Here is a 57,671-nt window from a genome sequence, read left to right as displayed (position 1 = left end):
GGCTGCATCATTTCAAAGGATGCGGACATAACGGTGGCTTTCAGGGTGGAACTGCCCGAACTGTTCACCGTCACCAGTGCCGAGTACGAAGCCATACATTCGGCATGGTACAAGGCAATCAAGGTGTTGCCCGACTACTCCATAGTACACAAGCAGGACTTCTTCATCAAGGAGAACTACCAGCCCGACACCGAAAGGGACGAACTTAGTTTTTTAAGCCGCTCCTTTGAACGGCATTTCAATGAACGCCCGTTCCTGAACCATTACTGCTACCTGTTCCTGACAAAGACGACAAGGGAGAGAAGCCGCCGACAGAGCGACTTCTCCACCCTCTGCCGGGGCAGGATTGTCCCGCAGGAGATAGCCGACAAGGAAGCGGCGGCAAAGTTCATCGAAGCGGTCGGGCAGTTTGAAAGGATTATGAACGACAGCGGGTTTGTCACGCTTACCCGGCTGGCGGCATCGGAAATCACCGGGCAGGACGGAAAGGCGGGCATCATCGAGAAATACTTCTCGCTCTCGCAAACCGACACTACTTGCCTGAAAGACATCGGGCTGTACCCGGAAGAAATGCGTATCGGGGACGATATACTGTGCCTGCACACGCTCTCGGACGTGGAAGATTTGCCCGGAAAGGTCGGGACGGACTGCCGATTTGAGAAACTGTCCACCGACAGAAGCGACTGCCGACTGTCATTCGCCGCCCCTGTGGGCGTGCTGTTGTCGTGTAATCACGTCTATAACCAGTTCATCTTCATAGACGACCACGCCGAAAACCTGAAGAATTTCGAGCAGACCGCCCGGAATATGCAATCGCTCTCCCGCTACTCCCGTGCCAACCAAGTGAACAAGGAGTGGATAGACGAGTACCTGAACGAAGCCCACAGCAAGGGGCTTGTCTCGGTGCGTTGCCACTGCAACGTCATGGCATGGAGTGACGACAGGGACGAACTCAAACGCATACGCAACGATGTGGGAAGCCAGCTTGCGCTAATGGAGTGCAAGCCACGCCACAACACCACCGACACGCCCACGCTCTTTTGGGCGGGTATACCCGGCAACGAAGCCGACTTCCCGGCAGAGGAAAGTTTCTACACGTTCTTGGGGCAGGCTCTCTGCCTGTTCGTGGAAGAAACGAACTACAAGAGTTCGCTTTCCCCGTTCGGTATCAAAATGGTGGACAGGGTGAGCGGTCGCCCGCTGCACATCGACATATCGGATTTGCCCATGAAGAAAGGCATCACCACCAACCGCAACAAGTTCATACTTGGGCCGAGCGGTAGCGGGAAGTCTTTCTTCACCAACCACATGGTGCGCCAGTATTACGAGCAGGGGGCGCACGTGCTGCTGGTCGATACGGGTAACAGCTACTTGGGACTGTCCCAGCTTATCCACAACCGCACGCACGGCGAGGACGGGATTTATTTCACCTACACCAACGAGAACCCGATAGCGTTCAACCCGTTCTATGTCGAGGACGGGGTATTTGACATCGAAAAGAAAGAGAGTATAAAAACACTTATACTCACCCTGTGGAAGCGGGACGATGAAGCCCCCAAGCGGTCGGAAGAAGTGGCGTTGTCCAATGCGGTAAGTGCCTATATCGAACGTATCACGGGCGACAGGTCGGTAACGCCCTGCTTCAACACGTTCTACGAGTTTGTCCGGGATGATTACCGCCGACAGCTTGAACAGAAGAACGTCAGGGAAAAGGATTTCGACATAGACAACTTCCTGAACGTACTTGAACCCTATTACAAGGGTGGCGAGTATGACTATTTGCTGAACTCCGACAAGGAGCTGGATTTGCTGCATAAACGTTTCATTGTCTTTGAATTGGATAACATCAAAGACCACAAGATTTTATTCCCGATAACGACTATCATCATCATGGAAGCGTTCATCAACAAGATGCGCAAGTTAAAGGGAATAAGGAAATTAATACTAATCGAGGAAGCGTGGAAAGCGATTGCATCGGCGAACATGGCGGACTACATAAAATATCTGTACAAAACCGTCAGGAAGTATTTCGGGGAAGCGATTGTGGTAACGCAGGAAGTGGAAGATATTATTTCCTCGCCCATAGTGAAAGAGAGTATCATCAATAACTCGGACTGCAAGATTTTGTTAGACCAGCGAAAACATCTCAACAAGTTTGACAGCATACAAAACCTGCTTGGACTGACCGACAAGGAGCGTTCGCAGATATTGTCTATCAACATGGCGAACCATCCCGGACGGAAGTACAAGGAAGTTTTCTTCTCACTGGGCGGCACGCAGTCGGCGGTATATGCCACGGAAGTTTCGTTGGAAGAATATTTCACGTTCACGACAGAGGAAAGCGAGAAAATGGAACTGTTCGCCCTCGCCGAGAAGCTGGGCGGCAACCTTGAACTGGCTATCAAGCGGCTTGCGGAAAGCAAACGCAGTCCCCAATCATCAACAACTTAAAAATCAGGAACATGAAGAAAACAATTCTCCTTATGGCGGTATGCCTTTGCTTCATCGGCAAGGCATCCGCCCAGTGGGTGGTGTCAGACCCCGGCAACTTGGCACAGGGTATCATCAACACCACCAAGCAGATAGTGCAGACTTCCACCACAGCCAAGAACACGCTGGACGGCTTCATGGAAGCGCAGAAGATTTTCCAGCAGGGTAAAAAATATTACGATGCGCTCAAAGCGGTGCATGACGTGGTCAAGGGCGGTGTCAAGGTGAAGAAGTCCATTGAACTGGTGGCGGAAATATCCGAAATCTACGTGCGCAACTTCCAAAGTATGCTGGCAGACCCGAATTTCACGCCTGACGAACTATCCGCAATATCGTTCGGCTATGCCAAACTGATGTCGGAAAGCTCGGACGTGTTGCAGGACTTGAAGAATGTAGTGAACATCACGGGTATGTCGCTGACGGATGCCGAACGGTTGGCTATTATTGATAATGCCTACCGAAGCCTATTGAATTACCGCAACCTCGTGAACTACTACACCCGCAAGAACATATCCGTGTCCTACCTGCGGGCAAAGAAGAAGAACGACACCGACCGGGTGCTGGCTCTCTACGGCTCGGCGGATGAACGCTACTGGTAACATATAAATCGGTATGCCTATGTTATTAGCAGCAGTGGATTTTGACAACCTGCACCAAGTGTTGCGGGTTCTTTACGATGAAATGATGCCCTTGTGCAGCAACATGACGGGGGTAGCGAAAGGGATAGCCGGGCTGGGTGCGCTGTTCTATGTAGCCGCCAAAGTATGGCAGTCGCTCGCACGTGCCGAACCCATAGACGTGTACCCGCTCCTGCGTCCCTTTGCGCTGGGGCTGTGTATCATGTTTTTTCCCACGTTCGTGCTGGGGACTATCAACACGGTGCTGTCGCCTGTGGTGAAAGGGTGCAACCAGCTTATGGAAACGCAGACTTTCGACATGAACGAGTACCGGGCGCAAAAAGACCGACTGGAATATGAAGCCCTGATGCGAAGCCCCGAAACGGCTTACCTCGCATCGGACGAGGAATTTGACAGGCAACTGGAAGAACTGGGCTGGTCGCCCTCCGACATGGTGACTATGACGGGTATGTACATGGACAGGGCGGCTTACAATATCAAGAAGTCCGTCCGGGACTGGTTCAGGGAACTGTTGGAAATGCTCTTTCAGGCGGCGGGGCTGATTATAGACACGCTGCGCACGTTCTTCCTGATTGTGCTTTCAATACTGGGTCCGCTGGCGTTTGCAATTTCCGTCTATGACGGTTTCCAAAGCACGCTGACCCAGTGGATTTCACGCTATATCTCCATTTACCTGTGGTTGCCCGTGTCTGACTTGTTCAGCAGCGTGCTGGCACGCATACAAACGCTGATGCTCCAAAAGGACATTCAGGAACTTTCAGACCCGAATTTCATTCCTGACGGGAGCAGCACCGTGTATGTAATCTTTATGATTATAGGTATCGTGGGCTACTTCACCATTCCTACGGTGGCAAGCTGGATTGTGTCGGCTGGCGGCACGTCTGCCTATAACCGCAACGTGGCACGGGCGGGGTCAATCGCCGGGGCTGCGGTCGGTGCGGCAAGCGGGAAAGTAACCGGGAAACTACTCAAATAACCAACATCAAAATTTAGTATATGGAATTTAAATCATTAACGAACATCGAAACGAGTTTCCGGCAAATCCGGCTCTTCGCGCTGGTATTCATCTGCCTGTGCGCACTGGTGACGGGCTTTGCCGTGTGGAACTCGTACAGCTTCGCCGAAAAGCAGCGGCAGAAGATATACGTCCTCGACAACGGCAAAAGCCTGATGCTGGCACTCTCGCAGGATATGGCACAGAACAGACCCGTGGAAGCCAAATCGCACGTGCGGCGTTTCCACGAGCTTTTCTTCACGCTCTCGCCCGACAAGGGGGCTATCGAAAGCAACATCAAACGCTCGCTGTTCCTTGCCGACAAGACCGCTTTCAACTATTACAAGGACTTGGCGGAAAAGGGGTACTACAACCGGGTGATTTCCGGAAACGTCACGCAGACGGTGGAGATTGACAGCGTGAAGTGCGACTTCGACCAGTACCCCTACAAGGTGAACACGTATGCCCGCCAGTTGATTGTCCGGGAAAGCAGCCTGACGGTACGAAGCCTTGTGACTTCGTGCCGCCTGCTCAACGCCACACGGAGCGACAACAACCCGCACGGCTTCATCATCGAAGCGTTCACCATTACCGAAAACAAGGATTTGCAAACCGTTAAGAGGTAGCCTTATGGAGAATTACATCGAAAAGGTGCAGTACTGGGCGGACGACTGCCTGCGCCGAATGTGCGGACGGATTACGCCGGGCAAAAGGCTGGCGGTTATCCTCCTGATGTTCTTCTTTTTCGGCGGCTTGTCTATCTACATCACCGTTTCATCAATCTACAATATCGGGAAACGGGACGGCAGGCGGCTGCAAATAGAACATATCAAACAACTGCCATTGCAAGGCAATGACACAATCAACAGTATCAACCCCTTAAACAGACCGGAATATGGAAGAAGTACAGAAGAATGAGAACGGCACGACCGTACCACAGACGGACGGGAAGCCTGAAAAGGAAAAGAAGCCCAAACGGGAACTGACACCCCAACAGGTACAGCAGCGCAGGAAAATGATAGTCTTCCCGCTGATGTTCCTTGCCTTTGCCGGGTGCATGTACCTGATATTCGCCCCCTCCGGCAAAGAGGACGTGAATATGGAGAGCGTGGGCGGCTTCAATGCCGACATACCCCTGCCCGCAGAGGACGGGATTATAGCCGATAAGCAAAAGGCATACGAGCAGGCGATGCTGAACCGCAAACAGCAGGACAAGATACAATCCTTGCAGGACTTCGGTTTCACGGGGGACGATGAAACGGAAGAACCGCAAGCGGAAATCGACCTGATGCCGGAAGAAGATGTGCAGCCCCAAAGGGGCGGCGGTGCTTCTTATTCGGCAAACGCTTACCGGGACATCAACCGCCAGTTAAGCACGTTCTACGAAACCCCGGCTGTGGACGAGGAAAAAGAGGACTTGAAGCGGCAGGTGGCGGAACTGACCGACAGACTGCAACAACAGCAGAACGCCACGCCTACGGCTGACGACCAAATGGCACTCTTGGAAAAGTCCTACGAACTGGCGGCAAAATACATGAACGGGCAGGACGGACAAAGGGGGCAGATTGCCCAAATACCGACAGCCGGGCAGAACGGCGGCGGTATCGGCACTCCGGCTATCCCGGTGAAGGCTATCCGGGAAACGACCGTGTCGGGATTGCAGCAACCCGTGAGCGATGCCGACTTCATCCGGGCTTATAGTCAGCCACGAAACTACGGCTTCAACACGGCGGTAGGCACGAGCTACGCTATCGGCAGGAACACGATAGCCGCCTGCATCCACCAAGACCAAACCCTGACGGACGGGCAGGCGGTGAAACTCCGGCTGCTTGAACCCGTGCAAGCCGGGAACATAGTCGTGCCGAAGAATACCCTTGTGGCGGGGACGGCAAAGGTGCAGGGCGAACGGCTCGACATACTGGTGTCCTCGATTGAGTATGCGGGCAACATCATCCCGGTGGAACTCGCCGTGTTCGACACGGACGGACAAAAAGGGCTGTCTGTTCCGTCCTCAATGGAGCAGGAAGCGTTCAACGAAGCTATGGCGAATATCGGCAGCGGGCTGGGTACAAGTATTTCCTTTGCACGGAGTGCCGGGCAGCAGGTGGCAATGGACGTGACAAGGGGCTTGCTGCAAGGAACGTCCGGCTACCTCGCCAAGAAGTTCCGAACCGTGAAAGTGAAGCTGAAAGCAGGCTATAAAGTCATGCTGTATGCCAAACAACAATAACCATTTTATCAACCACTAAAATTTTAATTAACGATGAAACAGATTTTTGTATTTTTCGCCCTCTTGCTGGGCGTGTGTGCGGCAAACGCACAGGAAACCGACACCGTGAAGTATGCGGCTGGCAACGACTTGTACCGGGGTATCACCCGGAAACTCCCGTACCGCCAAATGGTAACGCCCTACGGCGTGGAAGTGACCTTTGCCAAGACGGTGCATATCATCTTCCCCGCCGCCGTCCGCTACGTGGATTTGGGAAGCAACCACATCATAGCGGGCAAGGCGGACGGTGCGGAGAACGTTATCCGGGTGAAAGCCACGACAGAGGGCTTTCCGGGCGAAACGAACTTCTCCGTTATCTGCGAGGACGGGAGTTTCTTTTCATTCAACGCCAAGTACGCCCGTGAGCCGGAAATGCTCAACATCGAAATGAAAGACTTCTTGGAGAATGAAGATACGTCCGATTTTTCGCATACCCGCATGAACATCTATTTCCGGGAATTAGGTAATGAAAGCCCGCTGCTGGTGAAGCTGATAATGCAGAGCATCTACAAGAACAATGACCGGAAAGTGCGCCACTTGGGTAGCAAGCGTTTCGGCATCCAGTTCTTAATCAAGGGGATTTACACCTATAACGGGATGCTCTACGTGCATACGCAGACAAAGAACAGTTCCAACGTGCCTTTCGATACCGACTTCATCAAGTTTAAGATAGTCGATAAGAAAGTACCCAAGCGCACGGCTATTCAGGAAACGGTGCTGGATGCGGTACGCAGCTACAATGAGGTGATAGAGATTGCCGGGAAATCGACCGTGCGCACGGTGTACGCCCTGCCGAAGTTCACCATTCCTGACGATAAACTGCTGGTGGTGGAACTCTACGAGAAGAACGGCGGGCGGCATCAGACCATACGGGTGGAGAACGCCGACATCGTGAACGCAGAAGTGATTAACGAACTCAAAATCAAATAGGGAATGAAGAAACACATCTTTATAATGATGCTCTTTGCGCTGTGCCTGACCTCGTTTCAGGCACACGCACAAAGATACCTGCCGGGAATGAAAGGCTTGCAGGTCACAGCGGGCATGGCGGACGGGGTGCATTGGAACGCTGGCAGTGATTTCGCCTACCATATCGGGGCGGCGTACAGCGTTTACACCAAGAACGCCAACCGCTGGGTGATTGGCGGGGAGTACCTGCACAAAAAGTATGACTACAAGGATATGAGAATACCAGTCGAACAGTTCACCGCAGAGGGCGGCTATTACCTGAAATTCCTATCGGACAGACGAAAGACCTTTTTCCTGTCGCTGGGACTGTCGGCACTCGCCGGGTATGAAACAAGCAACCGAAGCGAAAAGCTCTTGCCGGACGGCTCTACCTTGCTGGATAAGGACTGTTTTGTGTACGGCGGGGCTTTAACGCTGGAACTGGAAGCCTACCTGACCGACCGGGTGGCTCTGCTACTGAACGCAAGGGAACGGGCGTTGTTCGGCTCGGACATAGGCAAGTTCCACTCGCAGGTATCTGTGGGACTGAAATTCATTATCAATTAGCCTATGGTACTGCTTGAATTATTTTCAGGTATCGGCGGTTTCAGCAAAGGGCTGGAAACCGCCGGATATACTTTCGACAAGGTATATTTTTCAGAGATAGACAAACACGCAATCGCTAACTTCAAATACAATTTTCCTTATGCGGAACACATCGGAACGGTTACAAACATCGGGGAAGTCGGCATCGAACGTCCCCACATTGTCACTTTCGGAAGCCCTTGCCAAAATTTTAGCGCAATCGGGGACGGAAAGGGACTGCAAGGGGGAGAAAGCCACCTTGTCAGATATGCAGTCGAAGCCGTTAGGCGTTTCAGACCTGACGTTTTTATCTGGGAGAATGTTAAGGGGATATTCTTCGCAAGACATCGCCCGGATTTTTGGGGCATTGTCAAAGCGTTTGCCGACATTGGCGGTTATAGACTTGAATGGCAACTGTGTAATACGGCATGGTTTCTACCCCAAAACCGGGAGCGGATGTACCTTGTCGGACGTGTTGCAGACAGATGTACCGCAGACCTATTTCCTCTCCCTACGCCGGGCGGAGTGCATGGTAAGGTCGGGGGTGATGAACCCGCTGCTCGTCCAAGTGGTACGATAACAAGGAACTACGGCAGGCAACCTAACATCGGGAACTATGTGCTGTGCCTGAAGTCGGGTGAAGCGTACAACGGAACGCCTACACCCGAACAACTGAAGCACGTGCGGATGCTGACCGAAGTAGAGTGCGAAAGGCTGCAAGGCTTTCCCGACAACTATACCCGATACGGGATATATGACGGAGAGAAAAAAGAGATAGCGAAGATACACCGTTATGCCTTACTCGGAAATGCGGTCAGTGTTCCTGTTGTCAGGGAAGTTGCCGCCCGGATTAGGCAAACGACTACTTTATTTTGATAACCCTTATATAATAATGTATATGAAGAATGTAATGTATAAAATCATCATGGGTTGCTACATCGTGGCCGCCCTCGTGCTTGTCACCGCCTGTAATGACAACTTGGATATTCAGCAGGCGTACCCGTTCAGCATCGAAACGATGCCAGTACCCAAAAGGCTGAAAGTCGGGGAAACCGCCGAAATACGCTGCCGACTGGTGCGTGGCGGCTATTACCAGCCGACTACCTATCAAATCAGGTACTTCCAGCCGGACGGCAAAGGGAAGCTGGAAATGGATAACGGTACGGTGTTCCTGCCCAATGACCTTTACCCGCTGGAGAAAGAAACGTTCCGGCTCTACTACACATCGGCATCGACAGACCAGCAGACGATAGACATTTATGTGATTGACAGCTTTGGACAGGTGCGGCAACTTTCGCTATCGTTCAATAATGACAACGGCAAGGAAGAAACGGAAACAATAACGACCCCTAAACAATAAAATGACATGGTAAAAATAGAATTGGATATAAAAGGTATCTCGTGGTACATAGAAACCACGTTGGAAACAGATACAGTTCCGGCAGTAGGTGACATCATTATCGTGGATAAGGACTGCATTTCCGCACGTGACAGGGCTGAATTGTGGAAAACGCCGTCCAATCAGGTTTTCAAATGGGCGGACGAAGAAGATGATGCGCCTGTAATGGAATGGTTCGACTGCGACACGGAAATGCTTGTCTATAAACGAACATGGAAATACGACATCGAGGAAGAAGAAACCGTGTGCATACTTGGTGTAAAATTCTTCCAACATGAAGATTTATAGGTTTTATTTCCTTATCGGTTGCATATATACGTGAAAAGCAACGATAGACAGGGAACACCAAATAGGGAATGATACGCAAGGCGTATGTTATGGTAATCCACCCGCTGACAGTTCGGCGGGTGGACTTTTCATGTTAGGGAACAGGGCGGGTTTCTTTGCCACTTTATTTCCCGGCACTCACGAAAGAAAGTGGCGGCGGCAAACAGCCGCCGTTCTCTATCAACTGGTTTTAAGGCTCTTTATGGACGTGTATTTCTCTAACCACACCTTTACCTGTTCCATGTTGTATTCGCCCGTGATAATTGCCGTATGGTCGTCTATGGCTACAAACCGGACACTCTCGTAGCTGTTTACCCAGCCTTGCAGGGAACAGACACCCCACGTTTCCACATCTTCAAAAACACTGCGGTCTATCCGGCTGATTGGCTCGCCGAAAACTACCGTCATTATCTGAAAGTCTGGTTTGTCCTCCAACAGTTGCAAATGGTGCAGCGTGCCGAACTCGTCAGTTTTACGCCCCCACGCCCACACATCATTATACAAATCATCGCCCCACTGGTGCGGGTGGTCGAAACGGACTTTTACCTCTATGGTGTGTTCGTTTTCTTCTGTGTCCTCGATAACGCCCGTTACCATTAAGCCCGTAAAAATACACTCGCAACGCCTGCCGATAAGCTCCTTGTTTACTTCTGTCGTTTTCATGTCCCTAAAATTTACTTATTTATTACTCCGTTCTTCTTCGCTATCCACCCGTCACGCCTGCGGCGGCACTCGTCCAGCGTTTTGGCTACCGTGCTGAAAAGTTCGCCGTCCGTGTGGCGGTAGTCATATTGAAAATAAATCTGTCCCCTGAAAGCCCCTAAACAGCATTTCACGAACTTTTCTTCTCCCGGTGTTTGGGTAATGCTTACCCCGTTTTTGTTAAGTGACTGCATGATGTCTTATTTTTTATGGTTATAAACTTGGTTGTTTTAAGCGGGCAGGGCTTTGACACCCCGCCCGGATTAGTATTTGGTTATGCCGCACGGAACACAAAACCGTCATCAAACCAGTAATCGCACATAAACAGGTCACGGGCGAACTTTTCATAATCGAAATAGGTCTTTGCGAACTCAGGCAGGTTGTAACATTCCTCTATGATTTCATAGGCGAAATCTTCTTCATCATCATATTGTCCCTGATACTCGTCTTGAAAGTCCCTTATAAGGTCGTCCACATCTTCCTCGCTCAAATCATGGCTTTTGTAGTTGCACCACACGAAAAAGGCTTCCTGCTCGGTGTCGTCCAAATCCTCTACCGCATCACGCAAGGAAAAGAAGTTTTCAGAAATCCAGCTTTCGCCGATTAAGCCCTCCGGCACGTTCTCCCAGTCTTGAAACATATATTCCGCATCTTCCTCGTCCTTGTGAAGTTCCCGGCAGGCTTCGTAAAATTCTTCCTTGTCCGAATAGTCCGAAAGGTCGAGCCATGCCCCAAACAATGAACCGTTGTTGTACTTGGCGTAAGTGCCTACATAAACTTTTGCTTCCGATAATACCTTTGCTTCCATATTGCTGTAATTTTTAAGTTTTTGATTTTATGCGGATTTGAGAGGTGAGGGAGTTGAAGTTTCACTGAACTTTTTTCCTGTTTCCCGTAAATCCGACTTTTTTTTTTATGCGTCTTCCGGTCGGGTCGGTCGTTTTCGTTTCACATAGGCTTAAAAGGGTAGTGTTTAGAGTTTGCAAGGTTTTGGGCAAAAAATACCTCGCAAGGAGGGAAGATTTTTTCGCCAAACCGGAACGGCTCGACCTTGAAAAATCGTGAAGAACACGTAACTACCTTTGCCTATTGAAATGATTAAAACGACTGTCCCGGCTGGGGGACTGCGTGAGAGGAAGATTTACATTTAGGGAAACAGGGGAAAAGTGCCTGTCCTCTTTCGTCTTTTAGGGAACACTCCATGCGGGCGGGAAAGGCAAGGGTGTTGTGAGCTTGCTTGCAATACGCTTGTGCGGGTTTCCAACGGCTCTTTTCACGAAATACAGTCAGCCATGCCACGCACGGCTGGCGTTTCGGGGAATGTGCCAGTGGAAAAGGGAATAAAAAATGCGGGTAGTCGGTGGACTGCCCGCAAGGCGAAAGAGTGTACTTTGTTGGGATATAGTTTATTAGGTGGAATTTCGTTACCGAAATCGTTACCAGTTCTGTTACCAACGGTATATAGGTAACTAAAAACTCACATGGCGACTTCCTTGTAAATCTTTTCGATGCCGACAAATTTCTTGTCAAGCCCCTGCATATCGCTGCCTATCTTGCTGTTGGTGATGCGGGCGTAGATTTGTGTCGTTTCGATATTGGTGTGTCCCAGCATCTTGGACACCGTTTCAATGGGTACGCCCTTTGACAGCGTGGTAGTCGTTGCGAACGTGTGCCGGGCGAGATGAAATGTCAAATTCTTTTTAATTCCACAAATATCGGCAATCTCTTTCAAGTAGGCGTTTAGCTTCTGATTGCTGATTACGGGAAGTATCTTGCCGTTCGGTAACTTGCCCTTGTACTTCTTCAAAATCATCTTGGGAATATCCAGCAGGGGAACATTAACGTCCGTATTCGTCTTTTGCCGCTTTGTCATTATCCAAAGGTTGCCGTCAAAGGATTTGCATATATTATCTTGCGTAAGCCCGGCTACATCTATATAGGCAAGCCCGGTGAAGCAGGCAAAGATGAACAAGTCCCTGACGTGTTCCAGCCGCTCGGAAACCATTTTCTTTTTAAGGATAATTTTAATCTCGTCCTCTGTCAGATAACCCCTGTCCACTTTCTCCAGCCGGATTTTGTAGCTGGCGAACGGGTCGCCCACCAGTATGCCGTTGTTGCGGGCAATGATGATGATACGCTTGAAGAACTGCATGAACTTGGCGGTGGTGTTGTAGCCGCACTTGCAGGCGGTACGCAAATACAACTCAAAATCGGTAATGAACATCGGGGTAATCTCCTTTATGGATATGTCCGATACGTTGTACTTGCTGCGGATGAACTCGGCGAGGTGGCGGCGGGTGACTTCATACTTGCGGTAGGTCGCTATCGTCTTGGATATGCCTACAAGCTGCTTCACATCGTCATTGTGCTTTTGGAACAGGGTAAGGATTGTTTCGTGGCTCTCGCTGTGTCCCAAGAACTCGTTCTTCACTTTCTCGGCGGTCACATAGTTGTCACGCCGCTGCATTTCGTGGTAAATGGTATTCAGGGAAGAACGTATGTCGTCCAAAAGGGCGTTTATTCTTCCGGCATCCCTGCCTTTGGCTTTGCCCGCAGCCGTGTTCCAGTTGTCGGGCTGGATGCTTTGTTTCGTACTGAACTGGCAAAGTTTGCCGTCTATGGTGATGCGTGCCATAATCATAACCTCGCCGTTTTTCTTTTCAGAACCTTTCTTCAAATAAAAAAGAACCTTGAATGTCGATTTCATAACTCACTTTTTTTAGTTGCAAAATTAATTTTTACCTCTCGTTTTCGAGTTATGCAGACTATGGACTAATCAAGTCATTTTCAGGTCATTTGAGGACAAATCGTTACCGTTTTTGTCCGGCAGGGAATAGGTAACGATTTAGTAACGAAACTTTGTCTTTTACCGTACTTTTGAAGTCTTGGAAGCCGGACTTTCGGGCAATAAAAAAAGCCACAAATCGTTGATTTGTAGCTTTTTGTCCGTTTGCTGACCATTTCTGTCCAGCACGTTCAGCGGAGAGAGAGGGATTCGAACCCCCGGTGCCTCTCAGCACGACGGTTTTCAAGACCGTTGTAATCGACCACTCTACCATCTCTCCTTTAGTCAGGACGACCAGCTTTGTGTTCTAAAGCGTGTGCAAAGGTAATGCTTTTAATCCATAAACAATAATTCTCCATAGGTAAAACAATTTGAATTAATGTTAATTAACAAATACACGAATTATACGGTAATGTTTGTTTTGTACCTTTGCAATATGATTTATCCCAACAGTTTTGAGCATAAAGTCGGTTTTAACGAAATAAGAAACTTGCTGCGCGAACGCTGCCTGAGCACGCTTGGTAAGGAGATGACAGACAGTATGTCTGTTTCCACAGATGCAGACACGGTGAACGAATGGCTTAGACAAGTACGTGAGTTCAAACGGTTACAAGAAGAAGCCGACGACTTTCCATTACAATACTTTCTTGATGTCCGCGAGGCTGTGGCACGCCTGCGCCTTGAAGGCACACATCTTGAAGAAAACGAGTTGTTTGACCTGCGCCGATCACTTGGCACTATCTGCGACATTGTAAGATATCTTAACCGTAACGAAAGCGACAATGACATTACCGATGAAGACGAAGAACAGGAAGAAAGGGCATACCCCTACCCTGCCCTGCACCGTCTTACTGACGGCGTAATGACGTTTCCACAACTGATACAGCATATTGACCGAATATTGGACAAGTTCGGAAAAATACGCGACAACGCCTCTACGGCACTTCTTGACATACGCAGAGAACTTGCACGTACAGAAGGAAGCATTTCACGTACATTATATAATATACTCCGAGCGGCACAGAGTGATGGGGTCGTAGAAAAAGACGTGACGCCTGCCATACGCGACGGACGCCTCGTGATACCCGTGGCACCGGGAATGAAACGAAAGATAAAAGGTATCGTGCACGACGAGTCGGCATCGGGAAAGACTGTATTCATCGAACCGACAGAGGTGGTTGAGGCAAACAACAAGATAAGAGAACTTGAAGCAGACGAACGCAGAGAGATTGTACGCATACTGACGGAAATTGCAAAAAAGATACGTCCGCACGTAACACAAATATTGGATTCATACCGTTTTCTTGCAAAAATAGACCTTATACACGCCAAGGCGGAATTGGCAAAATATACAAACAGTATCGAACCCGAAGTGGAAAAACGCCCTCATATCGATTGGATAGAGGCTGTAAATCCGCTGTTGAGACTGTCTTTGGAGAAGCAAGGCAAGAGGGTTGTGCCATTAGACATCATGCTGACAAAAGACAAGCGCATACTCATTATATCCGGTCCCAACGCCGGAGGAAAATCCGTTTGCCTCAAAACCGTCGGTCTGTTACAATATATGTTGCAGTGCGGACTGTCCATACCGGTAAGCGAACGCTCGCGTACCGGCATCTACAACAACATCTTCATAGACATCGGCGACGAGCAAAGCATGGAGAACGACCTGAGTACATACTCCAGCCACCTCACCAATATGAAACACATGATGAGGTATGCCGATGCAAAAACGCTGATACTCATTGATGAGTTCGGCACCGGAACAGAGCCGCAGATAGGCGGAGCCATAGCTGAGGCTGTACTGAAACAATTCTGCAACAAAGGAGCATACGGCATAATAACGACACACTACCAGAACCTAAAGCACTTTGCAGACAGTCATGAAGGTGTGGTAAACGGTGCCATGCTTTACGACCGGCACGAAATGAAAGCACTATTCCAGCTACAGACAGGACGCCCCGGCAGTTCGTTTGCCATAGAGATTGCCCGCAAGATAGGTTTGCCCGACGAGGTTATACGCGATGCAAGCGAGATTGTCGGCAGCGACTACATACAGAGCGACAAGTATCTTCAAGACATTGTCCGCGACAAACGCTATTGGGAAAACAAACGCCAGAACATACACCAACATGAAAGAAAACTTGAACAGATAATTGCAAAGTATGAATCTGACATCAAAGAACTGGAAAAGAACCGCCGTGAAGTACTGATACGGGCAAGGGAACAGGCAGAGGAACTGCTGAAAGAAAGCAACCGGAAAATAGAGAACACAATACGCGAGATAAAAGAAAACCAGGCTGCCAAAGAAGAGACGCGCCGCATACGTGAAGAGTTCGATGCCTTCAGAGACGAGATACACGACATCGGCAATGATTCCGATGATGAAATGATAGCCCGCAAGATAAGGCAGATACAAGAACGAAAGGAACGTCGCGAGAAACGTAAGAAGGAGAAGGCGGAGAAGAAACAGCTGCAGAGCGGCAAGCCGCAGGCACAATCAGAGCCACAAAAACAGAAGATGCTTGAGGCAGGCGACACCGTTCGCATAAAGGGATTGTCGTCCGTCGGGCACATAGAAGAGATAAAAGGCAAGAATGCCGTCGTTATCTTTGGCGACATCCGGTCTAAGATTTCACTGGAAAAGCTCGAACATGCAGAAGTGAAAAAGAGCGATGACTGCAACAGACCGATGTCCATCGGACGGCAGACACGTGAGACTATAGACAACCGCAAGCTAAACTTCAAGCAGGACATCGACGTCCGCGGTATGCGCGGTGATGAGGCTATAAACGCCGTGATGTACTTCATTGACGACGCGATACTGGTCGGAGTGAGCCGCGTACGTATCCTTCACGGCACCGGAACAGGCATACTGAAACAGCTGATACGCCAATATCTCGCCACCATCCCCAACATCACAAACTTCAAAGACGAGCACGTGCAGTTCGGAGGGGCTGGAATAACGGTTGTGGACATAGGATAAAAACATTTACTTATTATGAAAAAGATAGTAATACTTACAGGTGCGGGAATGTCTGCGGAAAGCGGTCTGAAGACATTCCGCGATGCAGACGGACTTTGGGAGAGCTATCCCGTGCAGCAGGTGGCGTCGCACGAGGGTTGGCTCAACGATCCGGAACTGGTAACGAAGTTCTACAACGAGAGGCGCAGGCAACTTCTTGACGCACAACCGAACAAGGGTCACAGGCTTGTTGCCGGACTTGAAAAACAATATGACGTGACTGTGATAACCCAAAACGTCGACAACCTCCATGAGCAGGCAGGCTCGTCAAAAGTCATCCATTTGCACGGCGAACTTATGAAAGTATGTTCCAGCCGTGACACCGAGAACCAACACTTTTGGCAGACGCTTACTGCCGACAACTACGAGGTAGCGCCCGGCACCAAGGCAGGCGACGGTTCGCTACTACGCCCTTACATCGTGTTCTTCGGCGAGAGCGTCCCCATGATAGAACCTGCAATAAAAGAAACGGAACAAGCCGACATCTTCATAATCATCGGCACTTCACTCAACGTATATCCTGCCGCCGGACTTGTGCAGTATGTATGCCCCGGCACTCCGATATACATCATCGACCCGAAAAGCGTTTCCGTCTCAGGAAACAGCAACATACGGCACATCATGAAAGGTGCGTCGGAGGGAATGGAAGAACTTTGCGGTATATTGGAGGAACGATAAATACCTCCAATGTCATCATTTCACTGCTTAAAATATTTTTAAGGAGTTACGACAGATAGTCAAGATGCTTTTTAAGAGCCTTCAGCTCGTCACGGACGTTTATCAGCATCTCCATCACACGCGCGTTGCTGTCCGCCTGTCCACGGTTCTCACGGAGCATCTTACGAGCTGCCGAAAGTTTGAAGCCCCTCACCTTCACAAGGTTATAGATTATCTTAATATTATCAATATCCGCCTGTGTGTACTGGCGGATATTGTTGCCGGTGGTCTTCGGCTTTATCGCAGGTACCTCTTTCTCCCAGAAACGGAGCGTGCTTTCAGCAACACCCACCATTTCCGCCACCTCCTTTATTGAATAATAAAGCTTCAGATTTTTATCCGTATTAAGTGCCATAACCTTGTATTAATATATAATAAGACTAAACTTAATTGCAAAAATAACACTTTTTTCCGACAGACAGACAATAAACGGCACAAATCCTGAATATGCTATTCTGCCGTGAGGCATGTCATTCGCCGTTATGCTCAGGCTTTTCCGTCTCTTTCGTAACATACCTCTGATAGTATGCTATGAGCAGGGTGGTAAGCGGAAGCGCCACTATAAGACCTATAAACCCGAGCAGCGACCCCCATACCGACAAGGACAACAGCAGTATGGCAGGGTTCAGTCCCATTGCCTTACCCATTATCTTCGGAGTGATTACCATGTCTATTATCACCTGGACTATTGCAAATATCGCCACTGCCGATGCCAGTATTATCCAAAAGTTCTGCCCCGTGTCCGCCGCTTTCATAAGGGCGAGGAATGCGGTTGGTATCAATGCGAACGTGTGCAGATAAGGCACAAGATCCATTATACCTATAAGAATGCCCAGTCCGATAGCCATCGGAAAGTCTATAAGCGTAAATCCGATACAGAACAGTATACCCATGCTAAGCGCAACAAGCGACTGTCCACGCACATAATTGTTAAGTTCGCGTTCAACATCCTTCATCAGCGACTGCCAGAAAGGGCGCACCGACTTCGGGAAAATCTTTATCCAGTTGTTTGAAAGATACTCATAGTCAAGCAGAATGAAAAACATATACATCAGCGTGATAAACGATGCCACTATGCTTATTATCACGTTTGCCGTCTGTCCGAGCACGGAGAACACCTTGGGCATGGCAGACTTCACTGCATCCGCCACATCGTTGCTGTTGAAAAAACGGCGTATCTCATGCTGGTTGTCGTGCAGCCACGCCCGTATGGCGTCCGGTGTGTTGCTTACATTCACCTCGTGCTGTATGTATTTGGTGATATATCCGCCCAGTTTCTCAAACTGTTCTATCATCGGAGGTATTATAAGATAAAATATTCCGCCCAAAACAGCAATGACAAGTATCAGAGTCACGATTATTGACAGTGCCCTCGTGGGCACCCTCATCCTGTATTGCATGAACTTCACCACCGGATACAGAAGGTATGCCAGCAGCCATGCGATAAAAAACGGCAGCAATACGCCGCTCAGCCAGTTCATAACAAACAGCACGGCAAATACCAGCAAAGCAACCAATGCCCAACGTATAAACTTGTCGAATGTTATCTTTTGCTCAAACATAATTTATCTTTTCTTCTCCTCTTCCATAGCCTTGCGATAGCAGTCGCGGCACAACGGCTCATACTCATTGGTCTCTCCGAGCAGCACGCGCTTGTCGTTCTCCACAAGACGGTGGCTCACATACGCCAGCGCACCGCACTTCACGCATATCGCATGCACCTTCGTCACCTCGTCGGCAATGGCACACAGCGCGGGAATTGGACCGAAAGGAACGCCCTTGAAATCCATATCAAGACCGGCAACGATTACCCTCACCCCCCTGTTAGCTAGCTGGTTGCAGACGTCTACCAGTCCCCCGTCAAGAAATTGCGCCTCGTCTATGCCCACTACATCGATGTCCGATGCTAACAGCAATATGCTTGACGACGAGTCTACCGGCGTGCTCGGTATAGTTGTCTTGTCATGGCTCACAACATCGACCTCCGAATATCGCGTATCAAGCGATGGCTTGAATATCTCCACTCTCTGCCGGGCGAACTTTGCCCTCTTCATACGTCTTATCAGTTCCTCTGTCTTTCCAGAAAACATTGAACCGCACACCACCTCTATTCTACCCGGGCGGTGCATCTCCCAACCTTCCGAATGTCTTTCCATTATGGCACAAATATACAAAGACGTTTTAAAAATTGCAAAGATTTAAAGTGTTTTTTTGCCATGGTGGATTAATTAAGTATATTTGTCCGAGAAAAGAGATTGAGCATCCGAACAAAGCTTATGGTCCCGTCAGGATCGTTCAGTTACATATCAATACATAGCAACAAGCACCATGGGTACATTATATATAGTGCCTACTCCGGTAGGAAATCTGGAAGACATCACCTTCCGCGCCATACGCATACTTAAAGAGGCAGACATGGTTCTGGCTGAAGACACACGTACTTCGGGCATTCTTCTGAAGCATTTCGACATAAAAAATCATCTTATATCGCATCATAAGTTCAACGAGCACGGCACCTCCGCAGGCATAGTAGAGCGTCTGAAGGGCGGTGCGGACATTGCTCTTATCAGCGACGCCGGCACACCCGGCATCAGCGATCCGGGCTTTTATCTTGTCCGCGAAGCAGCGGCAGCAGGCATTACGGTGCAGTGTCTGCCCGGTGCCACGGCTTTTGTGCCTGCCATAGTGTCTTCCGGACTGCCCTGCGACCGCTTCTGCTTCGAAGGTTTTCTACCTCAGAAGAAAGGACGTGCCACACGTCTTGAAAGTCTGAAGGACGAAGCACGCACAATGGTCTTTTACGAATCGCCCTACAGGGTATTGAAAACACTGCGGCAGTTTGCCGAATATTTCGGTGAGGACCGTCAGGCAAGTGCCTGTCGCGAGATATCAAAGATACACGAGGAAAGTGTCCGCGGTACACTGGCAGAGATAATCTCTCACTTCGAGACAACAGAACCGCGCGGCGAATTTGTGATTGTCGTCGCCGGAAAAAATACAAAAAAGGAATAAACCAAAAAACTTATAATTATGAAAAAGGTATTATTATTTGCAGCATGTGCCATGGCACTGACTGCATGCAAGAACGAAAAGGTGACTCCCGAACAGCCGTCGGTAAGCGCCACAGACTCCTTGCAGCGCATCATCGAGCAGAAAGACAATGAGATAAACGATATGATGGGATTGCTGAACGATGTCGAAGAGGGTTTCCGCGACATCAATGCTGCCGAGAACCGTGTGCTCATTGCAAAGGACGGAGAGGGTGCCAACAAAGAGAGCGAGATACGCGAGAACATCAAGTTCATACAGCAGCGCCTCATTCAGAACCGTGAACTTATAGAAAAGCTGCGCCAGCAAATGCGCGAAAGCTCGTTTAAGGGCGAACAATTGAAGCGGACTATAGAGAATCTTGTAAAGCAACTGGACAACAAAGACATACAGTTAAGGCAGTTGCGTGCCGAACTCGACGCCAAGGATATACACATTGCCGAACTTGATGCAACAATCTCCGATCTCAATACAAGCGTAAACGACCTGAAGGGAGAGAACGAAAGCAAGGCACAGACAATCAACGATCAGGACAAGCAGATAAACACGGCATGGTTCGCTTTCGGCACAAAGAAGGAGTTGAAAGAACAGAACATCCTTTTAAAGGGTAAAGTGTTGCAGGGCAACTTCAACAAGAACTACTTTACAAAAATAGACATACGCGTAGACAAAGAGATAAAACTCTATTCCAAGTCTGCCAACATACTGACCATGCACCCGTCCGGCAGCTACACGCTGCAGCGCGATGCAAAAGACCAATACGTGCTTAGGATAAACAACCCGCAGCTGTTCTGGAGCACAAGCAAGTATCTGGTGGTGCAGGTTAAGTAAAGAAATGAAGAATTAAGAGTTAAGAATGAAGAATTTGCTGCCGCACATCATTTAACAATAGGGCTTATAAGGCTTATAAGACATATAGCCCCTATAGGAACAATAGAACCTATAGGGGCTAAAATAATCCTGCTGCTGCGGCAGCAAATTCTTCATTCTTAACTCTTAATTCTTCACTTCTTACGTATCAACGTCAGCCCGTCGCGCAACGGAAGCATTACGCGCTCCACCCTATCGTCACGTGCTACGAAATCATTAAAATGCTCTATTCCCGCCGTCTGGCGGTCTTTGTCATAGGCATGGTCTACCACATGCCCATCCCAAAGCGTGTTGTCGGCGAAGATGAAGCCTCCCGGGCGCAACACCGAAAGAGCCATTTCGTAGGTGTCGAGATATGTACGCTTGTCGCCATCGATAAAGACAAGGTCGAAGGTTATGCCCAGTGCGGGAGCCTCGGAAATGGCATCGCCTATTATAAACTCTATCTTGTCTGCCACGGCAGAGCCTTCAATCCAAGGGCGCGTAAAGTCCTCCTGCTCGTCGTTTATCTCGTATGTATATACCTTGCCGCCGTCATCAAGTCCTTCGGCAAGACAAATGGCACTGTAACCGCTGAACGTTCCCACCTCGAGAATGTTCTTCGGTTTGATCATACGCACGAGCATGCGCAGAAGCCTGCCCTGCAGATGACCGCTCGCCATGCGCCCGCGCAGCAGGTGGATGTTGGTGGCACGATAGAGCCTGTACAGATAGTCGCCCTCCGGATCGGTATGGGCAAGAATATAGTCGTCTATTTCTGACATTATTATATATAAGGTAAAGATATGGGGTATATGTGCTTAACACTATCCGTCCGGCGTTCAAGCAGACATCATCCGGCTCAGCACAGAAGCGCTTCGAGTGCAAGACGGTATGAGTCGAGCCCGAAACCGCATATAACTCCCTTGCATACGGGCGATATATACGAGTGGCGGCGAAACTCCTCACGACTGTGCACGTTGGAGATATGCACCTCTATGACCGGGCACTTCAGCGAGCGTATGCAGTCGTGCAGGGCGATGCTTGTGTGCGTATATGCGCCGGCGTTCAGTATGATGCCGTCGTATGAGAAGCCCGTTTCCTGCATGATGTTTATCAGTTCGCCCTCTATGTTGCTCTGACGGTATTCTATGTCTACTGCCGGATAGCGCTCACGGAGCAGCGGCAGATAACTGTCGAAAGAACAGCTGCCGTATATACCCGGCTCACGCACTCCGAGGAGGTTCAGATTGGGTCCGTTAAGGATAAGTATCTTCATATCGGAAAAAAAATGTAATTTTGTATGCAGCGATAGTGAAAGCCTGACGCAAGCAATTTTTTTGGGAGTTGTCAGTGCGTAGCTTATCTGGGGCAAAGATACGGATAAGTCGAGAACAAAACAACAAATTTATTTGTTTTTTGTCGAGCGAGAGTATCTTGGACGCAGCCAAAGACGAAGTCAAAGATACGGATAAGTCGAGAACAAAACAACAAATTTATTTGTTTTTTTGTCAAGCGAGAGTATCTTGGACGCAGTAAGATACGAAGTCAAAGATAATAAAAATAAATGAAATACGACAGCAAAAGCAATAATGATATGGTGAGGCGATATCTGCGGTACATAAAACTGCAGCGCAACCTCACACAGAACACACAGGAGGCGTATATGCTTGACCTGCAGAAACTATTCGGTTTTCTGCACTCCGGAGGTCTGGAGCCTGCCGATGCCGGTATAGAAGACCTGCGCAGCTTTGCGGCTTCGCTTCACGACATAGGCATAAACGCCCGCTCACAGTGCCGCATTCTCAGCGGTGTGCGCTCGTTCTACAGGTTTCTGTATCTCGAGGGATATGTCTCCGCCGACCCGTCGGAACTGCTCGAGTCTCCCCGTATAGGCGAGCATCTGCCGGAGGTGCTGAGCACGGAGGAGGTCAACATGCTCGAACAGGCTATAGACCTGTCTAAATGGGAGGGGCAGCGAAACAAGGCTATCATCGAGACATTGTTCTGCTGCGGTCTCCGCGTGAGCGAGCTTGTGACTCTGAAGATGTCCAACCTTTTTCTCGAAGAACGTTTCATACGCGTAGAGGGCAAAGGGCGCAAGGAGCGGCTCGTGCCCATATCGCCTTCAGCCATAAAGGAACTGGAATACTGGTTCAGAGACCGCAACATGATGACGATAAAGGAGGGAGAAGACGATTACGTCTTTCTCAACCGCCGCGGAGCGCATCTCACGCGCACCATGATACTGATAATGATAAAGCGTTTGGCGGCGGAAGCCGGAATAAAGAAAACCATAAGCCCGCACACGCTGCGCCACAGTTTCGCCACGGCACTGCTCGAAGGAGGGGCAGACTTGCGCGCCATACAGATAATGCTCGGACACGAGCACATCGGCACGACCGAGATTTACACGCATATCGACATCCACACGCTGCGCGAGGAGGTGCTGATGTACCACCCGAGAAGAGACAAGTAGGCACGCCTCGCGGCAGGGCATTTTCCAAAAGGCGGCATATTGCATTGCGAAAGGTGGCATTTCAGGCTCTGATATGCCGCCTTTCAGCGTCTAAAAGGGCACCTTTTAGAATCCCAAAGATATCATCTTGCTTTTCAATGGTTTACAAGCCATATTCCGACACACGTTGCACCGCCGGCATTGCAACGTGTAGCACCTACGGCATCGCGCAGCCGTGCCACAGTGCAAACGTTCCTATTATCAAGCAAAAACGCTGTTTTGTCTTACATAACTCCGCCTGGCATCATTTTATTCTTTACATTTTGTCATATAAACAATTATTTTATTACCTTTGCATTGTATATATCTTATTTTACAAAACATTATAAATTATGAAAATCAAAAATCTTTTTGCCATCGCGGTACTTGCCCTTTCGGCTGTGGTTCCGTCGCTGGCACAAGGCTTCCAGATGCCTCCCATACCTGTCGACAAGGCAGTGAGAATAGGCAAGTTGCCCAACGGTCTGACCTACTACGTGCGTCAGAACGGATATCCCGAGAAGCGGGTGAACTTCTACATAGCACAGCGCGTGGGTTCGATACAGGAGAACGACGACCAGCGCGGTCTGGCTCACTTCCTGGAGCACATGGCTTTCAACGGCTCGGACAACTTCAAGGAGAACGGCGTCATCGAATATACACGCTCGTTGGGCGTGGAGTTCGGCAGCGACCTCAACGCATATACAGGTATAGACCAGACGGTATACCGCATCTGCAACGTCCCGTCGACACGCCGCGAGGCTCTCGACTCGTGTCTGCTCATACTGAAAGACTGGTCGAACGGTCTTACACTCGACGCGAAGGAGATTGACAAGGAGCGCGGAGTGATACACGAGGAGTGGCGTCTGCGCACCGACGCATCGTCGCGCATGTTCGAGCGCAATCTCGAAGCGCTCTACCCCGGCAGCAAATACGGCAAGCGCTACCCCATCGGCAAGATGGAGATTATCGACAACTTCAAGCCCGAGGCACTGCGCAAGTACTATCAGAAGTGGTATCGTCCGGACAATCAGGCGATAATAGTTGTGGGCGACATAGACGTGGACTACACCGAGAACAAGATAAAGGAGATGTTCAGCGGAATAAAGCTCATACCCAATGCCGCACCGGTGGTGGACGAGCAGGTGCCCGACAATGCCGAGCCGATAATCCTCATCGACAAGGACAAGGAACAGACAATAAACGTGGTGCAGATGTTCATCAAGCACGACGCCGTGCCCGACAGCGCCAAGGGCGACCTGTCATATCTCATGGCAGACTATCTCAAGTCTGTTGTAACGGGCATGCTGAACGCCCGACTGGGCGAGCTGGCACAGAACGCCGACTGCCCGTTTGTACAGGCTTACTGCTATGACGGCTCATATATATTCTCAAAGACAAAGGATGCATTCTCCATGGTGATTGTTCCCAAGGACGGAAAGACCGAAGAGGCGATTGCAGCCGTAATGCGCGAGGCTCTGCGTGCATCGCAGTTCGGATTTACGCCGACCGAGTTTGTGCGTGCCAAGTCCAACTACATGAGCGCGCTGGAAAAGGCATACACCAACCGCAACAAGCGCGAGAACGCTAAATACGGAGACGAGTATCGCGACCACTTCCTGTCGAACGAGCCGATACCGTCGCTCGAAGACCAGTACAACATAATGCAGCAGATCACGCCGATGATACCCGTAGAGGCTGTAAACCAGGGTATGGGCGAGATGATAAGCAGGAACGACTCTAACCTTGTTGTGTTCAGCATAAACAACGAGAAGGAAGGTGCCGTATACCCGACGGTGGACGGAATAAAGAAGGCTATAGCCGGCGTGCGCGCCGAACAGTTGACTGCATATGTGGACAACGTGAAGGACGAGCCGCTGATAAAGACGCTTCCCGCCAAAGGAACGATAAAGAGCGAGAAAGAGAACAACAAGCTGGGATACAAGGAACTGACACTGTCCAACGGTGCAAGGGTACTGCTGAAGAAGACCGACTTCAAGGACGACGAGGTGCTTATGGTAGCATCGTCGAAAGGCGGTTCGTCGCTTCTCGACGAGAAAGACTTTGCCAACATGAAGGCATTCGACGATGTCATCGAGGCGAGCGGACTGGGCGAGTTCAGCCACACGGAGCTTGAGAAAGCGCTTGCAGGCAAGCAGGTGAGTCTGTCTATGAGCCTCAACAAGCTGCACGAGACAATCTCGGGAAGGTCTACTCCCAAGGACATCGAGACACTGTTGCAGCTCAACTATCTCTACTTCACTGCCATAAAGAAGGACGAGAAATCGTACACATCGCTCATGACGATGCTCGAGACCATGCTCAAAAACCAGAGCATATCGCCCGAAAAGGCTTTCGTAGACTCAATGCAGTGCACGCTCAACAGCCACAACCCGCGCTTCACATCGATAAAGGCGGAAGACCTTAAGGACGTAAACTACGACCGCATACTCGAGATAGCAAAGGAGCGCACTGCCAACGCAGCCGACTTCACGTTCATGCTCGTGGGCAACTTCGACGAGACAACTCTGCGTCCGCTGATAGAACAGTATATCGCTTCGCTGCCGGCAAAAGGCAAGAAAGAGAACTGGCGCAAGGTTGCCACATACGCACAGGGCAACGTTGTGAACAAGTTCACGCGCAAGATGGACACGCCGAAGGCACAGGCATACATCTACTGGTATAACAACAACGTGCCGTACAGCCTTGAGAACGACATAAAGGTAGACGTGGCAGGACAGATACTGTCTATGATTTATCTCAAGAAGATACGCGAAGACGCCAGTGCCGCATACTCGGCAGGTGCCGTGGGACGCACGACGGCGGGCAGCGACGTGCCATTCACCGTTCTGTTGGGCGTATGCCCGATGAAGCCCGAGAAGGCAGACCTGGCGATAAAGATAATGAAGGACGAAGTGGCAGCCATGGCAAAGACCGTAGACGCAGACATGCTGACAAAGGTGAAGGAACTGATGTTGAAGCAGGCTGACGACAACGCAAAGAAGAACGGATACTGGCTGGGCGCGATAAGCAACTTCGACGAGTTGGGCATAGACGTAGTGACCGACTACAAGAAGATTGTCGGCGAACTCACACCGGAGAGCATCGCAGCATTCGTAAAGGATGTGATAATAGCCGGAGGCAACAGCGTAGAGATTATAATGCTCCCGCAGGAGTAGCCTTATCACGCATTACATAAAGCAGACACGGGGCAGGGGCGGAAACGCCTTTGCCCCGTATTTGTTATATAAAATGTGACAACCGAACATCCGCACCGTGTAGGGCTGTACCATGGTGCAGCCGAAATGATTATGAACAATAATCCGATGTGATTCGACGATACAAGCCATGCGTTTTCGGATGCACCATGGTGCATCCCTACCGGTAGCAGGCTCCTTATCTCCTTGCTGTGTCCCTTATCTCCTTGCCATTGTCCTTATCTCCTGCGGCATCAGCCGCATATCTTCTTTTATCTCCCCCTTATCTCCTTTTATCAGCAAAGAACTCCTGCATGAGCCTGCGGCACTCTTCTTCGAGCACCCCCGTCGCGACCGTGGTCTTGGGGTGAAGAACATCGGGAGCATAGCGCGTGTATCCGCGCTTGTCGTCCGCCGCGCCATAGACCACGCGACCTATCCTCGCCCACCCTATCGCTCCGGCGCACATGGGGCACGGCTCCACGGTGACATATAGCGTGCATTCGGGCAGAAACTTGCCGCCCATGGCGTTGGCGGCAGACGTTATCGCCAGCATCTCGGCGTGCGCCGTGACGTCGTTGAGCGTCTCCGTGAGATTGTGGGCACGCGAAATGATGCGCCCGCCGCACACAATAACCGCACCGACGGGTATCTCGCCGGCATCGCGGGCAGTCTCCGCCTCAATCAGCGCCTTGCGCATGAACTCGGCATCCTTCGCAGCCTGCTCTGCGACGGCACCGCCGGCGCATTGGTTTTTCTCTTGTTTCATAATATGCCTGTTTTTCTGCAAAAGTACTATTTTTAGGCTTAAAGACCTTTGATGTGTAACGGAAATATTGTATTTTTGTAAGTCAGGAACACTAATCTTCATGGCAACACACAACGACCTTGGACAATGGGGCGAGCAGAAAGCCGCCGAGTATCTCGAACAAAAGGGGCTGCGGATTGTCGACCGCAACTGGCGCGACGGCAGCCGCGACATAGACATAGTGGCGGTAGACGCAGACATGCTGGTGATAGTGGAAGTAAAGACAAGGCGGGACAAAATCTTCGCCGAGCCTGAAACGGCGGTAGACCGAAACAAGATACGGAACATCTGTGGCGCTGCGGGCAAATACGTGAAGATGAAACACATAGACCTGCCCGTAAGGTTCGACATCGTGACCATCGTAGGGACGGCAGACGGCAACTACAAGGCAACACACATCGAAGACGCATTCATGCCTATACCATAACCGACGATACATGAAAACAAGAATAATAGAACTCGACGTTACAGATTCAACCAACCGCTTTCTGCACGATTACCTGCCGGAGACGGACAACGATCTCGTTGTCGCCGTTGCACGGTATCAAACGGCAGGACGAGGACAGGCGTGTAACTCATGGGAGAGTGAGCCGGGGGAAAATCTGCTTTTCAGCATACTGGTGCAAAACATCTCCGTTCCGCCCGCACGCCAGTTCATCATCTCCATGGCTATGGCGGTGGCGCTGAAAGACTGTCTCACGGAGATTGCGGGCAGCGGAATAAGCGTGAAATGGCCCAACGACATATACTGGTGCAACAAGAAAATAAGCGGTACGCTGATAGAGACCGCCGTCTGCCGGCATGGCATAAGAAGATGCATCATCGGTACGGGCGTGAACATAAATCAGGAGACATTCCGCAGCGATGCGCCCAATCCCGTTTCGCTGCGCAACATACTGGGGCACGAAGTGGAACCGCGTGCCATACTCGACGACATCATCGACCGCTTCTGCCGCTACATGAATATGATAGAAAACGGTAACGGCAGTTCCGTCATAGCCATGTACCACAGCGCGCTATACCGTCGGGAGGGCTTTCACGCCTACAGCGACGCCGACGGTGGATTCGTGGCGGAAACCGTGGGAGTGGAGGAAAGCGGCAGGCTGCTCCTGCGCGACACGGAAGGCAGACTAAGAAAATATTTCTTCAAGGAAGTGAAGTTCATAATCAACAATAAATAATACGCATCATGGCAAAGTATAAAAGAATACTTCTAAAGCTCAGCGGCGAGAGCCTCATGGGCAAACAGAGCTACGGCATAGACACGGAAAGGCTCAACGAATATGCAAGGCAGATAAAGGAAGTGCACGAAAGCGGTGTGCAGATAGGCATAGTGATTGGCGGAGGCAACATCTTCCGCGGACTGAGCGGCGCCGGCAAGGGCTTCGACCGCGTCAAGGGCGACCAGATGGGCATGTGTGCCACCGTCATCAACTCGCTGGCACTCAGCTCGGCGCTCGGCGCGATCGGTGTAAAGACAAAAGTGCTCACGGCAATACGCATGGAACCGATAGGCGAGTTTTACAGCAAATGGAAAGCCATCGAGGCAATGGAGAACGGACATGTGTGCATATTCAGCGCCGGAACAGGCTCTCCATACTTCACCACCGACACGGGAAGCTCGCTACGCGGCATAGAGATAGAGGCGGACGTGATGCTGAAAGGCACGCGCGTGGACGGCATATACACCGCCGACCCCGAGAAAGACCCGCAGGCAGTGAAGTTCAGCGAGATAACATACGATGAGATTTACACGCGCGGACTGAAGGTCATGGACCTCACGGCAACGACAATGTGCAAGGAAAACAACCTGCCGATATACGTGTTCAACATGGACATCGTGGGCAATCTGAAGAGGGTGATGGACGGAGAGGACATCGGTACACTGGTTCACAACTGACCGTAAGCACGCTTATAACAAAACGTCCGGCAGCCCGGAACATGCCGGCAGGCACAGGAAACAAATACCGTTTCCCACATCTGCCGTCATGCTTCGGGCTGCCGCCGCGTTAAAGAACTTACACCTTATTATATATAAGTAGATGTTCGAAATTAATTACCATTATATTGTACGTTATTTTGGTGATGTTTTTTCATGTCCGAAGAGTGAGTGTAGCGGGCTACACGACCGATGAGGCATGGGAAAACAGCCCAAAAGAATGTGCAAGATAATGATAAAGTAAATAATAGCATCTACCGATTAATATATATACGTTTAATTTTGAACATCTACTTATGAACAGACTTTACACCATCCTACGGTATGTGGCAGCCTTTGCCTGCCTTGCCCTGTGTATAGCGGGATACATCTTCTACTGCGACACAATCATCACATGGTGGTATCCGATAGCAGCGGCACTTGTTCCGGCGGTCGTCACCACACCGCGGTTCTACAACAGGTGGCACATCGCGACAACGTCAGACAAGGCTGCAATAAACGTTATCTGTCATCTGATTGTCGTCGGCTCGGTGCTGTACGCCTCGCTCCTCGGCGCCAACTATCTCTTTGCCGACACCACGACAGACCACGTAGTACATGCCACCATACTTTCCAAGAGCAAGGAAACACACAAGAAATACCGCACCGTGGGCAGACGGCGCAGAGTGCAGAACGGCACATATGACACATTCCACCTGTATCTCGGATTTGCTGACGGAAGCAAGAAGAGCATGACAGTGACACGCAGCGAATACAACAGGGTACGCACGGGAGGCACAAAAACATTAAGTCTTCAAAAGGGGTTGTTCGGCTTCACCGTGATAAAGAACAGACAACGGCAGTCCGCCGTGCCGCAAGACACAACAGATAAACATTCCGTACAACAAGATTAAAGATATTCTCCGTCCGCCGCCTCAGCGTTCTTCTTCAAAGTCAACATATTCTCCCTCGTTGTCGGAGAATATGCGGCGCTTCGCCTTATCGCTGTCGCGGCGGTCTATTATGGTATCGCCGCTGTCGCGATGCCTGCTTCCCGCCGTGCCGGAAGCCGCATTTCCCGAGCCGGTTCCGAAGTTACGGAACTGCTGCGCGGCATCTTTCACCGAACGATATATGCGGTATGCAACAATGCCTACAAAGAAAATGCCGGAAAGAAAGACAAGAAACAGAAAACTCAACAATGCTCCCATATCAGCCGCGGATTTTATTTGTAACGACGGAAAGTATGACATACCACGCTATGATGACGGCAAATGCCGACACACGGAATATCGCCAGCAACGGTATACAGGTGATAAGGAAGATGTATTTCACCTCGTTGCCTTTCCAACCCCACATCTTGAACTTAAGCGCAAACATAGGAAGCTCTGCCACCATGACATAGCTGCTTATGCAAATCATCACCAATATTACCGGCATAATTGCCGGATTGCTTGAAAAAGAAGCACCGGAGCCTACGACAAGAGAACCCCAAAACAGGGCGTTGGCAGGTGTGGGCAAGCCTATAAACGATGTTGTCTGGCGCTCGTCCAGATTGAACTTGGCAAGACGCAGGGCTGCAAAAGCAGCCATTACAAATGCGAAATACGGAATGAAACGGCTAAAGGAAGAAAGCGCAGCAGGATATGCCATCGTGTCGAGAAAGGCATATACCATTGCGGCAGGTGCCAGTCCGAATGTTATATCGTCTGCAAGCGAGTCCAGCTCCTTGCCTATTGGCGACGAAACGTGTAACAGTCGCGCGCTCATACCGTCAAAAAAGTCGAATACGGCACCTATTATAATAAAGAGAAGCGCCAGTTCCGCTCTGTAGTCAAGCGCAAAAACAGTTGCGGCACAGCCAGAAACGAGATTGCAGCAAGTAATAGTGTTGGGTATATTCTTTGCTATAAATCCTGCCATGAGATTATTTCAGTTTAGCCAATACAGTATAATCGCCCGTGGTGGTCTGCCCCATCTTGACACACACTTCCGTGCCAAGAGGCAGATATACGTCCACTCGCGAACCGAACTTGATAAAGCCCAGATGCTCGTCAATATAGCAGTCTTCTCCCGGTTTGGCGTAAGTTACGATGCGCCGTGCCACCGCTCCGGCAATCTGGCGGCACAAAACTTCCGTACCCTCCGGTGTTTCAAGCATTATGTCGGCATGTTCGTTCTCCTCACTTGCCTTCGGCAGCCATGCCTTATGGAAGTTTCCGTCACGGTGATTGACAAACTTTACCTTGCCGTCTACGGGGAACCAATTGGCATGAACATTGAAAAGACTCATGAATATACTTATCATCAAGCGCTTGTCGTGGAAATATTCCGTCTCTTCCACTTCCTCTATAACAACAATCTTGCCGTCTGCCGGCGCCACGACAACCTTCTCTGTGTCACCTTCAAAATATCTTATAGGACAACGGAAGAAATTAAGGACAATGCAATATACTATTCCGAATACACTGACAAAGCACCAGAAAGGGATCTTATTGTCGAAAGACAGCCACAGCACGGCAGCTATAGAGGCTATTGCCACAAGCCCATAGACAAGCGTGTCTGTTCCTTCGTTATGTAATCTGACATTTTTGAGCTTACGTATTCTCTTTCCCATAGTATCAAGAAGTTACAATTTCATGCAAAGGTACTCGTTTTTTGCGTATTCAGCAAATTTTTACTACTATTCTTTTGGCTATCTCACGTTTTGACAGTAACTTTGAACCTCAAATCTTTTTACAATACATTAGGTTTATGCAGGATTTTGTTCATCTTCACGTTCACACTTATTACAGTATTCTCGACGGACAGGCAAGCATTAAAAAGCTTGTGGATAAGGCTGTGGCAGACGGCATGCGGGGCATGGCTGTGACAGACCACGGCAACATGATGGGCATAAAGGAGTTTTTCAATTATTGCAAAAAGAAGAATTCCGAGCTTAAAGAGGCGGGCAAACCGCCGTTCAAGCCCATATTGGGATGCGAGATGTATGTGGCGCGCCGCACCAAGTTCAACAAGGTAAAGGAGCAGGGTGACCAGGGCGGATACCACCTTGTGGTGCTTGCCAAGAACTATCAGGGATACAAAAACCTTATCAAGCTGGTGAGCCGTGCATGGGTAGACGGCTTCTACATGCGACCGCGAACGGATCACGAAGACCTTGAAAAGTATCACGAGGGACTTATCGTGTGTTCCGCATGTATTGCCGGAGAGGTGCCTTCGAAAATACTTAAAGGCGACATAAAAGGAGCTGAGGAGTCGCTGCTATGGCACAAAAAGCTCTTCGGAGACGACTATTATCTGGAGCTTCAGCGCCATGAAGTGAAGAATCCCACCATAAGGGCGAACCGCGAAACATACCCTCTTCAGCAACAGGCGAACAAGGTTCTCATTGAACTGGCACGCAAGCACGACGTGAAACTGGTATGTACCAACGACTGCCATTTCGTAGACGAGGAGAACGCCGAGGCTCACGACCGTCTTCTTTGCCTGTCAACCAACAAGGATCTCGACGACCCCAAGCGCATGCTGTACTCCAAACAGGAATGGTTCAAGACACAGGCAGAGATGAACGAGGTCTTCGACGACATACCCGAAGCGCTTGCCAACACCTGCGAAATACTTGACAAAATAGAACCGTACAGCATAGACCATGCGCCAATTATGCCGTTCTTCCCCATTCCGGAAGAGTTCGGCACGGAAGAAGAGTACCGCAAACGTTTCACGGAAGAAGAACTGTTCGAGGAGTTTACACGCGACGAGAACGGCAACGTGGTGATGTCTCGTGAGGAAGGAGAGAAGAAAATACAGAAACTCGGAGGGTTTGACAAGATATACAGGATAAAGTTCGAGGCCGACTATCTTGCCAAACTGGCATACGACGGGGCACGGAAGATGTACGGAGAACCGCTCAGCGACGAGGTGAAAGAACGCATAAACTTCGAGCTGTACATAATGAAGACCATGGGTTTCCCCGGCTACTTCCTCATCGTTCAGGACTTCATAAACTCCGCACGAGACGAACTCGGCGTCGTCGTAGGTCCGGGTCGTGGCAGCGCGGCAGGCTCCGTTGTGGCTTATTGTCTCGGCATAACGAAGATAGACCCTATAAAGTACGACCTTCTGTTTGAGCGTTTCCTAAACCCTGACCGTATCTCGCTGCCCGATATTGACACCGACTTCGATGACGACGGACGTGGCAAGGTGCTCGACTGGGTTACAGACAAGTACGGCGCGGACAAGGTGGCGCATATCATAACATACGGTACAATGGCGACAAAACTTGCCCTTAAGGACGTTGCACGTGTGGAAAAGCTGTCGCGCGAGATGTCGAACCACCTGTGCAAGGCGATACCCGACCGTCTGCCCGACGGCATGAAGATGAACCTGACCAATGCCATAAAGTGCGTTCCGGAGCTGCGCGAGGCTGAGATTTCTGACAATCCGCAACTGCGCGAGACCATTGCATACGCCAAAATGCTCGAAGGGAACGTGCGCAATACGGGCATTCACGCCTGCGGCACCATTATCTGCCGCGATGCCATAAGCGACTGGGTACCGGTATCGACAGCCGACGACAAAGACAACCCCGGGAAGAAACTGCTGTGCACACAGTATGAAGGGAGCGTGATAGAGGAGACCGGACTGATAAAGATGGACTTCCTCGGACTGAAAACACTGTCCATTCTAAAAGAAGCGGTGGAAAATGTGCGCCTGTCGACAGGCAAGACCGTAGACCTTGACACCATACCGATAGACGACCCTCTGACATACAAACTCTACTGCGAGGGGCGCACCATAGGCACGTTCCAGTTCGAGTCTGCCGGAATGCAGAAGTACCTGCGCGAGCTGCAACCGTCCGTATTCGAAGACCTCATAGCCATGAACGCTCTCTACCGCCCAGGACCTATGGACTACATCCCCGACTTCATCGCCCGCAAAAAAGACCCGACGCAGATAAAATACGACATTCCGTGCATGGAGAAATATCTCAAAGACACTTACGGCATCACGGTCTATCAGGAGCAGGTGATGCTTCTGAGCCGACAGCTTGCAGGCTTCACGCGCGGTCAGTCGGACACTTTGCGCAAGGCAATGGGAAAGAAACTCATCGAAAAGATGAACCACCTGGAAGGACTGTTCTATGAAGGAGGAGAGAAAAACGGACACGACAAGAAAGTGTTGCAGAAAATATGGGAAGACTGGAAGAAGTTTGCCAGCTACGCCTTCAACAAGAGTCACGCCACATGCTACTCGTGGGTGGCATACCAGACGGCATACATGAAGGCACACTATCCCGCCGAATACATGGCAGCCAACATGAGCCGAAACCTCGACAACATAAACGAAATAACAAAACTCATGGACGAATGCAAATCCATGGGTATAGAGACACTCGGTCCGGACGTGAACGAGAGCCGTCTGAAGTTCAGCGTAAACAAGGCGGGTGCCATACGTTTCGGACTTGCCGCGATAAAGGGAATGGGCGCATCGGCAGCCACAGCCATAATAAAAGAGCGCGAAAACAACGGTCCGTACAAGGACATATTTGACCTGGCACAGCGCGTGAACCTCGGGGCATGCAACCGCAAATGTTTTGAAAGCATGGCTCTGAGCGGCGGGTTTGACAGTTTCAAGATAAACCGCGAACGCTACTTCGGATGCAACCAGAAAGGAGAGAACTTCTTAGACACGCTCATACGCTACGGACAGCTTTACCAGACGGAACAGAACGAAGCGCAAAACTCGCTCTTCGGAGGGCTTGATGCCGTGGAAATAACAACGCCGCCGGTGCCCGAAGCCGAACAGTGGAGCAGCATAGAGAGGCTTAACCGCGAGCGCGACCTTGTCGGCATATATCTCTCGGCACATCCCCTTGACGAGTTTGAGGTAGTTATCAGAAACATCTGCAACACCAAATGTTCCGAACTGGACGACAAGGAAGCTCTTGCCCAGAAAGCGGAACTGACCTTCGGAGGCATCGTCACCAACGTCACCGACAAGTTTACAAAGACCGGGAAACCCTGCGGCTTCATCACGATAGAAGACTTTGACGGTTCGGGCGAGCTGGCTCTCTTCGGCGAGGAGTGGGGACAGTGGAAAGGAATGCTGGCACAGGGCTGCTCTGTATTCATCAAGGCAAGCTGTACCAAGCGGTTCCGCGACAGCAAATTCTACGAGATGAGGATTGGAAGCATAAAGTATTTGCAGACGGCAAAGAACGAAATGCTCGACAAGATTACGATAACAATGGATGCCGATGCCATAGACGATACTATCGTAACCGACCTCATGACCATTGTACGCGCCAATCCGGGCACCACACCGCTATATCTGCAACTGCGCAACGCCGAGGAACGACGCACCGTAACGCTGCGAAGCCGCAACACAAAAATCGACGTCAAGCGCAGCCTGCTGAACTTCATCAAGGAAAATCCGGCACTGGAGTACTATATCAACTGACACATGCCGGCATGTGGCATGCCGTGGCGTGGCATGATATTTGTTGTTTCGGATAAACAGAGACGCGACAATATATTATTAACAATAAAACATTTCATCATTATGGAAGTAAAGATTACAAGCGAGAACTTTGAGGAACTGAAGAACGGCAGCCTGCCGCTGATGGTTGACTTTTGGGCTACATGGTGCGGTCCGTGCCGCGCAATAGCACCCATTATCGAAGAACTGGCAAAGGAATATGACGGCAAGCTGGTTGTAGGAAAATGCGATGTGGAAGAGAACGACGACATTGCAATGGAATACGGCATACGCAACATACCCACAATATTGTTCATAAAGAACGGCGAAGTGGCAGACAGGTTTGTCGGAGCAACAACAAAAGCAGCGCTCAAAGAGAAGTTCGATGCTTTCTTAGGATAAGCATGCGGCTGACAAAAGAGAAAAAACAACGCGGGGCAGCACATTGGTGCCGCCCCGCGTTGCATATATGACAGAATGCCACAAGCCGAATACACTATGCCCGGCAGCAACTTGCAACATGCCAAATTGGCACATTTTGAAACATTAACGTATATTACTGATTATCAACATGTTATCTCTCACATTATAAAAGATACCCTTTCAGCGTCCGAAACACGGCATTTCAGGGGCTGAAAGGGCACCTTTTGCAGTGTTATATGCCACCTTTCGGAAAGTCGGAAAAAAACTGTAATTATGACATACCGCAGACATGACATGCCGAAAGGAAACGAAAAAAATCCTCAACGCTTCACAGCGGTGAGGATTTTTATTGTCTACAAAAAGACTACTAAACTAATACTACCTAAAACTTTATTTACTAAAAAATCACTTTGTATGATATATCAGCACATTACATGCCACAAATAACTTACTTGGGAAGATTGAACGCCTTTGTCATCTCTGCCATTTGTGCGTCGCTCATACCCTCGGGCTCCTCGCCCATGTTCTTCGATGCGATATAGATAAGCGCGCTTTTGTTGAGAACATCGACCTGGTCGAATGCCTGCATGATGTCCGTGTCTATTGCAAAGACACCGTGCTTCTCCCACATAGCCACGTCGTAGTCGTCAAGCTGTCTTACCGTTTCCTCTGCCAACTGTATGCTGCTCGGCAACTCGTAAGGTATTATTCCAAGTCCGCGCGGGCAGAACGCCTTTGTCTCAGGTATCATGCTCCACAACAGTTTGGTAAGCACGTCCTTGCCGAGGAACTTCCTTATATGTGTCATTGCAACCAACTCGATGGGGTGAGTGTGCAGCGACGCACGGTATGGAGAGCCTTTTTCCACAAGATGATCATGCACCATGAGGTGTGAGGGCAACTCGCTTGTTGGCTTGACGGGATTGTCTGCAATTATAACATAGCTTGCACAGTCGTCGAGAATGCGTATGATACTTCCGTTTTCCATGGGGAAACGTGCCAGATCACGCATGCGGCGGTTTGTTCCTTTGCAGTAGAAATAAGCGCCTTTGAGGTGAGGCAGGGTCACACCGATGGGCGTTACCTCGCTGATTGCAGGCATATTGCGCATCTCATCGTCAACAAACTCGGTCACATTGACCGTTATGTTTCCGCCGTTACGCTCTGCCCAGCCCTTCTGCCATAGATATCCGGCTACCTCGGCAACCTTTTCCACTTCGTTTCTTAAACCGGTACGACCGTCTAATATACTTTTCATGATGTGTTGTATTAAATTTAATATGTCGCAAAGGTAACGCAAAAAGCACTATAAAGACATTACTATTTGACATTTGAGCCGAGAGTTTTGAGAAAAAGAAACGTATACGGAGGATAAGCCACTGAATATCTGTAGGTTGGAAAAATTGCGAAATGCGGACAGTGAGTAAAGTTGTTTTTGGATAAATAAACATTGTTTTCACTTGCCTTGCCCGTTTTTTTGCGTATCTTTGCAAGTATGAACATAGATATGATTGAGGCGCGCAAGTGGAGTGAAAACGTGATACTTGCCGATGCGGACTATATAGACAATGTGGCTTTCAACTTCATCGTAAACTTTGAGCGTATGCTTGGAAGAAGAATACCGAAGGCTGACATGGCACAATGGATAGACTGCGTGGCGCTGGACGGCGGAATGCGCAACGGCGACAATGAGACACAGGTGGTTCTGATACACGACAAGAACAGTGCCGCCATGGAGAATTTCACACCGGCAGACTATGCCAAGGAACTGGACGGAAAAGCTTTCAGAGACACGCTGGGAGAGTTTGTCATAAGTTCGGTGGCGGTAGAGGACATCGTGACAAAAGAAGAACTTTTCAACGAGTCGCTGGCACTGATATGCAGCCGTGAGGAGATAAAGCGCATTATAGTGGTGCCCGACGACGAGAAATACTACGACAGGGTGCGCCACACATTGCGTTCTACCGCAACGGGCGACAAGAAGATAACAGTGTTAGGCATGCAGCCGCAACCCGGAGGAAACTTCTGTCAGGAGATACTGGGCTACTCCATAATGAGCGCTCTCGGCATAAAAGCTGAAGAAATAAAATAAAAAACAAATATAAAAAGACATCATGGGAAAAGTATTGATTATCGGAGCCGGAGGCGTAGCAACTGTTGCCGCGGTGAAAATAGCAAAGAACACCGACGTGTTCACAGAGATAATGATTGCCAGTCGTACAAAGGCAAAGTGCGACAAAATAGTGGAATATATCGGCAACCCAGACATAAAGACAGCACAGGTGGATGCCGACGATGTTGAACAGCTCAAAGTTCTGTTCAACGACTACAAGCCGGAGCTGGTTGTTAACCTTGCCCTGCCCTATCAGGACCTTACCATAATGGACGCCTGTCTGGCTTGCGGCGTGAACTATCTCGACACGGCAAACTACGAGCCCAAGGACGAGGCACACTTCGAATACTCATGGCAGTGGGCTTACAAGAAACGTTTTGAAGACGCAGGACTGACCGCCATACTCGGCTGTGGCTTCGACCCGGGAGTGAGCGGCATATTCACGGCATACGCCGCAAAGCATCATTTCGACGAGATACACTATCTCGACATCGTGGACTGCAATGCAGGCAACCACCACAAGGCATTTGCAACAAACTTCAATCCGGAAATAAACATACGCGAGATAACACAGAAAGGACGTTACTACAAGGACGGCGAATGGGTACAGACGGAAGCGTTGGAAATACACAAGCCGCTGACTTATCCCAACATCGGTCCGAGAGAGAGCTACCTCATGTATCATGAGGAACTGGAAAGTCTTACAAAAAACTTCCCGACAATCAGGCAGGCACGTTTCTGGATGACTTTCGGAGAGGAATATCTCACACACCTACGCGTAATACAGAACATCGGTATGGCACGCATAGACGAAGTTGACTACAACGGACAGAAAATTGTCCCGCTTCAATTCCTCAAGGCGGTTCTTCCCAATCCGCAGGATCTTGGAGAAAACTATGAGGGCGAAACAAGCATAGGATGCCGCATACGCGGAATAAAAGACGGCAAGGAACGCACGTATTATGTGTACAACAACTGCTCGCATCAGGAGGCATATAAGGAAACAGGCATGCAAGGTGTGAGCTACACCACGGGAGTTCCGGCAATGATAGGCGCAATGATGTTCTTCAAAGGACTGTGGCGCAAGCCCGGTGTATGGAATGTTGAGGAGTTCGATCCGGATCCGTTCATGGAACAGCTCAACTGTCAGGGACTGCCATGGCATGAGGTTTTCGACGGAGATCTGGAGCTTTAAAAATTACGAATTTGGAATTACTAATTACGACTTGTGTGATGATACGTTACTCGAAATCGTTATTCGTAATTCCAAAACCCAAATTCGTAACTCAAAAATCATAATTCGCAATTCAAAAATAATAACACATGGCAAAGAAAGAAACAGAAAATGCAGCCCTAAACATTCAGGAAGGCAAGCTGAAAGCATTGCAGGCTGCAATGGCTAAGATAGAGAAAGACTTTGGTAAAGGTGCCATAATGAAACTCGGAGACGAGAACGTGGAACAGGTTGAGGTTATCCCAACAGGAAGCATTGGGCTGAACGCGGCACTGGGCGTGGGCGGATATCCCAAGGGACGAATAATAGAAATCTACGGTCCGGAAAGTAGCGGAAAGACAACACTGGCAATCCATGCCATCGCCGAGGCACAGAAAATGGGTGGTATAGCGGCATTTATCGATGCCGAACATGCTTTCGACCGTTTCTATGCATCAAAGTTGGGTGTTGACGTAGAGAACCTTTGGATATCGCAACCGGACAACGGAGAGCAGGCTCTTGAAATAGCAGACCAGCTTATACGGTCGTCTGCCATAGACATAATCGTCATAGACTCTGTTGCGGCACTTACACCGAAATCGGAAATCGAGGGCGATATGGGCGACAACAAAGTGGGATTGCAGGCAAGACTTATGAGTCAGGCTCTGCGCAAGCTCACCGCAACGATAAGCAAGACAAACACCACATGTATCTTCATAAATCAGTTGCGCGAGAAAATCGGCGTAATGTTCGGCAATCCGGAAACAACAACCGGTGGCAATGCGCTTAAGTTCTATTCGAGCGTGCGCCTCGATATACGTCGTGTAACGAGCATAAAGGACGGCGACCAAGTGATAGGCAATCAGGTAAGAGTGAAGATTGTAAAGAACAAAGTGGCTCCTCCGTTCCGCAAGACCGAGTTTGAAATAACATTCGGTGAGGGTATTTCAAAAATCGGAGAGATACTCGACCTTGGCGTAGAATACGGCATTATACAGAAAAGCGGCTCGTGGTTCTCATACAACGGCAGCAAACTTGCACAGGGACGCGACGCCTCCAAGGCTCTGCTCAAAGACAATCCGGAACTGTGCGAGGAGCTGGAACAACTTATAATGCAGGCAATTGCCGAAAAGAAAGAATAACAACACAGGTTGCAAAGACAAACAGACAACTGACAACAACAGACGAACAGATATCTACGACTGTTGCCTATACATAAAAAAGATGTATAAACCATTTAAGATGAGCCTTAAAAGTGAAGTAAAAAACTTTTGGGGCTCATCTTATATTATAAGCCGGCATCTGAAAACAAGCTCCATATTACCATACATTTTAGTAACCGCCAGGAGTCCACTTGCAAAAAACTGGAAAAACAAAAGACACCATTCAAAAACTGAACGGTGTCTTGGTGATGTGGGCGTTGACGGATTCGAACCGCCGACCCTCTGCTTGTAAGGCAGATGCTCTAAACCAGCTGAGCTAAACGCCCTTACTTATTGTAAGCGGTTGCAAAGGTAAGAAGTTTTTCATTTATCTCCAAATTTTCAATCATCTTTTTTCATTGAGACTACAAATAAGCATAAATCGGCAGGCATTAATTGGAATTTCTTATAATAAACACATAGCGAAAAAGTAAATTTGGGCAAAGCGTAGCGAATTAGCTGATAGAGCGTTCGTTACGCTTTGTTTTTTCTATGGGGCAGAGCCAACGAAATGCCACCTCGAAGCCAAACTGTGCAGAAGTTCAGTTACCACCTCGTTACTCCCGTAACGGATGCATATTTCTTGCTAAAAGGTTCTGTTTCTGCGTTTTGCGTAGATTTACATAGCTGTCGGTAACTCACTAATAACTAATTTTGTAACCAAAAAAAGGAGTGAGTTATGCGTAGTACATTCAAGGTATTATTTTACGTGAAGAAAGGCAGCGAGAAGCCGAACGGCAACCTGCCTCTGATGTGCCGTATCACGGTGGACGGCGAGATTAAACAGTTCAGTTGCAAGATGGACGTTCCCCCACGCTTGTGGGACGTGAAGAACAGCCGTGCTTCGGGCAAGAGCGTCGAAGCGCAGAGAATCAACCTTGCGGTAGATAAAATCCGTGTGGAGGTAAACCGCCGCTATCAAGAGTTGATGCAGACGGACGGATATGTTACCGCCGCCAAACTTAAAGACGCCTATCTCGGTATCGGCGTCAAGCAGGAAACTTTACTGAAGCTGTTCGAGCAGCACAACGCCGAGTTTGAGAAGAAAGTCGGGCACAGCAGGGCGCAGGGTACATTTACCCGTTATCGGACGGTCTGTAACCATATTCGGGAGTTTTTGCCCCATACCTACAAGCGAGAGGATATTCCGTTAAAGGAACTCAACCTTACGTTTATCAACGACTTCGAGTATTTTTTGCGCACGGAGAAGAAATGCCGTACCAATACCGTGTGGGGCTACATGATTGTGTTGAAACACATCGTTTCGATAGCGAGGAACGACGGGCGTTTGCCGTTCAACCCCTTTGCCGGATATATTAACTCTCCCGAAAGCGTGGATAGGGGCTACCTCACCCAAACGGAGATACAGACGCTCATGGACGCACCGATGAAGAACGCCACCCACGAGCTTGTACGGGACTTGTTCGTCTTTTCGGTGTTCACGGGTTTGGCGTATTCGGACGTGAAGAACCTCACCGTCGACCGCCTGCAAACATTCTTCGACGGCAACCTTTGGATAATCACCCGAAGAAAGAAGACCAACACCGAATCGAACATCCGCCTTTTGGACGTTCCCAAACGTATCATGGAGAAATACAAGGGACTGGCAAGGGACGGTCATGTTTTCCCCGTTCCGAGCAACGGAAGTTGCAACAAGATACTCAAAGAGATAGGCAGACAATGCGGTTTCAAGGTACGTTTGACCTATCATGTGGCACGCCACACGAACGCCACGACCGTACTTTTATCGCACGGCGTACCCATCGAAACGGTGAGCCGTCTTTTGGGACATACCAACATAAAGACCACCCAAATTTACGCCAAAATCACCGCCCAGAAGATAAGCCAAGACATGGAAACCTTGTCGCACAAGTTGGAAGATATGGAGAAGAATATCTGCCGAGCTATTTAATTTAATTAAAACAGCATACCGATGAAAGAAGAAAGAAACATTATCACGATGGACGGGCAGGGCAATATCTCCCTGCCGACCGATATAGGTGCAACCGCCATGACCGAGCGGGAAATCTGCGAACTGTTCGGGGTTATCGCCCCGACGGTTCGGGCAGGGATAAAGACACTCTGCAAAAGCGGAGTTTTGAGTATATATGACATAAAGCGCATTATCCGCATATCGGACAGATACAGCGCGGAGGTTTACAACCTCGAAACGATAGCCGCCCTCGCTTTCCGGGTCGAATCATTCGGGGCGGCGAAAGTCCGCAGGGCATTATTGGAAAGGATTATACACGGGCGAAAAGAGAAAACGATGGTATTCGTGTCGGTTGTTTCGGATGGCAAGTCCAACAGTCGTTGGAAAGCATGATGATATATCAACATACCAACATGCAAACATACCAGCATATCAGCATACCAACATGCAAACATGCAAACCTATCACTATGGTGATATATTTTGCAGGTTCTATTCCTCTTTTCAGAGGAAAGCGGAGCAATCATTTCCGCTTACAAAGGCAAAGTAAGCACGGGGCTTTATGTCGGCTAAAAGGTCAGGCGGCTGCGCCGTTTCCCGATAAATCTTCCTCTCGCTTCGCTACGAGCGTATTTATCGGGAAAACCTTGTATCCGACCGCCCCGTGCAAAAGAGCCTTTGAAAACGGAAACGACCGCCCCGCCACCCACCGACCGAAAGGGAAAAAATAAGGTGGGGTTACGGGCAAGTAGGTGGTAGGAATAGCCACAGCCGAAAGGCATACGGCACGCCGCAGGGTATTTACGAAGAAAATACCATAGCTTATTAGGGAATTTTCCGAGCCGCAATACTACGTATCGCTGAAAATTCCCCAATAAGGCAAGGGGCAAGCCCCTCTGCACACCCCATCGGGGACGGCATTTGCCGCCCCTGAAGATACAAAAAATCATTGTTTCACAAGCCAAAAAAAGAAAGGAAGAATATATGGGTTTCGTAGTTTTACACATGGAAAAGGCGCACGGTTCCGACAGCGGGACGACCGCCCACATAGAGCGTTTCATCATACCCAAGAACGCCGACCCCACACGCACGCATCTAAACCGAAAACTCATCGAATATCCCGAAGGAGTGAAAGACCGTTCGGCGGCTATCCAAAGGAGGCTGGAAGAAGCGGGACTGACACGCAAAATCGGAAGTAACCAAGTGCGGGCAATCCGCATCAACGTGTCAGCAACACCCGAAGACATGGAACGCATCGAACGGGAGGGACGGCTGGACGAGTGGTGCGCCGACAACCTCAAATATTTTGCCGACACGTTCGGGAGGGAGAACATCGTGGCGGCTCACCTGCACTTGGACGAGAAAACGCCGCACATGCACGTCACACTTGTGCCGATAGTCAAGGGGGAACGCAAGCGGAAGAAAAGGGAGGAGCAGGCGAAGAAACGCTACCGCAAGAAGCCGACCGACACCGTGAGGCTGTGCGCAGATGACATCATGAGCCGCTTGAAACTGAAAGCCTATCAGGACAGCTACGCCGTTGCGATGAAAAAATACGGTTTACAACGGGGCGTGGACGGTTCGGAGGCGAGGCACGTTTCCACGCAGCAATATTACCGTGACATAAAGCGACAGACGGAGGAGCTGAAAACGGAAGTGGTGGAATTGCAGGAACGGAAAGAAACGGCACGGGAAGAGCTTGAACGGGCGAAAAAAGAGATACAGACCGAACGGCTGAAAGGGGCAGCCACGACCGCAGCCGCCAACATCGCCGAGAGTGTCGGTTCTCTTTTCGGGAGCAACAAGGTCAAGACGCTGGAGAGGGAGAACACCGCCCTGCATAGGGAGGTAGCCACACACGAGGAAACCATCGAAGCACTGCAAGCCGAGATACAGACCATACGGGCAGACCACAACCGTCAAGTGCTGGAAATGCAGCAACGGCACATGACGGAAATACAGATGAAAGAAGCCGAACACAAGAGAGAGGTATCAAGGCTTACACGCCTTGTGGAGAAGCTCTGCGCATGGTTTCCGTTGGCGAAAGAAGTCCTGCGGGTTGAGAAGTTATGCGCCATCGTGGGCTTTTCCACGGAACAGACCCGTACACTGATAGCCGGCAGGGAAGTAACGCACGATGGCACGCTCTATTCCGAAGAACACGGGCGAAGTTTCACGGCAAGAAACGTCACTGCAAAAATAAGGCAGGAATCCGTATCGAAACGACTTGTGCTGTATATCAATCAAACTCCCGTTGGCGAATGGTTCAAGGAGCAGTTCGAGAGGCTAAAACAAAGCATGCGACAGCCCATACAATCGCAACGGAAAAGCAAGGGGATGAAATTATAAATAACTAAGAGATACGGAGCAGCTTTTTCTGTTCCGTATCTTTTATTGCTGAATGCTAAGTAAGAATGACCGATACATTTATTTACCGTTAGGAGTTGCTTTATTTGAATTTACAGTTACCAAAAGAATATATACTCTGTTTGACGTTTGAAATATGCGGTAGCAATGTCTTTGATAGCTTTTATTTGTGCAGACTTGATACGTTCATCTGAACGCATTTTCTCTTTTTCCATTGCGATTATATCATTATACTGCTTATCCATTCCTTTTTTTATAGAATTAAGTAAAGCTTTAGCTTGTGCGGCACAGCTACTTTGTGCATCAATCATAGAAACAAGTTCTGCCGCTTCTGTATAATCATGCTTAGAATAAGCAGCTTGAGCCGATAGTAAAATCTGACTGCAATATTGTGTCTGGCATTTTTTGAATATGGATACCATTGCATTTGAAACTTTTGTATATCCGGGCAATGATTCGGGATAAGTAGAAAGTAAAGCAAGAGCCTCGTCAAACAGTTGTTGAGAAGCCAAAGTATTGGCTTTGGTTATTAAAGAGACTGTATTATTTCTATAATAATCAGATATTTTCATTTTAGTTGCTTCTACAAATCTTGAATAATCAGTATTAAGTGCATCTATTTTATTGATAGCCGAACGTTTAGCTTCATTATCAGAATAGCCTTCACCTTTAGAAGCAATTTGCATGGTATTGAATACAGTATTTGTTATCATGTTCCTAACAGTCACAGTTATACCAAGCTCTACAGACAAAATTTGTCTCATTCCACCATATACAGAATTGGAGTTGATTATATTGATTTCCGGAACTATAATGATAGCACCACATTCAGTACCTGCGACACCTTCCGTAGAAAGAATTTGTAAAAGTTTGTTTTTAAGAATTGATTTTGTATTACCGTCAAGGGTACAGTCACTTGGCATTGCTACAGATATATAGACATTATCAGTTTGAGCTTGAACAAGGCAAGAATATCCTAATAACAATAAAAGAAAAAATATTTTTTTCATCGTAAGACACTATTTAAATGTTATAACAAGTGTATTATTGGCAGTACTTCGAGTAATTTGTAGCCCGATGCTTCTTGCAAATTTCAAAAATTCGAGTCCGAATTTATTGATATTATAATTATTTCCATTGTCATCTTTTAATGGAATACGCACATCATCAAATATCATTCTTTTATCAGTTGTACCTTGTATATGATAATTGTTTTTATAAGCGTGTTCACTCATCCAAAGTTCCAACTGGTCTGACAAGGTTAAACCATCATTGCCAATTTCTGTTGACATGGAAATGGAAGCGGTTTGTTCAAAACTAAAATCCACATTAATTGAACGTCCGTTGTTAACTATATCGGTGAATTTTACTTGAATAATATCAAGGAATTCATCAGCAACTTTTTCAACAGCCTTTGCTCCAAGTTTACCAATATCTTCAGTGTAGAATTTGCCACTTTCTCCCACCTTATTTGAGAGAGAGCCACCAGTTGAAATATCATACGCTGTAAGTATTGTTTTAACACTATTCCCAGTAGATGAAAGAACTATATCCATTTCCGCTTCTACATATATATCCGCACCCGATTGCTGGATAATCATTGATTTTAAATCTGATTGACTTTCTTGAGACAATCCCGATGTACGTGATAAAGATTTAAGTTTTGCTGCAAAGTCAACGGTCGTAAATCCTCTACTATCAAAAGCTTCACGTATTTTAGCTAATACAATTCTTTTATTGACATCATTTTCTATTACTTGAGAAATGTCTTCTCCTTGTTTGGTATATGGGATAACCATTATTTTGGGTTGGACTGTAGCTGTCTGCGCCCATGCCATACTACTGAGAAATACTGCCAGTAGTAGTATCATAATTTTTTTCATACGCTCTGTTTTTATAAACCGAATTTTCTTATAATTCCATTGTTTTCAAGATAAGTTCTCAATTGGTTCACTCTTATGCAGACATCTAATGTTATACATTTTTGTTTTAATGCGTTTTTCCCGTAGGGAGTAACTATGATAGATGATTCTACAAAGTTTTGATATTCTTTACTGTAAAAAGCATCAAAGAACTTCTTGTATTTGTTTTCGACTACGGCTTTATCTTCTTGTACAAGAGGCATACTGTGTTGAGTTTTCTGCGTTCCTACAAAAAGTAAAGTCTTTATTGCGGATAACTCTGCATCCATTGAGGCAATAGTAGCCTTTTTCCCATAACCGACACAACGCATTGAAACAGCATCTTTTGTTGCGTTTAATACGCTTACTTGATATTGTGCTGAAACTTCAAGTATAGCGGTCAACATTATTAGGCATATTATCAGTATTTTCTTCATCTAAACCGTTATTTTATAATAAGAGAACATTTGATTTGCTTATTTGCATTAAAGTTTTCGTAGATTGCCTTACCTTCTTTTTTACTAACCTTACATTCTGAATAGGCTTCTCCTTTTAATGCTGTCACAGTAACAATTCCCAAAGTAGTAGGTAGAATTTCTCCATCAAGAATTTCAAGCACCTCAACATTGAATTTATCCCCTACTTTTATCCCATGCTTTTTACCCGCTTTTATCAGGATAATTTCTGCCACACCATTTTTTTCTTTCACAATCTTCATAAGTTTAGCTGTAATGGGGAAGTTTATCCTAAAATATTCAGCCATTCTATCTTGTAAAGACATCATAGCCATTGTAACGGCACTTTCCGGAGAAAGGCACTCATCGCTTGCTTTTCCTTCAAAACTGGTTGCTTCCGTACTCAACCCCGTTGCCACATCCACAATCTTCATTTGAAAAGCGACACTTGCCTTATAACCTCTTATTGTTCCATCTCCATTTTTCATACGGTAAACGGGTATCTTGACAATCTCTCCGGTAATCATTTTTTCCGCAGCAACAGCAACATCTTGCTCTACAAGATTATCACTATCAATAAACGCCTCGCTTTTTTGTAATTCCAATTCTTGTGTTATTTTTTTCCGACTGGTACGGTCAACTACTCTGAAACGTTTACTATTGGTAAGCATTTCCACAACCTTTTCTGTCACCAATCCAGTATAAGGGCTATTTTCTTTACAAGAAAATTCTGCGACACCGACTACTTGGCGGTCATCATCATTTGACTGCGCATACCCTTTAAAGATACACGCAGTCATAATGATTGTAATAATAACAAATCTCATAATCAGTTAGGGATTATAGATTTTTACCCGATTTCAGAGTTTCGATAATTGTATTAACAGCCTTTACTTGAGCTGCACTTTCTTCCACTAAAATTGGAGTTGCGGTATTTCCAAATTCTACTACGGCTGTTGCAGCCTTGGCTGTTTTTGCAGCTTTTGCAGCTTTCATGGGATTCTTTTGCTTGGATGCCTCTTCTATCATTTTCTTTGCCTCGTCAGCAGCCGCTTGAACTTTATCCGTTGCAGCTTTTATGCTTGCGGCTTCTCCTGCTACAGTCGCTGCAAATGTTACCCATTCATCAAGAGTAGGTTTAGTAATTGTAACATCTGTTACACCATCTTGAGTTTCACCAATTTCTCGTTTGTACATATTTTCCAATTGTACACTGTTGGCAATCGCCAAAACTGCGGCATTCTTCACTGCATCCCCATAGCCATCCACATTTGCACTTCCTGATGTCTTGTAATCATTACACAATGCTTGCAATTTTGCAGCGCGTTCCTTACTTTTCTGAATGTCGTCCTTGATTTGAGCGTTGGCGGAGCATACCATCATGAAAAGAGACATGAGCATTAATACATATTTTTTCATAAAAATAACTATTGTGCCTTTAGAAACCCGATAAGGCGATTTTTTTGCTTAAAAATTTTGATTACATAATAAAAAACGTGGGCTTCCACATCCACTTGTCCGCTTCTGAGGTCCTGAGAAAACCTTGTTGGTGAACGAATGGAGTGTCTGCCCACGCCAATATGTTGCACGTTCCCATAAAAGTGTGCGGAGAGCATTATATACTCTCACTGCACACTCCGGGATACAATTTAACATACCCGTAGCATTCACTTCAGACATTGTCCATGACCAACAATTCGAAATTTCTCAGGTTTCAGAAAGCCACAAGACAAAGCATCAATGACGCTTTTATATTATGTAATATCTCGCCCACCCATCGTTGTTAATTCCACGGCGTGGACGACATAATGCAAATATACTTAAATTCTATCATTCAAGCAAAAGAATATGGAAAAAGATACATCCGAATTTTGTTTTTCTCAGAAAAACTTCTTATTTTTGCTTCGTTAAAGAGTTGTTTGACAGCATAGCAACGCAAAACGCTGAAATTCGCACGGTTGCTAACTCGTTACCGCCACTTCTCAAATACTTTGCTAAAAGGTTATTTCTCAATCAGTTAAGTCTAACTGACAAAAATCTAAAATAAAAGCTGAAAAGATAAGTAGATGTCCGAAATTAATTATTATTATATTGTATGTTATTTTGGTGATGTTTTTCATGTCCGAAGAGGGAGTGTAGCGGGCTACACGACCGATGAGACATCGGGAAAACAGTCCGAAAGAACGTGCAAGATAATGATAAAGTAAATAATAGCATCTACAGATTAATATATATACGTTTAATTTTGAACATCTACTTACATAGAATAAACTTTATGTAAAGTTTCCCGGTAAATATATACTAATGTATAAACTATTGCAATAAAGACCGCAAAAAGACGCAAAATAAAATCAGGCACAAACACTATGATATAATCATGATTACGAAAATAAAACAAAATAGTTTGTAACTCTATGCTTTACAACTAAAAACCCATAGCTTTACCGGCCGTAAAGCTATGGGTTTCCAACTGTATACTTAATTCTTAGGTTTATATATAAGCAGATGTCAGAGATAAATTATTAAAGTTGGTTATGTATAAAACATATATCGGAGATATTACAACTATTAATACAAAACCTGCTCATAGCCATTTACATCACATTACAGTTTTTTTCCTATAAACCAAATCGCTTCGTCCGATTTCTGTTCTGTATTATCAACTTTTACACCTGAAAGAATCAACTGCATTGAAATATTCTTTTTCGATGTGTCAAGCGCACCAATTGAAAAACCGTATCTGCCGGAATCCGCGAACTTAACAGTTACAGGGTAAGATATATCCGTACCGTCCTCATTACGTATGATGTCGAATTTGTGTTCCTTGTTTTTTCCGTCTAACGCAAAGTAATTTGAATAGACAGTACCATCGGTATACTGTTGAGTAAACATACCCGCAATTGTAAGTTCCAAGTTGCTTTTTGTCGTAGAATTCTTTGTTGCCTCTGTTATATCGTCTCCACTCTTCATATAACGCCAGAACATTGCATCCGGAAGATCCTCTATTTCAATAGTCTTGTCCTGATATATTTCCCAACTTACATTCTTAACCGTGTCTGCATAAGCTTTCTCATTGCGATCCAAATATGTATGCACAACCATGCCGCTATATTCTCCCGCTATCTCGGTAAGATACTTGGCTTTCTCAATATCAGTCATCTCACGCGTAGTGAGATAATTCCCGTCACTGTCAAGACAAGAAGTCAATGCTGTACCGGTGATAACGCAGTAGGCTGCGAGAATAAGGATTTTCTTTAGATTTTTCATGTTTGTCTATTTGTTTATATTAATGTTATACTATCTATATAACGGCATTCTTTTAAATCATTGCACGCTGAAGATATATTTTTTCAGCATTTATCTGCATTCCCCACGAAGCAGGTTCATAAATTCCTCGCGTGTCTTCGCCTGATTGAAAGCACCGCTGAAATCGCTCGTCGTAGTTATGGCATTACGTTTCTCCACGCCACGCATCTGCATGCACATATGCTTTGCCTCGACAACCACCATCACACCAAGCGGCTTTAAGGTCTGTTGTATACATTCCTTTATCTGCAATGTCATACGTTCCTGCACCTGAAGACGGTGACTGAAAATATCCACTACACGTGCAATCTTGCTCAGTCCCGTTATATATCCGTTAGGAATGTACGCCACATGAACCTTTCCATAAAACGGCAACATGTGATGCTCGCACATGGAAAAGAAGTCTATGTCCTTTACAATGACCATCTGATTGTACTTCTCTTCAAACAAAGCATCAAGAAGTACCTTGTTTGCATCCTGATAATATCCGCGTGTAAGTATCTGCATAGCCTTTGCCACACGCATCGGAGTCTTCTCCAGTCCTTCCCTTGAAGAGTCTTCCCCTAATAAGTCGAGAATACTTTTATAATGTGAGGCAAGCTCGTCAAGCCCTTCACGAAATTCTGTTTCGGGATTCATAAATTACTTTTTTAATCTATCACCGCAACGCTCAATAGCGCACGTTTATCTTTCCTTTCACTATACAAGCCTGAGTATACCCCATACCCTTTATCTCCTTAAGCATCTTTACCGCATCCTCGTATGTTCTGAAGTTGCCGACACGACATATCCAACGTGGAGAATAAAAATGCACATATACCGGCATCTCAGGGAAACGCGACTTTATGGCACTGCTTATTCGCTCAGCCTTCTGCCTGTCTTCACGAGAATTTCCGCCCGAATATGCCTGTATGCGATATCCCACAACCTTGTGTGTGTTTGTCATCACCTTCTTTCCGTGACTCACGTTCGGGCTGTCGGCAGCATTATCAGATTTGTTAATCCCCGCTGATTGTGTGACAGAAGTATTCCGTCCGGCAGTTTCACGAGTGTCGGCAGCGGTTTTTCCCACTGTTTTTTTTTCCTCTACAGGTTTTACGGCAGGAGTATTTGGAGTCTTGCTAAGCTTGGCATTGTTAACCAACTCGTCGATACCGGCGTTCTGAATTACCGTGACAGTACCTCTACCCTGTTCCTTTTTCCTAAGACTTTCAAGAAAAGACTGGGCATGCACATGCACAAACGAGCCGGACACCAATAATAATATGACGACGAATTGTTTCATGATTATAGTATTATTAATTTATAAAGACATGGCGATCGGTGCCAAAACACCGACCACCATGAGTGTATGTATTACTTCCAAGCATCGATGATGCCCTTGAAATCAGTAGCCTTTAACGAAGCACCTCCGATAAGTCCGCCGTCGATATCTTCCTTTGCAAAAAGCTCCGGAGCATTGCTTGCCTTGCAGCTTCCACCATAAAGGATTGAAGTTTCGTTGGCTACGTCTTCGCCATACTTCTCTGCGATGATGCTGCGGATGTAAGCATGTATCTCTTCAGCCTGCTCACTTGTAGCAGTCTTACCTGTTCCGATAGCCCATATCGGCTCGTATGCTATCACAATGTTCTTGAATTCTTCTGCAGTAAGATTGAACACGCTGCCCTCAAGCTCGGCCTTCACGACCTCGTTCTGCTTATTTGCCTCACGCTCCTCCAGGCTCTCTCCTATACAGAAGATAACTTTCAGCCCGTTCTTCAGTGCAAGCAGTGTCTTTTCCTTAAGTATCTCCGATGTCTCTCCGTAGTATCCGCGACGCTCAGAGTGACCGAGGATGACATACTGAGCCCCCGTGCTCTTCACCATTTCGGCAGAAACCTCACCCGTATACGCACCCTTTTCCTTATCTGCACAGTTCTCTGCGCCCAGCCCTATAACGTCTTTATCAAGTATCTGTGCCACAGATGCCAGATGTATGAACGGCGTACAGATTATCACGTCGCAGTTTGGTTTATCGGCTGTAAGCGCCTCATTAAGTTCCTTAGCCAAAGCTACACCTTCCTGCAGGTTCATGTTCATTTTCCAGTTTCCTGCTACAATTTTCTTTCTCATGTTCTTTTTGTTTAATCGTTGATATCTTTTGTTAGAATTCTTTTTCTTCCTCAACCAGCCCGTCCATGCCCACATTCTGTCAGCAAATGTCAGCAACAGAAGGGGCAACATAAACCACAGGACAATCTCCGTAACCGTTTCGGTAAACGACTCCTGCTTTACCGTACCATAAACCGTGTCCTCCAGTCTCGGAGCATTTTCGTCAAGATCGGGCAAATCGTTGTGACTCCATTTCCACAACACCACCCCATGCTTTAAAAGCATCAGTCCGGGATTGCTCCGTATGACTGTCTTCAGTGTCGTCTCGTCAGCATGCAGAAACTCATACTCCGCTCCGGTGATGTCTCTCCACCTCTGAATGGCATCCTCGTTGCTTGCCGTAAGACAACGGAACGAATATCCATGATCCATGCAATACTCATATATCACATCTATGTCGCCGAAGTTCAAGTCGTCCGCCTGCTCTATATGAGGAGAGATTAGCAGAAATGTGTACCCCTCTTCATCAAGTATCTTGTCCGTGACATCCTCTTCACCATCCAGCGTCTGCATGTAGAAGTCATGTATTTCCGGTACATATCCGGCAGCCGTCTGCACCGTCTTGCTGTCTACAAACGTCCATGTCGAGTCCGGATAGTTGTCCACGGTAAACTCTTTGCGCGTGCCGTTCTTCTCAAGAATAAACGTTGTCTCGAACTGCGGCTGCTCCGCGCCGTCGGGAATCTCCATACCTTTCTTTATATCCGCTCCCACATGATAAGGTCGGAAGTCAAGTACCGGCAGATAATAAAGACAATATACACTCGACACAAGTATGAACAGTACCGTGTAGTTTAATATTATCCACTGGTTTGTCTTGCTTATAAAACGCACCATCATCATCGGTCGGCGGAATATCACGAACGTACAGACAAGCAACACGACATTCTTTGCAAACGTCTCCCAGTTTGTCAGCACCACGGCATCGCCGAAACAACCGCAGTCTTTCACCGGATCTGTCAGCGCAAGCCACAGTGTCAGCGGTGTCATCACAACCATAAAGGCGAGCATAAGCCTTGACACGGTTCTGCGATGTATGGCAAAAAGCAGAAAGACACCCATGCTGAACTCAACTGCCGCCAACAATACCGACAAGCCCAAAGTCACCACATCAGGTACAATGTCTGCCATGCCTGCAGCCGCAAGATAATCATGTATCTTATATTGCGTGCCGAGCGGGTCGACCGCCTTTACAAATCCGGACAGTATAAAGGTTAGCGCCACCACCATACGGCAAACGTTGACGCAAGCCCACTGTATTTTCCTGCCGGACATCATTCCCTGTAAGTAAGTTTGATAACACCGAAGACGGCATAGTTAATGATATCCATATAATTGGAATCTATGCCTTCCGAAACCAGCGTCGCACCTTCGAGATCTTCAATCTCCTTTACTCTTTGTATCTTCGTCAGTATAAAATCAGTATAGCTGCTTATGCGCATCGAGCGCCATGCCTCGTCATAGTCGTGGTTTTTCTTCAGCATCAGCTGCAGCGCCTCGCCTGCAAATGTGTCATAAAGCGCCATTGCCTCATCCACAGATAAATCCACTTCATCGGTGAATCCCCTGTCAAGCTGTATCAAGCCCACTATGCCGTAGTTTACAAGAGCTATGAACTCGGGGCGTATGCCCTCGCCTACCAACGACTCTCTTTTTATCTCAAGACTTCTTATACGCTTTGCCTTTATAAACAGTTGGTCCGTAAGCGACGACGGACGCAATATTCTCCACGATGCTCCATAGTCATGAAGTTTCTTTTCAAAAAGCGCACGGCACTCTGCCATTACGCTCCCGAACTGTTCCTCGGTATTCAAAACAAGTTTAGACATAATTTCGAAATTCGTCCGCAAAGTTAATTATTTATATCGAGACAGCAATCATAAAAGACTTATATTAATTGATAATTGACAATTTATAATTTATAATTGGGAGATAAAGAGGAGATAAAAGAAGATAGAAGAAGATAGAAGAAGATAGAAGAAGATAGAAGAAGATAGAAGACGTATGCTTTTTATATATGTAAAGGAGATATGGGAAGATAAAGGGAAGATAGAAGGAGATATAAGACAAATGCAGGGTTACATGATATAAAACTATTGTCCTTTATCTTCTGTGGCGCAAGCCACATATCTTCTTATATCTCCCTTTATCTTCTTATTCAGCCCTATTCCGTACATATAATAATATAATGTACGCGCGAGAGCTTCCGACGCATAACTTTTCTTATCGTTGAAACAAACGGCTATTCCTTCATTTTCTTCTTTATAAACCTTATTTTCGCGCATTGCACATCGAAGCGGGTCTGCAATGAGTCACGCTTCATGCGCATACGCGTGTGCCGTGTCAGCTCCTCCGCCGTCACCACGCCGTCTGTCTTATGCCGGGCAACCACCGAGTCTATAACATGAAAATCTTCACTCGCCTGCTGCAAAGCCTTGTCCATATCCTTGACATCGTCCTGCGCCTTGGCAAGTTCGGCTTTCTGATATATCACAAGCGCCTTCTTCCGCGCCCCCGACACATCCGGATAAGTGCGCCGCAACGAATCTATAAGGGACAACGCCGCATCATATCGCCCGTTGTCATACAGTTCCTCGCACTCGTCAGCCAGTTTCATGGCATCCTCTTTGACGTTCTTGCACGCACAAAACAACATTGCTATAACCGCAACGGCAAATATTTTTCTGCTCATAAACATTCTTTTTATGTAAAGACAAACTTTATTCAGACAATCGATACGCAGCTTGTCTCATGCAAAGACAATGCAAGTCGAGTGCAATCAAGCTCGCTTAGGATTGCCGAGACGCGGCTTGTCTTATGCAAAGATAGCGTTTTTAAGCCACATTGTAAAAGATTGTCTGTAAAATTCAATTTAAATGGTTATCTTTGCAAACGTTTACAGGAAATAGGCTATGAGATTACTTACGGATGCCGATTTGGCACAGTTATTGGACAAAGAGATTTTTCATAAGATTTCGGATGCAGCCGACAGCCTTGGCGTCGAATGTTATGTCGTAGGCGGATATGTACGCGACTTGTTTCTTGAAAGACCTTCAAATGATATCGACGTGGTTGTCGTTGGCAGCGGCATAGAGGTTGCCGACGCACTGCGCAAGTCGCTTGGCAGAAAGGCGCATATATCCGTTTTCCGTAATTTCGGCACAGCGCAGGTGAAATACAAGGACATCGAGGTGGAGTTTGTAGGAGCACGCAAGGAGAGCTACAGCCACGACTCGCGCAAGCCGGTGGTTGAAGACGGAACCCTCGAAGACGACCAGAACCGCCGCGACTTCACCATAAACGCCCTTGCAGTGTGTCTCAACAAGCATCGTTTCGGCGAGCTTGTCGACCCGTTCGGCGGCATAGACGACATGTACGACGGCATTATCCGCACACCGCTCGACCCCGACATAACCTTTTCCGACGACCCCCTGCGCATGCTCCGCTGCATACGCTTTGCCACACAGCTCAATTTTTTCATCGACGACGACACTTTTGCGGCTCTCGAACGCAATGCCGAACGTATACGTATCATCAGTGGCGAGCGCATACAGGAGGAACTGAACAAGATAATGATGACGCCTACGCCAAGCAAGGGTTTCGTCGACTTGCAGCGCAGCGGACTGCTACAGATAATCATTCCGGAACTGAACGTACTCGACATTGTGGAAAAACGCAACGGCAGGGCACACAAGAACAATTTCTATCACACACTGGAGGTTCTCGACAACGTATGCCGCACATCAGACAACCTTTGGCTGCGGTGGGGCGCACTGATGCACGACATCGGTAAGCCGCGGTCCAAGCGTTGGGACAACAGTGCCGGATGGACTTTCCACAACCACAATTTCATCGGTGCCAAAATGGTTCCAGACATCTTTAGACGGCTCAAACTGCCCATGGATGCGAAGATGAAATATGTGCAGAAAATGGTTGATCTGCACATGCGTCCTATAGTTATTGCCGATGAGGAGGTCACCGACAGTGCCGTGCGCCGGTTGCTTAATGATGCAGGTGACGATATCGACGACCTGATGAAGCTATGCGAGGCAGATATAACGAGCAAGAACCAAGTGCGCAAGAAATGTTTCCTTGAAAACTTCCGTATGGTGCGCGAGAAGATAACCGACCTTAAGGAGAAAGACTACAAACGCCTGTTACAGCCTTGCATAGACGGCAATGAGATAATGGAAATGTTCAACCTTAAGCCTTCGCGCGAAGTCGGCGACCTTAAACAGGCACTCAAGGATGCTGTTCTTGACAACAAAGTGCCAAACGAACGCGAACCGCTGATGCGGCTATTAATGGAAAAGGCAAAAAAAATGGGACTGAAATGCGGCAATTCCTGAGCCGTATTTCAGTCCTGTTTTCATATTATTTGTATCTCGTATAAGACACTGTATCATTATTCCACTTTACTAAAACAAGCTTTTCAGGCGAAACATAATAAATCTCTATGGCTTCTACATCGGCACGACCTCTGTACGTGGAATAAGAAATAAAATAGTCTCCGACATTTTCCTTACCAACCCTTGCCTTGTCAAAGACCCTGTCCGGAGTTTCGGATACATAATAAGGATATTTATATTCCCACGTTTTTCCCAATAAAATTTCGGTACATATATATAAAGAGTCCGTAAAGCATATGCGGTATTCATCATCCTTACAGGAATAATCAGCCACCCACTCCGTGCCTCTTAATGTCGCAGAAGAATATGCCGGTACCTTATAAGACTGTATGCCAAGCACGTTTTGGGGTGCCTCTTCAGATGTCTTCTTATTGCAAGACATTGTGCAACACAATGAAGTGATTTAAACTAATTTCAAACTGTTAAAATTCCTGCCAATATATTAAAATACAGCGTACTTCCGCAGAAATTCGCTATATTAGAGTTGCGACACTTTAATTTATCGAACCAATGCCGAAAT

The 57,671-nt window shown here is 47.8% G+C and carries 56 protein-coding genes and 2 tRNA genes (1 of these 58 running past the window's edge); 30 read left to right on the top strand and 28 right to left on the bottom strand.

The features are described 5' to 3' along the window. The 11 genes in view from HPS54_RS07435 to HPS54_RS07385 are tightly spaced (at most 33 nt apart) and all read left to right on the top strand, a layout consistent with a single transcriptional unit that may run on beyond the window. A protein-coding gene (locus tag HPS54_RS07435) for a TraG family conjugative transposon ATPase (RefSeq protein WP_172344815.1) crosses the window boundary here: on the top strand, positions 1-2,451 show its 3' portion. It extends 63 nt beyond the left edge of the window; the window shows 2,451 of its 2,514 coding nt (coding positions 64-2,514); its start codon lies off the left edge, out of view; it ends in the stop codon at positions 2,449-2,451. Positions 2,452-2,462: 11 nt separating this feature from the next. Then, positions 2,463-3,089, top strand: a complete 627-nt coding sequence (locus HPS54_RS07430; protein ID WP_004325453.1) for a DUF4141 domain-containing protein — start codon at positions 2,463-2,465, stop codon at positions 3,087-3,089. A gap of 19 nt (positions 3,090-3,108) precedes the next feature. Continuing rightward, complete coding sequence (traJ, locus tag HPS54_RS07425; RefSeq protein WP_004326113.1) at positions 3,109-4,104, top strand: conjugative transposon protein TraJ; 996 nt, start codon at positions 3,109-3,111, stop codon at positions 4,102-4,104. A gap of 20 nt (positions 4,105-4,124) precedes the next feature. Beyond that, positions 4,125-4,748, top strand: a complete 624-nt coding sequence (gene traK / locus HPS54_RS07420) for a conjugative transposon protein TraK (RefSeq protein ID WP_004309966.1) — start codon at positions 4,125-4,127, stop codon at positions 4,746-4,748. 4 nt (positions 4,749-4,752) lie between these two features. Then, positions 4,753-5,040, top strand: coding sequence for a TraL conjugative transposon family protein (locus HPS54_RS07415; RefSeq protein WP_172344814.1), 288 nt, complete (start codon positions 4,753-4,755; stop codon positions 5,038-5,040). Further along, on the top strand, positions 5,018-6,352 hold the full coding sequence (gene traM / locus HPS54_RS07410; protein ID WP_172344813.1) for a conjugative transposon protein TraM: 1,335 nt from the start codon (positions 5,018-5,020) through the stop codon (positions 6,350-6,352). The genes HPS54_RS07415 and traM overlap by 23 nt, the downstream gene beginning before the upstream one ends. Before the next feature lie 33 nt (positions 6,353-6,385). Further along, the gene (gene traN / locus HPS54_RS07405) at positions 6,386-7,321 is read left to right on the top strand and encodes a conjugative transposon protein TraN (protein WP_172344812.1); all 936 of its coding nucleotides are present in this window, start codon (positions 6,386-6,388) and stop codon (positions 7,319-7,321) included. 3 nt (positions 7,322-7,324) lie between these two features. Then, on the top strand, positions 7,325-7,906 hold the full coding sequence (locus HPS54_RS07400; RefSeq protein WP_172344811.1) for a conjugal transfer protein TraO: 582 nt from the start codon (positions 7,325-7,327) through the stop codon (positions 7,904-7,906). 3 nt (positions 7,907-7,909) lie between these two features. Then, positions 7,910-8,800, top strand: coding sequence for a DNA cytosine methyltransferase (locus tag HPS54_RS07395; RefSeq protein WP_172344810.1), 891 nt, complete (start codon positions 7,910-7,912; stop codon positions 8,798-8,800). Between the two features lie 16 nt (positions 8,801-8,816). Then, positions 8,817-9,284, top strand: coding sequence for a DUF3872 domain-containing protein (locus tag HPS54_RS07390; RefSeq protein WP_100263221.1), 468 nt, complete (start codon positions 8,817-8,819; stop codon positions 9,282-9,284). A 6-nt stretch (positions 9,285-9,290) separates the two neighbouring features. Further along, a complete protein-coding gene (locus HPS54_RS07385) occupies positions 9,291-9,611 on the top strand; it encodes a hypothetical protein (RefSeq protein WP_010799827.1) in 321 nt (106 codons plus the stop codon). Between the two features lie 219 nt (positions 9,612-9,830). Here the strand turns inward: HPS54_RS07385 and HPS54_RS07380 are convergent, their stop codons facing one another. The 5 genes from HPS54_RS07380 to HPS54_RS07360 form a co-directional block, all read right to left on the bottom strand. Beyond that, positions 9,831-10,313: a DUF7258 domain-containing protein gene (locus tag HPS54_RS07380; RefSeq protein WP_172344809.1), complete on the bottom strand. Its 483-nt coding sequence runs from the start codon at positions 10,311-10,313 to the stop codon at positions 9,831-9,833. Between the two features lie 11 nt (positions 10,314-10,324). Continuing rightward, positions 10,325-10,546: a DUF3873 domain-containing protein gene (locus HPS54_RS07375; protein ID WP_010803493.1), complete on the bottom strand. Its 222-nt coding sequence runs from the start codon at positions 10,544-10,546 to the stop codon at positions 10,325-10,327. 80 nt (positions 10,547-10,626) lie between these two features. Further along, positions 10,627-11,160: an antirestriction protein ArdA gene (locus HPS54_RS07370; protein WP_121766755.1), complete on the bottom strand. Its 534-nt coding sequence runs from the start codon at positions 11,158-11,160 to the stop codon at positions 10,627-10,629. A gap of 669 nt (positions 11,161-11,829) precedes the next feature. Then, a complete protein-coding gene (locus HPS54_RS07365; protein WP_172344808.1) occupies positions 11,830-13,059 on the bottom strand; it encodes a site-specific integrase in 1,230 nt (409 codons plus the stop codon). A 273-nt stretch (positions 13,060-13,332) separates the two neighbouring features. After that, a tRNA-Ser gene (locus tag HPS54_RS07360) sits at positions 13,333-13,417 on the bottom strand. A 156-nt stretch (positions 13,418-13,573) separates the two neighbouring features. Between HPS54_RS07360 and HPS54_RS07355 the strand changes: the two genes are divergently transcribed. After that, the gene (locus HPS54_RS07355; RefSeq protein ID WP_172344807.1) at positions 13,574-16,123 is read left to right on the top strand and encodes an endonuclease MutS2; all 2,550 of its coding nucleotides are present in this window, start codon (positions 13,574-13,576) and stop codon (positions 16,121-16,123) included. Between the two features lie 15 nt (positions 16,124-16,138). Beyond that, positions 16,139-16,840 (top strand): SIR2 family NAD-dependent protein deacylase, encoded by a 702-nt coding sequence (locus tag HPS54_RS07350; protein WP_172344806.1) that lies wholly within the window; start codon positions 16,139-16,141, stop codon positions 16,838-16,840. A gap of 46 nt (positions 16,841-16,886) precedes the next feature. Here HPS54_RS07350 and HPS54_RS07345 read toward each other — a convergent pair whose 3' ends face one another. From HPS54_RS07345 to HPS54_RS07335, 3 genes are all read right to left on the bottom strand, one after another. Continuing rightward, complete coding sequence (locus tag HPS54_RS07345) at positions 16,887-17,234, bottom strand: MerR family transcriptional regulator (protein WP_172344805.1); 348 nt, start codon at positions 17,232-17,234, stop codon at positions 16,887-16,889. Between the two features lie 115 nt (positions 17,235-17,349). Beyond that, a complete protein-coding gene (locus tag HPS54_RS07340; protein ID WP_172344804.1) occupies positions 17,350-18,441 on the bottom strand; it encodes an AI-2E family transporter in 1,092 nt (363 codons plus the stop codon). 3 nt (positions 18,442-18,444) lie between these two features. Further along, positions 18,445-19,035, bottom strand: coding sequence for a thymidine kinase (locus HPS54_RS07335; protein ID WP_172344803.1), 591 nt, complete (start codon positions 19,033-19,035; stop codon positions 18,445-18,447). 172 nt (positions 19,036-19,207) lie between these two features. On the opposite strand from HPS54_RS07335, the gene rsmI reads away from it, so the two are divergent. Further along, on the top strand, positions 19,208-19,891 hold the full coding sequence (gene rsmI / locus HPS54_RS07330; protein ID WP_172344802.1) for a 16S rRNA (cytidine(1402)-2'-O)-methyltransferase: 684 nt from the start codon (positions 19,208-19,210) through the stop codon (positions 19,889-19,891). A gap of 18 nt (positions 19,892-19,909) precedes the next feature. After that, positions 19,910-20,758, top strand: a complete 849-nt coding sequence (locus HPS54_RS07325) for a Cbp1 family collagen-binding glycoprotein adhesin (protein WP_172344801.1) — start codon at positions 19,910-19,912, stop codon at positions 20,756-20,758. A 173-nt stretch (positions 20,759-20,931) separates the two neighbouring features. On the opposite strand, the gene HPS54_RS07320 is transcribed toward HPS54_RS07325, so the two are convergent. Both HPS54_RS07320 and aroQ read right to left on the bottom strand, forming a co-directional pair. Continuing rightward, on the bottom strand, positions 20,932-21,561 hold the full coding sequence (locus HPS54_RS07320) for an O-methyltransferase (RefSeq protein ID WP_172344800.1): 630 nt from the start codon (positions 21,559-21,561) through the stop codon (positions 20,932-20,934). 77 nt (positions 21,562-21,638) lie between these two features. Continuing rightward, the gene (aroQ, locus tag HPS54_RS07315; protein WP_172344799.1) at positions 21,639-22,055 is read right to left on the bottom strand and encodes a type II 3-dehydroquinate dehydratase; all 417 of its coding nucleotides are present in this window, start codon (positions 22,053-22,055) and stop codon (positions 21,639-21,641) included. Positions 22,056-22,343: 288 nt separating this feature from the next. Here aroQ and HPS54_RS07310 point away from each other — a divergent pair, with 288 nt between their 5' ends. Next, the gene (locus HPS54_RS07310; protein WP_172344798.1) at positions 22,344-23,255 is read left to right on the top strand and encodes a site-specific tyrosine recombinase; all 912 of its coding nucleotides are present in this window, start codon (positions 22,344-22,346) and stop codon (positions 23,253-23,255) included. 371 nt (positions 23,256-23,626) lie between these two features. After that, positions 23,627-26,452 carry a M16 family metallopeptidase gene (locus tag HPS54_RS07305; protein ID WP_172344797.1) on the top strand — a complete coding sequence of 942 codons (2,826 nt, stop codon included), beginning with the start codon at positions 23,627-23,629 and terminating at the stop codon, positions 26,450-26,452. A gap of 301 nt (positions 26,453-26,753) precedes the next feature. Here HPS54_RS07305 and HPS54_RS07300 read toward each other — a convergent pair whose 3' ends face one another. Then, positions 26,754-27,239 carry a nucleoside deaminase gene (locus HPS54_RS07300; protein ID WP_172344796.1) on the bottom strand — a complete coding sequence of 162 codons (486 nt, stop codon included), beginning with the start codon at positions 27,237-27,239 and terminating at the stop codon, positions 26,754-26,756. Positions 27,240-27,339: 100 nt separating this feature from the next. Between HPS54_RS07300 and HPS54_RS07295 the strand changes: the two genes are divergently transcribed. The 4 genes from HPS54_RS07295 (at position 27,340) to HPS54_RS07280 (ending at position 30,110) form a co-directional block, all read left to right on the top strand. Beyond that, complete coding sequence (locus tag HPS54_RS07295; RefSeq protein WP_172344795.1) at positions 27,340-27,705, top strand: YraN family protein; 366 nt, start codon at positions 27,340-27,342, stop codon at positions 27,703-27,705. 10 nt (positions 27,706-27,715) lie between these two features. Beyond that, positions 27,716-28,459: a biotin--[acetyl-CoA-carboxylase] ligase gene (locus HPS54_RS07290; RefSeq protein ID WP_172344794.1), complete on the top strand. Its 744-nt coding sequence runs from the start codon at positions 27,716-27,718 to the stop codon at positions 28,457-28,459. Positions 28,460-28,467: 8 nt separating this feature from the next. Beyond that, on the top strand, positions 28,468-29,178 hold the full coding sequence (gene pyrH, locus HPS54_RS07285; RefSeq protein ID WP_172344793.1) for a UMP kinase: 711 nt from the start codon (positions 28,468-28,470) through the stop codon (positions 29,176-29,178). 335 nt (positions 29,179-29,513) lie between these two features. Beyond that, on the top strand, positions 29,514-30,110 hold the full coding sequence (locus tag HPS54_RS07280; RefSeq protein ID WP_172344792.1) for a hypothetical protein: 597 nt from the start codon (positions 29,514-29,516) through the stop codon (positions 30,108-30,110). A gap of 21 nt (positions 30,111-30,131) precedes the next feature. Here HPS54_RS07280 and HPS54_RS07275 read toward each other — a convergent pair whose 3' ends face one another. The 3 genes from HPS54_RS07275 to HPS54_RS07265 are packed head-to-tail and all read right to left on the bottom strand — an operon-like array spanning position 30,132 to position 31,813. Continuing rightward, complete coding sequence (locus HPS54_RS07275) at positions 30,132-30,407, bottom strand: DUF4834 family protein (protein ID WP_172344791.1); 276 nt, start codon at positions 30,405-30,407, stop codon at positions 30,132-30,134. Position 30,408: 1 nt separating this feature from the next. After that, positions 30,409-31,119 (bottom strand): CDP-alcohol phosphatidyltransferase family protein, encoded by a 711-nt coding sequence (locus tag HPS54_RS07270; protein ID WP_172344790.1) that lies wholly within the window; start codon positions 31,117-31,119, stop codon positions 30,409-30,411. A 4-nt stretch (positions 31,120-31,123) separates the two neighbouring features. After that, positions 31,124-31,813, bottom strand: coding sequence for a phosphatidylserine decarboxylase family protein (locus HPS54_RS07265; RefSeq protein ID WP_172344789.1), 690 nt, complete (start codon positions 31,811-31,813; stop codon positions 31,124-31,126). 137 nt (positions 31,814-31,950) lie between these two features. On the opposite strand from HPS54_RS07265, the gene dnaE reads away from it, so the two are divergent. Then, positions 31,951-35,658: a DNA polymerase III subunit alpha gene (gene dnaE / locus HPS54_RS07260; RefSeq protein WP_172344788.1), complete on the top strand. Its 3,708-nt coding sequence runs from the start codon at positions 31,951-31,953 to the stop codon at positions 35,656-35,658. Between the two features lie 102 nt (positions 35,659-35,760). Further along, positions 35,761-36,078 carry a thioredoxin gene (gene trxA, locus HPS54_RS07255; protein ID WP_172344787.1) on the top strand — a complete coding sequence of 106 codons (318 nt, stop codon included), beginning with the start codon at positions 35,761-35,763 and terminating at the stop codon, positions 36,076-36,078. 469 nt (positions 36,079-36,547) lie between these two features. Here trxA and rhaD read toward each other — a convergent pair whose 3' ends face one another. Continuing rightward, positions 36,548-37,357: a rhamnulose-1-phosphate aldolase gene (rhaD, locus tag HPS54_RS07250; protein ID WP_172344786.1), complete on the bottom strand. Its 810-nt coding sequence runs from the start codon at positions 37,355-37,357 to the stop codon at positions 36,548-36,550. A 237-nt stretch (positions 37,358-37,594) separates the two neighbouring features. On the opposite strand from rhaD, the gene HPS54_RS07245 reads away from it, so the two are divergent. The 3 genes from HPS54_RS07245 (at position 37,595) to recA (ending at position 40,567) form a co-directional block, all read left to right on the top strand. After that, on the top strand, positions 37,595-38,191 hold the full coding sequence (locus HPS54_RS07245) for a DUF6621 family protein (protein WP_253951965.1): 597 nt from the start codon (positions 37,595-37,597) through the stop codon (positions 38,189-38,191). A 22-nt stretch (positions 38,192-38,213) separates the two neighbouring features. Continuing rightward, a complete protein-coding gene (locus HPS54_RS07240; protein ID WP_172344785.1) occupies positions 38,214-39,407 on the top strand; it encodes a saccharopine dehydrogenase family protein in 1,194 nt (397 codons plus the stop codon). A 128-nt stretch (positions 39,408-39,535) separates the two neighbouring features. Further along, positions 39,536-40,567: a recombinase RecA gene (gene recA / locus HPS54_RS07235; protein WP_172344784.1), complete on the top strand. Its 1,032-nt coding sequence runs from the start codon at positions 39,536-39,538 to the stop codon at positions 40,565-40,567. Positions 40,568-40,839: 272 nt separating this feature from the next. On the opposite strand, the gene HPS54_RS07230 is transcribed toward recA, so the two are convergent. After that, positions 40,840-40,914 (bottom strand) — tRNA-Val (locus tag HPS54_RS07230). 392 nt (positions 40,915-41,306) lie between these two features. Here HPS54_RS07230 and HPS54_RS07225 point away from each other — a divergent pair. From HPS54_RS07225 to mobV, 3 genes are all read left to right on the top strand, one after another. Continuing rightward, the gene (locus tag HPS54_RS07225; RefSeq protein ID WP_151251847.1) at positions 41,307-42,539 is read left to right on the top strand and encodes a site-specific integrase; all 1,233 of its coding nucleotides are present in this window, start codon (positions 41,307-41,309) and stop codon (positions 42,537-42,539) included. 21 nt (positions 42,540-42,560) lie between these two features. Continuing rightward, positions 42,561-42,953, top strand: coding sequence for a virulence RhuM family protein (locus tag HPS54_RS07220; protein ID WP_151251848.1), 393 nt, complete (start codon positions 42,561-42,563; stop codon positions 42,951-42,953). A 590-nt stretch (positions 42,954-43,543) separates the two neighbouring features. Beyond that, positions 43,544-44,908 (top strand): MobV family relaxase, encoded by a 1,365-nt coding sequence (gene mobV / locus HPS54_RS07210; RefSeq protein WP_117693463.1) that lies wholly within the window; start codon positions 43,544-43,546, stop codon positions 44,906-44,908. 116 nt (positions 44,909-45,024) lie between these two features. On the opposite strand, the gene HPS54_RS07205 is transcribed toward mobV, so the two are convergent. The 11 genes from HPS54_RS07205 to HPS54_RS07155 form a co-directional block, all read right to left on the bottom strand. After that, the gene (locus HPS54_RS07205) at positions 45,025-45,936 is read right to left on the bottom strand and encodes a hypothetical protein (RefSeq protein ID WP_172344782.1); all 912 of its coding nucleotides are present in this window, start codon (positions 45,934-45,936) and stop codon (positions 45,025-45,027) included. A 9-nt stretch (positions 45,937-45,945) separates the two neighbouring features. Then, the gene (locus HPS54_RS07200) at positions 45,946-46,809 is read right to left on the bottom strand and encodes a DUF6175 family protein (RefSeq protein ID WP_117693467.1); all 864 of its coding nucleotides are present in this window, start codon (positions 46,807-46,809) and stop codon (positions 45,946-45,948) included. A gap of 11 nt (positions 46,810-46,820) precedes the next feature. After that, positions 46,821-47,264, bottom strand: coding sequence for a hypothetical protein (locus tag HPS54_RS07195; RefSeq protein WP_117881297.1), 444 nt, complete (start codon positions 47,262-47,264; stop codon positions 46,821-46,823). A gap of 8 nt (positions 47,265-47,272) precedes the next feature. Further along, on the bottom strand, positions 47,273-48,109 hold the full coding sequence (locus tag HPS54_RS07190; RefSeq protein WP_172344781.1) for a CsgG/HfaB family protein: 837 nt from the start codon (positions 48,107-48,109) through the stop codon (positions 47,273-47,275). A gap of 13 nt (positions 48,110-48,122) precedes the next feature. Then, entirely contained in the window at positions 48,123-48,701 is a 579-nt protein-coding gene (locus HPS54_RS07185; protein ID WP_117693473.1) for a hypothetical protein, read from the bottom strand. A gap of 1,185 nt (positions 48,702-49,886) precedes the next feature. Further along, positions 49,887-50,549: a DUF4840 domain-containing protein gene (locus HPS54_RS07180; RefSeq protein ID WP_172344780.1), complete on the bottom strand. Its 663-nt coding sequence runs from the start codon at positions 50,547-50,549 to the stop codon at positions 49,887-49,889. Positions 50,550-50,639: 90 nt separating this feature from the next. Further along, a complete protein-coding gene (gene folE / locus HPS54_RS07175) occupies positions 50,640-51,227 on the bottom strand; it encodes a GTP cyclohydrolase I FolE (protein ID WP_172344779.1) in 588 nt (195 codons plus the stop codon). A gap of 31 nt (positions 51,228-51,258) precedes the next feature. Next, positions 51,259-51,873, bottom strand: coding sequence for an SPOR domain-containing protein (locus HPS54_RS07170; protein WP_172344778.1), 615 nt, complete (start codon positions 51,871-51,873; stop codon positions 51,259-51,261). Positions 51,874-51,944: 71 nt separating this feature from the next. Next, on the bottom strand, positions 51,945-54,020 hold the full coding sequence (locus tag HPS54_RS07165) for a BT_3928 family protein (protein WP_172344777.1): 2,076 nt from the start codon (positions 54,018-54,020) through the stop codon (positions 51,945-51,947). Then, positions 54,017-54,571, bottom strand: coding sequence for a DUF1599 domain-containing protein (locus HPS54_RS07160; RefSeq protein WP_172344776.1), 555 nt, complete (start codon positions 54,569-54,571; stop codon positions 54,017-54,019). The genes HPS54_RS07165 and HPS54_RS07160 overlap by 4 nt, the downstream gene beginning before the upstream one ends. 413 nt (positions 54,572-54,984) lie before the next feature. Beyond that, positions 54,985-55,434, bottom strand: coding sequence for an outer membrane protein assembly factor BamD (locus HPS54_RS07155; protein WP_172344775.1), 450 nt, complete (start codon positions 55,432-55,434; stop codon positions 54,985-54,987). Positions 55,435-55,654: 220 nt separating this feature from the next. Between HPS54_RS07155 and HPS54_RS07150 the strand changes: the two genes are divergently transcribed. After that, on the top strand, positions 55,655-57,091 hold the full coding sequence (locus HPS54_RS07150) for a CCA tRNA nucleotidyltransferase (RefSeq protein WP_172344774.1): 1,437 nt from the start codon (positions 55,655-55,657) through the stop codon (positions 57,089-57,091). Positions 57,092-57,116: 25 nt separating this feature from the next. Here the strand turns inward: HPS54_RS07150 and HPS54_RS07145 are convergent, their stop codons facing one another. After that, a complete protein-coding gene (locus HPS54_RS07145; RefSeq protein WP_172344773.1) occupies positions 57,117-57,533 on the bottom strand; it encodes a hypothetical protein in 417 nt (138 codons plus the stop codon). Positions 57,534-57,671: the final 138 nt, after the last annotated feature.

It is taken from the genome of Xylanibacter caecicola, from assembly GCF_013166515.1.
GTDB classification, from domain to species: Bacteria; Bacteroidota; Bacteroidia; order Bacteroidales; family Bacteroidaceae; genus Prevotella; species Prevotella caecicola.
The sequence above is the reverse complement of the archived record's forward strand: the minus strand, read 5'-3'. Positions and strand labels throughout refer to the sequence as shown.

Coding starts and splice junctions, on each gene's coding strand:
- HPS54_RS07430 (WP_004325453.1), top strand. CDS start 2,463: ATGAAGAAAACAATTCTCCTTATGGCGGTATGCCTTTGCTTCATCGGC.
- traJ (WP_004326113.1), top strand. CDS start 3,109: ATGTTATTAGCAGCAGTGGATTTTGACAACCTGCACCAAGTGTTGCGG.
- traK (WP_004309966.1), top strand. CDS start 4,125: ATGGAATTTAAATCATTAACGAACATCGAAACGAGTTTCCGGCAAATC.
- HPS54_RS07415 (WP_172344814.1), top strand. CDS start 4,753: ATGGAGAATTACATCGAAAAGGTGCAGTACTGGGCGGACGACTGCCTG.
- traM (WP_172344813.1), top strand. CDS start 5,018: ATGGAAGAAGTACAGAAGAATGAGAACGGCACGACCGTACCACAGACG.
- traN (WP_172344812.1), top strand. CDS start 6,386: ATGAAACAGATTTTTGTATTTTTCGCCCTCTTGCTGGGCGTGTGTGCG.
- HPS54_RS07400 (WP_172344811.1), top strand. CDS start 7,325: ATGAAGAAACACATCTTTATAATGATGCTCTTTGCGCTGTGCCTGACC.
- HPS54_RS07395 (WP_172344810.1), top strand. CDS start 7,910: ATGGTACTGCTTGAATTATTTTCAGGTATCGGCGGTTTCAGCAAAGGG.
- HPS54_RS07390 (WP_100263221.1), top strand. CDS start 8,817: ATGTATATGAAGAATGTAATGTATAAAATCATCATGGGTTGCTACATC.
- HPS54_RS07385 (WP_010799827.1), top strand. CDS start 9,291: ATGGTAAAAATAGAATTGGATATAAAAGGTATCTCGTGGTACATAGAA.
- HPS54_RS07380 (WP_172344809.1), bottom strand. CDS start 10,313: ATGAAAACGACAGAAGTAAACAAGGAGCTTATCGGCAGGCGTTGCGAG.
- HPS54_RS07375 (WP_010803493.1), bottom strand. CDS start 10,546: ATGCAGTCACTTAACAAAAACGGGGTAAGCATTACCCAAACACCGGGA.
- HPS54_RS07370 (WP_121766755.1), bottom strand. CDS start 11,160: ATGGAAGCAAAGGTATTATCGGAAGCAAAAGTTTATGTAGGCACTTAC.
- HPS54_RS07365 (WP_172344808.1), bottom strand. CDS start 13,059: ATGAAATCGACATTCAAGGTTCTTTTTTATTTGAAGAAAGGTTCTGAA.
- HPS54_RS07355 (WP_172344807.1), top strand. CDS start 13,574: ATGATTTATCCCAACAGTTTTGAGCATAAAGTCGGTTTTAACGAAATA.
- HPS54_RS07350 (WP_172344806.1), top strand. CDS start 16,139: ATGAAAAAGATAGTAATACTTACAGGTGCGGGAATGTCTGCGGAAAGC.
- HPS54_RS07345 (WP_172344805.1), bottom strand. CDS start 17,234: ATGGCACTTAATACGGATAAAAATCTGAAGCTTTATTATTCAATAAAG.
- HPS54_RS07340 (WP_172344804.1), bottom strand. CDS start 18,441: ATGTTTGAGCAAAAGATAACATTCGACAAGTTTATACGTTGGGCATTG.
- HPS54_RS07335 (WP_172344803.1), bottom strand. CDS start 19,035: ATGGAAAGACATTCGGAAGGTTGGGAGATGCACCGCCCGGGTAGAATA.
- rsmI (WP_172344802.1), top strand. CDS start 19,208: ATGGGTACATTATATATAGTGCCTACTCCGGTAGGAAATCTGGAAGAC.
- HPS54_RS07325 (WP_172344801.1), top strand. CDS start 19,910: ATGAAAAAGGTATTATTATTTGCAGCATGTGCCATGGCACTGACTGCA.
- HPS54_RS07320 (WP_172344800.1), bottom strand. CDS start 21,561: ATGTCAGAAATAGACGACTATATTCTTGCCCATACCGATCCGGAGGGC.
- aroQ (WP_172344799.1), bottom strand. CDS start 22,055: ATGAAGATACTTATCCTTAACGGACCCAATCTGAACCTCCTCGGAGTG.
- HPS54_RS07310 (WP_172344798.1), top strand. CDS start 22,344: ATGAAATACGACAGCAAAAGCAATAATGATATGGTGAGGCGATATCTG.
- HPS54_RS07305 (WP_172344797.1), top strand. CDS start 23,627: ATGAAAATCAAAAATCTTTTTGCCATCGCGGTACTTGCCCTTTCGGCT.
- HPS54_RS07300 (WP_172344796.1), bottom strand. CDS start 27,239: ATGAAACAAGAGAAAAACCAATGCGCCGGCGGTGCCGTCGCAGAGCAG.
- HPS54_RS07295 (WP_172344795.1), top strand. CDS start 27,340: ATGGCAACACACAACGACCTTGGACAATGGGGCGAGCAGAAAGCCGCC.
- HPS54_RS07290 (WP_172344794.1), top strand. CDS start 27,716: ATGAAAACAAGAATAATAGAACTCGACGTTACAGATTCAACCAACCGC.
- pyrH (WP_172344793.1), top strand. CDS start 28,468: ATGGCAAAGTATAAAAGAATACTTCTAAAGCTCAGCGGCGAGAGCCTC.
- HPS54_RS07280 (WP_172344792.1), top strand. CDS start 29,514: ATGAACAGACTTTACACCATCCTACGGTATGTGGCAGCCTTTGCCTGC.
- HPS54_RS07275 (WP_172344791.1), bottom strand. CDS start 30,407: ATGGGAGCATTGTTGAGTTTTCTGTTTCTTGTCTTTCTTTCCGGCATT.
- HPS54_RS07270 (WP_172344790.1), bottom strand. CDS start 31,119: ATGGCAGGATTTATAGCAAAGAATATACCCAACACTATTACTTGCTGC.
- HPS54_RS07265 (WP_172344789.1), bottom strand. CDS start 31,813: ATGGGAAAGAGAATACGTAAGCTCAAAAATGTCAGATTACATAACGAA.
- dnaE (WP_172344788.1), top strand. CDS start 31,951: ATGCAGGATTTTGTTCATCTTCACGTTCACACTTATTACAGTATTCTC.
- trxA (WP_172344787.1), top strand. CDS start 35,761: ATGGAAGTAAAGATTACAAGCGAGAACTTTGAGGAACTGAAGAACGGC.
- rhaD (WP_172344786.1), bottom strand. CDS start 37,357: ATGAAAAGTATATTAGACGGTCGTACCGGTTTAAGAAACGAAGTGGAA.
- HPS54_RS07245 (WP_253951965.1), top strand. CDS start 37,595: ATGAACATAGATATGATTGAGGCGCGCAAGTGGAGTGAAAACGTGATA.
- HPS54_RS07240 (WP_172344785.1), top strand. CDS start 38,214: ATGGGAAAAGTATTGATTATCGGAGCCGGAGGCGTAGCAACTGTTGCC.
- recA (WP_172344784.1), top strand. CDS start 39,536: ATGGCAAAGAAAGAAACAGAAAATGCAGCCCTAAACATTCAGGAAGGC.
- HPS54_RS07225 (WP_151251847.1), top strand. CDS start 41,307: ATGCGTAGTACATTCAAGGTATTATTTTACGTGAAGAAAGGCAGCGAG.
- HPS54_RS07220 (WP_151251848.1), top strand. CDS start 42,561: ATGAAAGAAGAAAGAAACATTATCACGATGGACGGGCAGGGCAATATC.
- mobV (WP_117693463.1), top strand. CDS start 43,544: ATGGGTTTCGTAGTTTTACACATGGAAAAGGCGCACGGTTCCGACAGC.
- HPS54_RS07205 (WP_172344782.1), bottom strand. CDS start 45,936: ATGAAAAAAATATTTTTTCTTTTATTGTTATTAGGATATTCTTGCCTT.
- HPS54_RS07200 (WP_117693467.1), bottom strand. CDS start 46,809: ATGAAAAAAATTATGATACTACTACTGGCAGTATTTCTCAGTAGTATG.
- HPS54_RS07195 (WP_117881297.1), bottom strand. CDS start 47,264: ATGAAGAAAATACTGATAATATGCCTAATAATGTTGACCGCTATACTT.
- HPS54_RS07190 (WP_172344781.1), bottom strand. CDS start 48,109: ATGAGATTTGTTATTATTACAATCATTATGACTGCGTGTATCTTTAAA.
- HPS54_RS07185 (WP_117693473.1), bottom strand. CDS start 48,701: ATGAAAAAATATGTATTAATGCTCATGTCTCTTTTCATGATGGTATGC.
- HPS54_RS07180 (WP_172344780.1), bottom strand. CDS start 50,549: ATGAAAAATCTAAAGAAAATCCTTATTCTCGCAGCCTACTGCGTTATC.
- folE (WP_172344779.1), bottom strand. CDS start 51,227: ATGAATCCCGAAACAGAATTTCGTGAAGGGCTTGACGAGCTTGCCTCA.
- HPS54_RS07170 (WP_172344778.1), bottom strand. CDS start 51,873: ATGAAACAATTCGTCGTCATATTATTATTGGTGTCCGGCTCGTTTGTG.
- HPS54_RS07165 (WP_172344777.1), bottom strand. CDS start 54,020: ATGATGTCCGGCAGGAAAATACAGTGGGCTTGCGTCAACGTTTGCCGT.
- HPS54_RS07160 (WP_172344776.1), bottom strand. CDS start 54,571: ATGTCTAAACTTGTTTTGAATACCGAGGAACAGTTCGGGAGCGTAATG.
- HPS54_RS07155 (WP_172344775.1), bottom strand. CDS start 55,434: ATGAGCAGAAAAATATTTGCCGTTGCGGTTATAGCAATGTTGTTTTGT.
- HPS54_RS07150 (WP_172344774.1), top strand. CDS start 55,655: ATGAGATTACTTACGGATGCCGATTTGGCACAGTTATTGGACAAAGAG.
- HPS54_RS07145 (WP_172344773.1), bottom strand. CDS start 57,533: ATGTCTTGCAATAAGAAGACATCTGAAGAGGCACCCCAAAACGTGCTT.